The 55,870-nt window shown below is 68.2% G+C and carries 57 protein-coding genes and 1 tRNA gene (1 of these 58 cut by a window edge); 28 read left to right on the top strand and 30 right to left on the bottom strand.

The window, feature by feature from the left end; genetic code table 11:
• Together H7F49_RS12690 and H7F49_RS12685 are read right to left on the bottom strand one after the other, a co-directional pair.
• On the bottom strand, window positions 1-1,505 hold the 5' portion of the coding sequence (locus H7F49_RS12690; RefSeq protein WP_328806726.1) for an EAL domain-containing protein. It extends 682 nt beyond the left edge of the window; the window shows 1,505 of its 2,187 coding nt (coding positions 1-1,505); it begins with the start codon at window positions 1,503-1,505; its stop codon lies beyond the left edge, outside the window.
• A gap of 104 nt (window positions 1,506-1,609) precedes the next feature.
• On the bottom strand, window positions 1,610-4,273 hold the full coding sequence (locus tag H7F49_RS12685; protein WP_235982132.1) for an EAL domain-containing protein: 2,664 nt from the start codon (window positions 4,271-4,273) through the stop codon (window positions 1,610-1,612).
• 127 nt (window positions 4,274-4,400) lie between these two features.
• Here H7F49_RS12685 and H7F49_RS12680 point away from each other — a divergent pair, with 127 nt between their 5' ends.
• Window positions 4,401-5,714, top strand: a complete 1,314-nt coding sequence (locus H7F49_RS12680; RefSeq protein WP_185683969.1) for an FAD-dependent oxidoreductase — start codon at window positions 4,401-4,403, stop codon at window positions 5,712-5,714.
• Between the two features lie 83 nt (window positions 5,715-5,797).
• Here the strand turns inward: H7F49_RS12680 and dnaN are convergent, their stop codons facing one another.
• The 5 genes from dnaN to H7F49_RS12655 form a co-directional block, all read right to left on the bottom strand.
• Window positions 5,798-6,916 carry a DNA polymerase III subunit beta gene (dnaN, locus tag H7F49_RS12675; protein ID WP_185683968.1) on the bottom strand — a complete coding sequence of 373 codons (1,119 nt, stop codon included), beginning with the start codon at window positions 6,914-6,916 and terminating at the stop codon, window positions 5,798-5,800.
• Between the two features lie 213 nt (window positions 6,917-7,129).
• Window positions 7,130-7,894, bottom strand: coding sequence for a 3-oxoacyl-[acyl-carrier-protein] reductase (fabG, locus tag H7F49_RS12670; RefSeq protein ID WP_185683967.1), 765 nt, complete (start codon window positions 7,892-7,894; stop codon window positions 7,130-7,132).
• Window positions 7,895-7,949: 55 nt separating this feature from the next.
• Window positions 7,950-8,342 carry a GxxExxY protein gene (locus H7F49_RS12665; RefSeq protein ID WP_185683966.1) on the bottom strand — a complete coding sequence of 131 codons (393 nt, stop codon included), beginning with the start codon at window positions 8,340-8,342 and terminating at the stop codon, window positions 7,950-7,952.
• Window positions 8,343-8,417: 75 nt separating this feature from the next.
• Window positions 8,418-9,356, bottom strand: a complete 939-nt coding sequence (gene fabD / locus H7F49_RS12660; protein WP_185683965.1) for an ACP S-malonyltransferase — start codon at window positions 9,354-9,356, stop codon at window positions 8,418-8,420.
• Window positions 9,357-9,431: 75 nt separating this feature from the next.
• Window positions 9,432-10,247 carry an LD-carboxypeptidase gene (locus tag H7F49_RS12655; protein ID WP_185683964.1) on the bottom strand — a complete coding sequence of 272 codons (816 nt, stop codon included), beginning with the start codon at window positions 10,245-10,247 and terminating at the stop codon, window positions 9,432-9,434.
• Window positions 10,248-10,369: 122 nt separating this feature from the next.
• Here H7F49_RS12655 and H7F49_RS12650 point away from each other — a divergent pair, with 122 nt between their 5' ends.
• Both H7F49_RS12650 and H7F49_RS12645 read left to right on the top strand, forming a co-directional pair.
• Complete coding sequence (locus H7F49_RS12650; RefSeq protein WP_185683963.1) at window positions 10,370-11,779, top strand: glutamate ligase domain-containing protein; 1,410 nt, start codon at window positions 10,370-10,372, stop codon at window positions 11,777-11,779.
• A 58-nt stretch (window positions 11,780-11,837) separates the two neighbouring features.
• A complete protein-coding gene (locus H7F49_RS12645) occupies window positions 11,838-12,212 on the top strand; it encodes a hypothetical protein (RefSeq protein ID WP_185683962.1) in 375 nt (124 codons plus the stop codon).
• 311 nt (window positions 12,213-12,523) lie between these two features.
• Here the strand turns inward: H7F49_RS12645 and H7F49_RS12640 are convergent, their stop codons facing one another.
• Window positions 12,524-12,922 carry a PilZ domain-containing protein gene (locus H7F49_RS12640; protein WP_185683961.1) on the bottom strand — a complete coding sequence of 133 codons (399 nt, stop codon included), beginning with the start codon at window positions 12,920-12,922 and terminating at the stop codon, window positions 12,524-12,526.
• 290 nt (window positions 12,923-13,212) lie between these two features.
• On the opposite strand from H7F49_RS12640, the gene rpsF reads away from it, so the two are divergent.
• The 6 genes from rpsF to H7F49_RS12610 all read left to right on the top strand — a co-directional run bounded on the left by rpsF (window position 13,213) and on the right by H7F49_RS12610 (window position 15,708).
• Complete coding sequence (gene rpsF / locus H7F49_RS12635) at window positions 13,213-13,575, top strand: 30S ribosomal protein S6 (protein WP_185683960.1); 363 nt, start codon at window positions 13,213-13,215, stop codon at window positions 13,573-13,575.
• A gap of 3 nt (window positions 13,576-13,578) precedes the next feature.
• A complete protein-coding gene (gene rpsR / locus H7F49_RS12630; protein WP_185678815.1) occupies window positions 13,579-13,803 on the top strand; it encodes a 30S ribosomal protein S18 in 225 nt (74 codons plus the stop codon).
• A 13-nt stretch (window positions 13,804-13,816) separates the two neighbouring features.
• Complete coding sequence (gene rplI / locus H7F49_RS12625; RefSeq protein ID WP_185683959.1) at window positions 13,817-14,416, top strand: 50S ribosomal protein L9; 600 nt, start codon at window positions 13,817-13,819, stop codon at window positions 14,414-14,416.
• A 526-nt stretch (window positions 14,417-14,942) separates the two neighbouring features.
• A complete protein-coding gene (locus H7F49_RS12620; protein WP_185683958.1) occupies window positions 14,943-15,131 on the top strand; it encodes a hypothetical protein in 189 nt (62 codons plus the stop codon).
• A complete protein-coding gene (locus tag H7F49_RS12615) occupies window positions 15,104-15,409 on the top strand; it encodes a hypothetical protein (protein WP_185686436.1) in 306 nt (101 codons plus the stop codon). Before H7F49_RS12620 ends, H7F49_RS12615 begins: the two co-directional genes overlap by 28 nt.
• Window positions 15,406-15,708 carry a hypothetical protein gene (locus H7F49_RS12610; RefSeq protein ID WP_235982131.1) on the top strand — a complete coding sequence of 101 codons (303 nt, stop codon included), beginning with the start codon at window positions 15,406-15,408 and terminating at the stop codon, window positions 15,706-15,708. The genes H7F49_RS12615 and H7F49_RS12610 overlap by 4 nt, the downstream gene beginning before the upstream one ends.
• On the opposite strand, the gene H7F49_RS12605 is transcribed toward H7F49_RS12610, so the two are convergent.
• Together H7F49_RS12605 and H7F49_RS12600 are read right to left on the bottom strand one after the other, a co-directional pair.
• Entirely contained in the window at window positions 15,673-16,062 is a 390-nt protein-coding gene (locus tag H7F49_RS12605) for a response regulator (protein WP_185683956.1), read from the bottom strand. The genes H7F49_RS12610 and H7F49_RS12605 overlap by 36 nt on opposite strands.
• A gap of 228 nt (window positions 16,063-16,290) precedes the next feature.
• Window positions 16,291-17,310 carry a sensor histidine kinase gene (locus tag H7F49_RS12600; protein ID WP_328806720.1) on the bottom strand — a complete coding sequence of 340 codons (1,020 nt, stop codon included), beginning with the start codon at window positions 17,308-17,310 and terminating at the stop codon, window positions 16,291-16,293.
• A gap of 230 nt (window positions 17,311-17,540) precedes the next feature.
• Here H7F49_RS12600 and H7F49_RS12595 point away from each other — a divergent pair, with 230 nt between their 5' ends.
• Window positions 17,541-18,974, top strand: coding sequence for an AMP nucleosidase (locus H7F49_RS12595; RefSeq protein ID WP_185683955.1), 1,434 nt, complete (start codon window positions 17,541-17,543; stop codon window positions 18,972-18,974).
• A 57-nt stretch (window positions 18,975-19,031) separates the two neighbouring features.
• Here H7F49_RS12595 and H7F49_RS12590 read toward each other — a convergent pair whose 3' ends face one another.
• Complete coding sequence (locus H7F49_RS12590; protein ID WP_235982130.1) at window positions 19,032-20,483, bottom strand: methyl-accepting chemotaxis protein; 1,452 nt, start codon at window positions 20,481-20,483, stop codon at window positions 19,032-19,034.
• A gap of 332 nt (window positions 20,484-20,815) precedes the next feature.
• Between H7F49_RS12590 and H7F49_RS12585 the strand changes: the two genes are divergently transcribed.
• Window positions 20,816-20,998, top strand: coding sequence for a hypothetical protein (locus H7F49_RS12585; RefSeq protein WP_185683953.1), 183 nt, complete (start codon window positions 20,816-20,818; stop codon window positions 20,996-20,998).
• A 169-nt stretch (window positions 20,999-21,167) separates the two neighbouring features.
• Here H7F49_RS12585 and H7F49_RS12580 read toward each other — a convergent pair whose 3' ends face one another.
• The 17 genes from H7F49_RS12580 to H7F49_RS12500 form a co-directional block, all read right to left on the bottom strand.
• Window positions 21,168-23,012 carry a M2 family metallopeptidase gene (locus H7F49_RS12580; protein ID WP_185683952.1) on the bottom strand — a complete coding sequence of 615 codons (1,845 nt, stop codon included), beginning with the start codon at window positions 23,010-23,012 and terminating at the stop codon, window positions 21,168-21,170.
• Window positions 23,013-23,097: 85 nt separating this feature from the next.
• Complete coding sequence (locus H7F49_RS12575) at window positions 23,098-23,847, bottom strand: alpha/beta fold hydrolase (protein WP_185683951.1); 750 nt, start codon at window positions 23,845-23,847, stop codon at window positions 23,098-23,100.
• A 13-nt stretch (window positions 23,848-23,860) separates the two neighbouring features.
• On the bottom strand, window positions 23,861-24,640 hold the full coding sequence (locus H7F49_RS12570; protein WP_185683950.1) for a sulfite exporter TauE/SafE family protein: 780 nt from the start codon (window positions 24,638-24,640) through the stop codon (window positions 23,861-23,863).
• 250 nt (window positions 24,641-24,890) lie between these two features.
• Complete coding sequence (locus tag H7F49_RS12565) at window positions 24,891-25,337, bottom strand: GFA family protein (protein WP_185683949.1); 447 nt, start codon at window positions 25,335-25,337, stop codon at window positions 24,891-24,893.
• A 31-nt stretch (window positions 25,338-25,368) separates the two neighbouring features.
• Window positions 25,369-26,394 (bottom strand): aspartate-semialdehyde dehydrogenase, encoded by a 1,026-nt coding sequence (locus H7F49_RS12560; protein ID WP_185683948.1) that lies wholly within the window; start codon window positions 26,392-26,394, stop codon window positions 25,369-25,371.
• A gap of 517 nt (window positions 26,395-26,911) precedes the next feature.
• Window positions 26,912-28,270 carry a DUF418 domain-containing protein gene (locus tag H7F49_RS12555; RefSeq protein ID WP_235982129.1) on the bottom strand — a complete coding sequence of 453 codons (1,359 nt, stop codon included), beginning with the start codon at window positions 28,268-28,270 and terminating at the stop codon, window positions 26,912-26,914.
• A gap of 80 nt (window positions 28,271-28,350) precedes the next feature.
• Window positions 28,351-30,627, bottom strand: a complete 2,277-nt coding sequence (locus H7F49_RS12550) for a S9 family peptidase (protein ID WP_185683947.1) — start codon at window positions 30,625-30,627, stop codon at window positions 28,351-28,353.
• A 123-nt stretch (window positions 30,628-30,750) separates the two neighbouring features.
• Window positions 30,751-31,119, bottom strand: coding sequence for a 50S ribosomal protein L19 (rplS, locus tag H7F49_RS12545; protein ID WP_185683946.1), 369 nt, complete (start codon window positions 31,117-31,119; stop codon window positions 30,751-30,753).
• Entirely contained in the window at window positions 31,116-31,991 is an 876-nt protein-coding gene (trmD, locus tag H7F49_RS12540) for a tRNA (guanosine(37)-N1)-methyltransferase TrmD (RefSeq protein ID WP_185683945.1), read from the bottom strand. Before trmD ends, rplS begins: the two co-directional genes overlap by 4 nt.
• Complete coding sequence (locus H7F49_RS12535) at window positions 31,988-32,269, bottom strand: hypothetical protein (RefSeq protein ID WP_185683944.1); 282 nt, start codon at window positions 32,267-32,269, stop codon at window positions 31,988-31,990. Before H7F49_RS12535 ends, trmD begins: the two co-directional genes overlap by 4 nt.
• Window positions 32,266-32,649 carry a type II toxin-antitoxin system VapC family toxin gene (locus tag H7F49_RS12530; protein ID WP_185683943.1) on the bottom strand — a complete coding sequence of 128 codons (384 nt, stop codon included), beginning with the start codon at window positions 32,647-32,649 and terminating at the stop codon, window positions 32,266-32,268. The genes H7F49_RS12535 and H7F49_RS12530 overlap by 4 nt, the downstream gene beginning before the upstream one ends.
• Entirely contained in the window at window positions 32,646-32,915 is a 270-nt protein-coding gene (locus H7F49_RS12525) for an AbrB/MazE/SpoVT family DNA-binding domain-containing protein (RefSeq protein ID WP_185683942.1), read from the bottom strand. The genes H7F49_RS12530 and H7F49_RS12525 overlap by 4 nt, the downstream gene beginning before the upstream one ends.
• A gap of 31 nt (window positions 32,916-32,946) precedes the next feature.
• On the bottom strand, window positions 32,947-33,432 hold the full coding sequence (rimM, locus tag H7F49_RS12520) for a ribosome maturation factor RimM (protein WP_185683941.1): 486 nt from the start codon (window positions 33,430-33,432) through the stop codon (window positions 32,947-32,949).
• 3 nt (window positions 33,433-33,435) lie between these two features.
• Complete coding sequence (gene rpsP / locus H7F49_RS12515) at window positions 33,436-33,918, bottom strand: 30S ribosomal protein S16 (protein WP_185683940.1); 483 nt, start codon at window positions 33,916-33,918, stop codon at window positions 33,436-33,438.
• Between the two features lie 46 nt (window positions 33,919-33,964).
• Window positions 33,965-35,449, bottom strand: a complete 1,485-nt coding sequence (ffh, locus tag H7F49_RS12510) for a signal recognition particle protein (RefSeq protein ID WP_185683939.1) — start codon at window positions 35,447-35,449, stop codon at window positions 33,965-33,967.
• A 167-nt stretch (window positions 35,450-35,616) separates the two neighbouring features.
• Window positions 35,617-35,692, bottom strand: a tRNA-Ala gene (locus H7F49_RS12505).
• A gap of 159 nt (window positions 35,693-35,851) precedes the next feature.
• Window positions 35,852-36,166, bottom strand: a complete 315-nt coding sequence (locus H7F49_RS12500; protein WP_185683938.1) for a TIGR02300 family protein — start codon at window positions 36,164-36,166, stop codon at window positions 35,852-35,854.
• A gap of 222 nt (window positions 36,167-36,388) precedes the next feature.
• On the opposite strand from H7F49_RS12500, the gene aroA reads away from it, so the two are divergent.
• The 11 genes from aroA (at window position 36,389) to H7F49_RS12445 (ending at window position 47,051) form a co-directional block, all read left to right on the top strand.
• On the top strand, window positions 36,389-37,762 hold the full coding sequence (aroA, locus tag H7F49_RS12495; protein ID WP_185683937.1) for a 3-phosphoshikimate 1-carboxyvinyltransferase: 1,374 nt from the start codon (window positions 36,389-36,391) through the stop codon (window positions 37,760-37,762).
• A complete protein-coding gene (locus tag H7F49_RS12490) occupies window positions 37,759-38,022 on the top strand; it encodes a CBU_0592 family membrane protein (RefSeq protein ID WP_185683936.1) in 264 nt (87 codons plus the stop codon). Before aroA ends, H7F49_RS12490 begins: the two co-directional genes overlap by 4 nt.
• A complete protein-coding gene (locus H7F49_RS12485; protein ID WP_328806718.1) occupies window positions 38,019-38,669 on the top strand; it encodes a (d)CMP kinase in 651 nt (216 codons plus the stop codon). Before H7F49_RS12490 ends, H7F49_RS12485 begins: the two co-directional genes overlap by 4 nt.
• A 77-nt stretch (window positions 38,670-38,746) precedes the next feature.
• Complete coding sequence (locus H7F49_RS12480) at window positions 38,747-40,180, top strand: patatin-like phospholipase family protein (RefSeq protein ID WP_185683935.1); 1,434 nt, start codon at window positions 38,747-38,749, stop codon at window positions 40,178-40,180.
• Between the two features lie 698 nt (window positions 40,181-40,878).
• Window positions 40,879-42,594, top strand: a complete 1,716-nt coding sequence (rpsA, locus tag H7F49_RS12475) for a 30S ribosomal protein S1 (RefSeq protein WP_185683934.1) — start codon at window positions 40,879-40,881, stop codon at window positions 42,592-42,594.
• 149 nt (window positions 42,595-42,743) lie between these two features.
• The gene (gloB, locus tag H7F49_RS12470; protein WP_185683933.1) at window positions 42,744-43,502 is read left to right on the top strand and encodes a hydroxyacylglutathione hydrolase; all 759 of its coding nucleotides are present in this window, start codon (window positions 42,744-42,746) and stop codon (window positions 43,500-43,502) included.
• Between the two features lie 466 nt (window positions 43,503-43,968).
• On the top strand, window positions 43,969-44,277 hold the full coding sequence (locus tag H7F49_RS12465; protein ID WP_185683932.1) for a LapA family protein: 309 nt from the start codon (window positions 43,969-43,971) through the stop codon (window positions 44,275-44,277).
• 30 nt (window positions 44,278-44,307) lie between these two features.
• Window positions 44,308-44,979 (top strand): orotidine-5'-phosphate decarboxylase, encoded by a 672-nt coding sequence (gene pyrF / locus H7F49_RS12460; RefSeq protein ID WP_185683931.1) that lies wholly within the window; start codon window positions 44,308-44,310, stop codon window positions 44,977-44,979.
• A 5-nt stretch (window positions 44,980-44,984) separates the two neighbouring features.
• Window positions 44,985-45,497, top strand: a complete 513-nt coding sequence (locus H7F49_RS12455) for a GNAT family N-acetyltransferase (RefSeq protein ID WP_185683930.1) — start codon at window positions 44,985-44,987, stop codon at window positions 45,495-45,497.
• 86 nt (window positions 45,498-45,583) lie between these two features.
• The gene (locus H7F49_RS12450) at window positions 45,584-46,354 is read left to right on the top strand and encodes an SIMPL domain-containing protein (RefSeq protein ID WP_185683929.1); all 771 of its coding nucleotides are present in this window, start codon (window positions 45,584-45,586) and stop codon (window positions 46,352-46,354) included.
• A 43-nt stretch (window positions 46,355-46,397) separates the two neighbouring features.
• Window positions 46,398-47,051 carry a phosphoribosylanthranilate isomerase gene (locus H7F49_RS12445; RefSeq protein WP_185683928.1) on the top strand — a complete coding sequence of 218 codons (654 nt, stop codon included), beginning with the start codon at window positions 46,398-46,400 and terminating at the stop codon, window positions 47,049-47,051.
• Between the two features lie 66 nt (window positions 47,052-47,117).
• Here H7F49_RS12445 and H7F49_RS12440 read toward each other — a convergent pair whose 3' ends face one another.
• Window positions 47,118-47,585: an outer membrane protein gene (locus H7F49_RS12440; protein WP_185683927.1), complete on the bottom strand. Its 468-nt coding sequence runs from the start codon at window positions 47,583-47,585 to the stop codon at window positions 47,118-47,120.
• A gap of 232 nt (window positions 47,586-47,817) precedes the next feature.
• On the opposite strand from H7F49_RS12440, the gene H7F49_RS12435 reads away from it, so the two are divergent.
• The 5 genes from H7F49_RS12435 (at window position 47,818) to H7F49_RS12415 (ending at window position 52,947) form a co-directional block, all read left to right on the top strand.
• Window positions 47,818-48,450: an outer membrane protein gene (locus tag H7F49_RS12435; protein WP_185683926.1), complete on the top strand. Its 633-nt coding sequence runs from the start codon at window positions 47,818-47,820 to the stop codon at window positions 48,448-48,450.
• Window positions 48,451-48,590: 140 nt separating this feature from the next.
• Complete coding sequence (trpB, locus tag H7F49_RS12430; protein ID WP_185683925.1) at window positions 48,591-49,826, top strand: tryptophan synthase subunit beta; 1,236 nt, start codon at window positions 48,591-48,593, stop codon at window positions 49,824-49,826.
• On the top strand, window positions 49,823-50,635 hold the full coding sequence (gene trpA, locus H7F49_RS12425) for a tryptophan synthase subunit alpha (RefSeq protein ID WP_185683924.1): 813 nt from the start codon (window positions 49,823-49,825) through the stop codon (window positions 50,633-50,635). The genes trpB and trpA overlap by 4 nt, the downstream gene beginning before the upstream one ends.
• Window positions 50,632-51,483 (top strand): acetyl-CoA carboxylase, carboxyltransferase subunit beta, encoded by an 852-nt coding sequence (gene accD / locus H7F49_RS12420; protein ID WP_185683923.1) that lies wholly within the window; start codon window positions 50,632-50,634, stop codon window positions 51,481-51,483. The genes trpA and accD overlap by 4 nt, the downstream gene beginning before the upstream one ends.
• A gap of 150 nt (window positions 51,484-51,633) precedes the next feature.
• Window positions 51,634-52,947, top strand: coding sequence for a bifunctional folylpolyglutamate synthase/dihydrofolate synthase (locus H7F49_RS12415; RefSeq protein WP_185683922.1), 1,314 nt, complete (start codon window positions 51,634-51,636; stop codon window positions 52,945-52,947).
• Window positions 52,948-53,476: 529 nt separating this feature from the next.
• Here H7F49_RS12415 and H7F49_RS12410 read toward each other — a convergent pair.
• Window positions 53,477-54,787: an AmpG family muropeptide MFS transporter gene (locus H7F49_RS12410; protein WP_185683921.1), complete on the bottom strand. Its 1,311-nt coding sequence runs from the start codon at window positions 54,785-54,787 to the stop codon at window positions 53,477-53,479.
• A gap of 142 nt (window positions 54,788-54,929) precedes the next feature.
• Between H7F49_RS12410 and H7F49_RS12405 the strand changes: the two genes are divergently transcribed.
• The coding region (locus tag H7F49_RS12405; RefSeq protein ID WP_235982128.1) for a pseudouridine synthase at window positions 54,930-55,870 on the top strand (941 nt) is incomplete at its 3' end.

The raw sequence follows: 55,870 nt of genomic DNA, 5'->3' as shown, positions 1-55,870 counted from the left end.
TTGTCGAACGGCGCCTTCTTCAGATAGCCGAGCGACGAGTAGCCGGTGCCGAAATCATCCAGCGCCAGCCGCACGCCCAGCCGCTTGAGCGCGGCGAAGTTCTGCTCGGTGGTCTCGTCGTCGTTGACGAAGATCGATTCGGTCAGCTCGATCTCAAGCCGCTCGGGTGTGATGCCGGACTGCGCGAGGGCCTGGGTGACACTGGCGATGAAGTTGGCATGGGCGAACTGGGCCGGCGAGACGTTGACCGCCACGCGGATGTTACCGGGCCAGGTCATCGCATCGCTGCAGGCCTGACGCAGCGCCCATTCGCCCAGGGCGATGATCAGGCTGGTTTCCTCGGCGATCGGAATGAACACCGCCGGAGAAACGTCGCCAAACTCGGGGTGATTCCAGCGCATCAGCGCTTCAACGCCGATCACCGTGTCGGTGGTGGTGGACACGATCGGCTGGTAGTTCAGCCGGATCTGGTCATTGATCAGCGCGTCCCGAAGGTCCTCTTCCAGGCGGCGCCGCTTCTCCGCGCTCTCGTGCAGCTCGCTCGAGTAGAACCGGAACTGCCCGCGCCCACCGCCCTTGGCCGCATAGAGCGCAAGATCGGCGCTGCGGATCAGCTCCTCGCTGCTGCCGCCGTCGAACGGTGAAATGGCAATCCCCACCGAAGTGCCGATGACGCACCGGCTGCCTTCGATCGAATAGGGTTGCGAGATGATCGAAATGATCCGCTTGGCCATCTCGCCGAGCTTGCCGCGATCCTCAACGTTGGGGAGGATGATCTGGAACTCGTCGCCGCCCAGACGCCCGATCTCGGCCGTCTTGTCACAGACCCGTTGCAGCCGCTGCGCAACCTGCTTGAGCAGCTCGTCGCCGGCCGGGTGGCCCAGCGTATCGTTGACCTGCTTGAACCGGTCGAGGTCGATCATCATCACTGCGCAGCAGCGCTGGGCCGCGGCATAGGCCTGCAGGATCGCAACGAGCCGCTGGCCCATGCGGTGACGATTGTAGAGCCCGGTCAGCGAATCGTACTTCACCAGCCGCGAGGCATCGCGCTGGCTGCGCAGCCGTTCGGTCGCGTCCACCCCGCTGCCCCGATAGCCGAGGAAGTTGTTCTGCGAATCGAACTGGGGCCGCCCGGTGATAGTCCAGCACTGCTCGGTCGTGCCATGGGCCGGACGCACCGGCAGCTCCGAAAAGCTTTTGTTGCCGCTCAGGATCAGGGGCAGCGTCCGCGCCCGTGCATCGCTTTCATCGCGCTCGATCGTGAACAGCGCGTGGAAGGGCGTGCCCAGCAGTTCCGAGCGCTCGCGTCCCAGGGCCACGGCAACGCTGTCCGAGATGTAAGTGATGCCGCCGCTGGGATCGGTCGACCAGAACCAGCCCTGCCCCGACGCCTCGTAGTCGCGCAGCAACAGCAGCGCCTGCTGTTCTTCGCCGACCGCTTCGATGCGCGGCGGCGGGAGCGGGGCCGGCGCCTGCCTGCGCAGCAAATCACCGATCCGTTTCACCACCGGGTCCCAGCCTCATTCGCAAGACGCAACCATCTGCATCATGTGTGTGGGGTCTAACGAAAAGTGGTGAACAACAACCTAATACGCCGAGCCCACAGGTCTCAACCGAAGCGGTGCGAGGCCTGGCGCGGCACGCCCGGCGGAGGAGCCGGGAGCGGACGGGCAGCGGCTTCTTCCAGCCGGACCGGGGAAAGGAACTCCATGCCCACCCGTTCCTCCTCGCACCACCGGGCAATCGCCTTCACGGACTGCCCCTCTCCCAGCCGCACGGTGAAGATCGTGCCTTCCGGGACGTTCCAGAGCCCTTCGATCAGGGCCCCGGTCTCGGACATGTTGCGCACCGTGGCATCGTAGACGTGGCCATCGTGCTCCATCACCACCCGTCGCAGCACCGTCTTGCGGAGGGAACGGGTGGAACGCGGACCACTGGCGGTGATCTTGACCCCGTCGGCCACCCGCTCGCGCGCTTCGGCGGCGGTCAGCGGCTGGTCGTAGACATAGCCCTGGATGTGGCTGCAACCGAGGCCGCGCACCAGGTCGAGCTCGTCGAGCGTCTCGACCCCTTCGGCCGTGGTCTCCATGCCCAGCGCCTCGGCGAGGCGGACGATCGAGGCGATGATCGCCGCATTGGCGCTGCCCTTGGCCGTGGCGCCGCGGACGAACGACTGGTCGATCTTGATCTTGTTGAACGGCGCCTTCTGCAGATAGCCGAGCGAGGAATAGCCGGTGCCGAAATCGTCCAGCGCCAGCCGCACGCCGACCCGCTTCAGCGCCACGAACATGGCATCGGTGCCCTCGTCGTCGTTGAGGAACACGCTTTCGGTGATTTCCAGCTCGAGCTGGTCGGGCGAGACCCCGGCCGAAGCGATGGCGCTCGTCACGATCGCCGGCAGGGCGGGATTGGCGAACTGAAGCGGCGAAACGTTCACCGCCACCCGGACGTTGCGCGGCCACCGGGAAAGATCATGGCAGGCCGTACGCAAGGCCCATTCGCCGATCTGCGCGATGATCCCGGCGTCCTCGGCGATCGGCACGAACTTGGCCGGGCTGAGCCAGCCGCGGGTCGGGTGCTTCCAGCGGAGCAGGGCCTCGAAGCCCGACACGGTCTCGGACGCGGTATGGACGATCGGCTGGTAGAACAACTGCAACCCGCCCGAAGACAGGGCATCGCGCAGGTCCTGTTCAAGCTGGCGGCGCTCTTCCGCATCGGAGTGGAGATCGGCCGCATAGAAGTGGTGACGCCCGCGACCGCCGTCCTTGGCGGCATAGAGCGCCAGGTCGGCATTGCGGATGATCGCCTCGGAAGTGACCCCGTCCTCGGGGGCCATGGCGATGCCCACCGAAGCCCCGATCATCACCCGGTGCCCTTCGATGCTGTAGGGCTCGGACAGGGCGTGAATGATCCGCTCAGCCAGGCCGGCCAGCTTGTCGCGACCATGATGTCCCGGGATCAGCACCTGGAATTCGTCGCCGCCGAGCCGCCCGACGCGGCCCCGCTCTTCCACGACCCGCTCAAGCCGATGCGCGACCTGCTTCAACAGCGCATCGCCGGCCGGATGGCCCAGGGTATCGTTGACCTGCTTGAACCGGTCGAGGTCCAACAGCAGCACTGCGCACGAGCGATGCTCCGCAGCCCGGGCATTGAGGATCTTTTCCAGCGACTTCGACATCTGCAGCCGGTTGGCGAGACCGGTCAGCGAATCGTAATGGGCCAGGCGGCTGGCCTGCTCTTCCGATCGCTTACGCTCGGTCAGGTCGCTGCCCGAGCCGCGGAAGCCCTGGAAATTGTCGAAATCATCATAGACCGGCAAGCCATTGACCGACCACCAGCGTTCTTCCTGGTCCGGGGTGGCGGCGCGCAGGCGCAGGTCCTGGAACGAGGACCGGGCGTTGAGATGGAAATGCAGGGTCCGCTGGCTCTCGCCATCGTGGCCATCGTAGACGAACAGCTCGGTGAACGGCCGGCCGAGCAGCTCCGCTCCGGTGCGTCCGACGATCTCTCCGATCGTCGGCGAAACATAGGTGATCAGGCCGCGCCGGTCGGTTTCCCAGAACCAGCCCTGACGGGTCAGTTCGTAGTCCGACAGGATCAGCTCAGCCCGCTGTTGCGCCCGCTCGACCTGTTCCAGCTGGGCCTGGGCCTGGCGACTGAACTCGAGCTGGCGGATCGAGATGTAGACGCCCACCCCCGCGCCGATGACCAGCGCCAGCATGGTTGCCTCTTCCAGCGTCACCACGGCATGGGCAAACCACAGCGCCAGCAAGGCGCTCACCATGGTGGGCAGGCGGCCCGAGCAGAGAATGCAGGCGAGCGTGCCGATCATCACCAGGGTGGCAGGCGCGGTGTCCCAGCCGCGAATGGGCTGGTGCGTGATCCACAGCGACATGGCGAGGCCGAACAGGAACATCGGCAGGACAACGATGATCCCGACCGGAATCCAGCGAGCCGCCCCCCGCCACCCGCGCGTCCGCTCGAACCGTCCGAGCAGTGGCGCGGTCATGGCCAGCACCGCCGCCACGATCGCGCAGATCCCGCTGACAAAGGGCGGCAGCGAGCGCGAGGCTGAGCCGTTCACCAGCACCGCCATCAGCATAGCCGGGGCCATGACCCACCATTCCTGGGGGATCGCATAGCGGGGAAGATAGCGGTGCGTGCGCACGCGGGCCGTGGTCGCGCGATTGCGCGCGCCGGCGGCTGCGGAGCCGTCGACGGGAGGGGTCGGTTCAGGCGGGATCGACTGGGACTGGGACCGCGTTCGCCTCATGCGCCCATCTGCGTCGGCGGCGCTTGCGAAAGGGTTAAACCCGGCAACTGTGAAAGACAGTTTTTCCCTTGCGCCCGGCCGCGAATGAAGGTTGCCTGCACCGGCGGGAGGAGAGGTGGAGAACCCCATGCGCAAGATCGCGATCATCGGTTCCGGCCCGGCCGGCTACTACACCGCCGAGGCGGCGCTCCGCCAGTGGGGGGACAGCGTCGAGATCGACGTGTTTGACCGCCTGCCCGTTCCCTTCGGACTGATCCGCAGCGGAGTGGCACCCGATCACCAGTCGATCAAGGCTGTCGCACGGCGCTTCGAGGCCGTGGCCCTGACAGACCGGGTGCGTTTCCTTGGCAATGTGGCGATCGGCCAGGACGTTTCGGTGGCCGAGCTGCGCGATCTTTACCACGCCGTGGTGCTGGCCACGGGCGCGCCGCATGACCGGCCGCTCGACCTGCCCGGGGATGACCTGTCGAACGTCTTCGGCAGCGCCGCCTTTGTCGGCTGGTACAATGGCCATCCGCAGTTCACCGATCTTTCCCCCGATCTGTCAGGCGCCACCGCCGTGGTGATCGGCAACGGCAACGTCGCGCTCGATGTCGCCCGCATCCTGACCAAGACCGAGGCCGAGTTCGCCGGGAGCGATATTGTCGACCATGCGCTCGAGGCGCTGAAGCTTTCCGGCATTCGCCGGGTCGTTGTGCTGGGTCGGCGCGGCCCGCACCAGATCGCGATGACCCCGAAGGAACTGGGCGAACTGGTCCACCTCAGCCGCGCCTATCCCCGGGTCGATCGCGCCGACCTGCCCCCGGAAGATGACGACATCCTGCTCGAACCCGGGATCCGCAAGTCGGTGGCGCATCTGCGCGCCTTCGCCGCCATTCCCGAAAGCGAGCGGGCCGACCGGCCAATCGATATAGAGTTCGATTTCTTCGCCGCGCCGCGGCGGCTGGTCGGGACCGACGGCAGGGTGTCCGCGCTCGAGGTCGAACGAACCCGGGTCGACAAGGGTCGCGCAATCGGCACCGGGGAAACCTATCGCATTCCGGCCGGTCTCGTCATCTCGTGCATCGGCTACCAGACCTCGCCGATCGACGGCGTGCCGTTCGACCAGCGCGCCGGACGGTTCGCCAATGATGGCGGGCGCATTCTCGATGGGCTCTACTGCGTCGGCTGGGCCCGGCGCGGCCCATCCGGCACGATCGGGACCAACCGGCCCGACGGATACGAGGTGGTCGAAACCATGGCCGCGGACCAACCGTCAGCAGGGTCGCGCCCCGGTGGCGTCGGGTTCGACCGGCTGGCCGCAGCACGCGGTCTGGACGTCGTCCGGTTCCAGGACTGGCAGAAGATCGATGCCGCCGAAATTGCCCAGGCCCGGGACGGCGCCCCGCGCGAGAAATTCGTCACTCTTGAAGCCATGCTTGCGGCGGCCGGGCGGGATTGAGCCCGCCCGGAAAGCCTTCCCGCGCGTCCGGGAAGCGTCGCAGCAGAACAGCCGTTCCGGTCAAGCCGGGCGACGGCCCCCGATCACACGCGCATCGGCATCAGCACATAAAGCGCCGGTGAGCGCTCGGTCTGGCGGATCAGGGTGGGCGCTCCGGCGTCGGCCAGATGCAGCTCCACCGTGTCACCGTCGATCTGGCTGAGGATGTCCTTCAGGTAATTGGCGTTAAAGCCGATCTCCAGACCGCTGGCCTTGTAGTCGGCGGGCAGCTCCTCGGCCGCCGTGCCGTTGTCGGGCGAGGTCACGGACAGGGTCACGCGATCGTTGTCGAGCGCGATCTTCACGGCGCGGGTCTTTTCGGTGGCAATGGTCGCCACACGGTCCACGCCTTCGTAGAAGCTGCGTGGGTCGAGCTTCAGCAGCTTGTCGTTGCCGGTCGGGATCACGCGGTTGTAGTCGGGGAAGGTGCCGTCGATCAGCTTGCTGGTCAGCACCACGCCGTTCTCGCCGCCCAGGGTGAAGCGCACCTTCGAGGCCGACAGATCGACCAGGACGTTGGTGTCGAGCGCTTCCTCCAGCAGCTTGCGCAGTTCAGCGACGCATTTGCGCGGGACAATCACGTCCGGCATGCCTTCGGCCCCATCCGGGCGCGGCAGGGTGAACCGGGCCAGCCTGTGGCCGTCGGTCGCCGCCGCCTTCAGCTCGTCCTCGGCCACGTGGAGGAAGATCCCGTTCAGGTAGTAGCGGGTTTCCTCGGTCGAGATCGCGAAGCGGGTGCGGTCGATCAGTTCGGCCAGGGTGCGCGCGGGGATTTCGAAGCTGGTCGGCAGATCGCCCTCGACGATCACCGGGAAATCGTCGCGCGGCAGGGTCGGCAACGAGAACCGGCTGCGCCCGGCCTTGACCGCCATGCGGTTGTCGGCGGTTTCCAGGCTGACCTGCGATCCGTCCGGCAGCTTGCGCGCGATGTCGAACAGCAAGTGCGCCGATACGGTGATGGCACCGGCGGTCTCGACATTGACCGCGCTCATCGTCTCGACCACCTGAAGGTCAAGGTCGGTCGCCATGACCTTGACCGCCCCTGCGCCCGATGCCTCGATCAGGACATTCGACAGGATCGGGATGGTGTTGCGGCGTTCGACGACGGATTGGACGTGCGACAGGCACTTGAGCAGCGTCGCGCGTTCGATGGTAGCCTTCATGTCGCTCTCGTGTCCCCCTTGGGCAGGCCGGATGCGGAATCGGCCATTTCCATCAAGATTTCGGACCACCTGTCTTAACGCGGCGGCCCCGCGCGGCAAGCGCCAAGCCGGTCCGCCGCGCGGGAACTGGGGATAAATGGCCGGTTGGCGGGGCTTTCGCCCCCGGCCTGACCCAAAGGCCTTGTCCGCGGCCCTTCCTCTGGCCGGCGGAGCTCAGAGCATGGCCATGCCGCCATTGACGTGCAGCGTCTGTCCGGTGATGTACCCGGCCTCCTTGGAGGCGAGGAAGGCGACTGCTGCGGCAATGTCCTCGCCCTCGCCCATCCGTCCCATCGGGATGCGCCCGTTGAGCGCTTCCTTCTGGGCATCGGGCAGGACATCGGTCATCGCGGTGCGGATGAAGCCCGGTGCCACGCAGTTGACGGTGATGTTGCGGGTCGCCAGCTCTTGCGCGAGGCTTTTCGACATGGCGACCAGCCCGCCCTTGGCCGCGGCATAATTGACCTGCCCGGGATTGCCGGTCGTGCCGACCACCGAGGTGATGGTGATGATCCGGCCGAAGCGGGCCTTCATCATCGGCTTGGTCGCGGCGCGCATCAGGCGGAAGGCCGCTTCCAGGTTCACGCGGATCACCGCATCCCATTCCTCGTCCTTCATCCGCATGGCGAGGTTGTCGCGGGTGATCCCGGCGTTGTTGACCAGGATGTCGATCTTGCCGAGCGATTCCAGCGCCGCCGGAACCAGCTTCTCGACCTGCTCGGCATCGGACAGGTCGCAAGCGATCGCCACGTGATCCACCTCTTGCAGGTGCTGCGGGGTGTGTTCGTCCAACTCGTCGCGGAAAGCGCGCAGCTTGGCCTGATTGGACCCGGAAATCGCCAACCGCGCCCCCTGGGCGGCCAGCGCCCGCGCAATGGACGAACCGATCCCGCCCGAGGCGCCGGTGACGAGGGCGGTCATGCCGTGAAGGTCGAACATGTCGTATGGGCTCCGTTTTTTTGGGTTCGCGCAAAGGCACAAAGGCGCAAAGGCATCAAGAGGCTGCGCGATGATCATTGACCAGGCGCCTGATCGCTTCGCGCATCGTTTCACCGGAAAAATTCAGAAGCAGCCCTAAGGGCTGCTTCAGCAGTGGCAAGTAGGTCAACAGTTGCTTGGCATGCACTGGCAGAAGCTTTTCCACCGCCTTGATCTCGATCGGAAAACAGTCCTCCACCAGAAGGTCGACTCGAAACGCCCCGGGAAAGTGCAACCCATCGAAGTGCACATCAACCGCGACTTGCCGGACAACATGGAATCCGCGCCGAGCCAGGGCGGCCGCAAGTACCATCTCGTAAACCGATTCAAGCAACCCGGGGCCGAGTTCGCGATGAATGTGGATCGCACAGTCTACAGCAGCGCGAGCGATTGCTTCCCTGTCCGGCACGCACAACTCCTTGGCGCCTTTGCGCCTTTGCGCGAACCCTGAGTGGAACCGGGAGGTGAACCGCCCCCTCCCTTGTTAAAGCCCCTTAGCCAGCTCCTCGATATCGGCCATGGTCACCACGCTGGTCACGGCCACCTCAGGGCCGGCGCTGCGGGTGATCATCGGGCCCAGCACCTTGCCGCCCAGTTCGACGAACTGCGCCACTCCGGCATCGCGCAGCGCGATCGCGCTTTCGCGCCAGCGGACGCGGCCGGTCACCTGATCGACCAGCAGCTGCTGCACCTCGGCGGGATCGCTCGCCACGGCGGCGGTCACGTTGGCGAACACCGGAATGCGCAGCGCGCCCGGACGGGTGCGGTCGAGCGCCTCGGCCATGGCGTCGGCGGCGGGTTGCATCAGCGGGCAGTGGAACGGGGCCGAGACCGGCAGCAGCACACCGCGCTTGATCCCGTGGTCCTTGACCAGCGCGATCGCCCGCTCGATCGCCTCGCGGTGGCCCGAGATCACCACCTGGGTCGGGTCGTTGTCATTGGCGACGGTGCAGACCTGCCCCTCGGCCGCGGCTTCGGCCAGCGCGGTGGCCTTGTCGATATCCGCGCCGAGCAGCGCGGCCATCGCGCCGACGCCCACCGGCACCGCCGCCTGCATCGCCTGGCCCCGCAGCTTGAGCAGCCGCGCGGTGTCGGCCAGGCTGAAGGCCCCGGCGGCACACAGCGCGGTGTATTCGCCCAGCGAGTGACCGGCGACGTAGTCGGCCTTGTCGGCCAGGGCGATCCCGCCTTCCTTCTCCAGCACCCGCAGCACGGCGATGGCGTGGGCCATGATCGCGGGCTGGGCGTTCTCGGTCAGGGTGAGCTGGTCCTCCGGCCCTTCGGCCATGATCCGGAACAGCTTCTGGCCCAGCGCGTCGTCCACCTCCTCGAACACCTCACGCGCGGCGGCGCTGGCTGCGGCGAGCTCCACACCCATGCCGACCTTCTGGCTGCCCTGCCCCGGGAACACGAACGCGCGCATCGAAAACTCCTCATCCGCAGCCCCTCCCGCCGGCGGGAGGGGGTCAAGTGGGCCGCCCCTTAGGGGTGGTCTGCCTTATTCCGCAAGCCCGAACGGCACGATCCGGTTGGCCGCGTCGTGCCCGATATCGGCCCGCCCCAGATAGGGCAGGCCGTGCCGTTCGCACCAGAACCGGGCGATCTCCTCGGGTTCGGCGCCAAAGGGCCGGTCGTTCTCGGGCACGTCCGAGACCCGCCCTAGCCGCAGCCCGGCGATCCCGCCAAGGTGGGCCGTGGCGTGAAAGAACAGGCGGTCGATCGCATAGAGATGCTCGGACACCTCCTCCACCATCACCACATGCCCGGCCAGCCCCGGCATCAGCGGCGTGCCGCAGAGCATGGCCAGCGTGGTGAGATTGAACGCGACCCGCGGATGGCGCCCGTCGCGCGCGGGTTCCTCGCCCGAGCGGTCGCCACCGAACCAGGCGAGCACCCGGCGCACCGCATCCTCTCCACCCTCGCGGCGCAGGTCGATCGGCATCGGGGCGTGGACCGGGCGGCCGATCCCGGCGCGGTAAAGCCCGCCCAACAGGTAGCCGCCGTCGGAATAGCCGAGATAGGCCTTGCGCCGGGCCGCTGGCCCGAGCCGCGCGATCGCCGCCTGGGCGATCCGGTTCGAACCATAGCCGCCGCGCGCGAACCACACCGCGTCGAAGCCAGGATCATTGGCGCATTCGACAAAGGCCGCCAGCCGCTGATCATCCGGCCCAGCGAAGTGCCCGGCCACGGCATGGCATTGCTCATGAAACTCCAGCTCCACCCCGGGATAGTCGGCGGCCAGGGCCTGGACCCGCGCGGCATCCTCGCGGGTAAAGGGTGTGGCGGGAGCGCAGATGGCGACGCGGACCGGCATGGCTGCGGCCTATCACCTCGCCGGTCCGGTTCCTACCCTGGCCCGCGCGATCCTGTGGACCGCTGTCACGCGCCCGCGCGAACCCGGTTGCCTCGCCCGGCCTGCGCGCATACCGCAGCACCATGAGCACGGCCGACGATCTGACCGCCCACCCCTGGTTCTTCTGCGGCATCGGTGGATCGGGGATGCTGCCGCTGGCGCTGATCCTGCGCGGGCTGGGCGCCGAAGTGGCCGGATCGGACCGCAGCCGCGACCAGGGCCGCACGCCCGAAAAGTTCACCTGGCTGGAACGCCTGGGCTTCACCCTGTTTCCGCAGGACGGCAGCGGGATCGTCTCGGCCGCCCAGACCCTCGTCGCCTCGGCCGCGGTGGAGGACAGCGTGCCCGAAGTGGTGCGCGCCCGCGCCCTGGGTTGCGCACGGATGTCACGCGCGGAACTGCTCGCCCGCCTGTTCAACGCCGCCCCGGCCTCGATCGCGGTGGGCGGCACCAGCGGCAAGTCGACTGTCACCGGAATGATCGGCTGGATCATGACCCAGACCGGGCGCGACCCGACGATCATGAACGGGGCGGTGATGAAGAACTTCGTCGCGCCCGATGCGCCGTTCGCCTCGGCCCGGGTCGGCAGCGGCGGGCTGTTCGTGTCGGAGGTCGACGAGAGCGATGGCTCGATCGCGCTCTACCGGCCGAGCGTGGCCGTGCTCGGCAATGTCAGCCTGGACCACAAGAGCCTGGACGAACTGCGCGCGCTCTTCGGGGATTTCCGGGCCCGGGCCGGAGTGGCCGTGGTGAACCTGGACGATCCGGAGACGGCAGCTCTCGCCAGCCGGGCGCAGACCTGCGTGACGTTCGGCATCACCAGCCCGGACGCCGATCTGGGCGTGCTGTCGCTGACCGAGGCGCCGACAGCGCTGGCGGCCGAACTGATCGACCGGCGCGACGGCACGCGCCACGCCCTGGCGCTGCGCGTGCCCGGCCGCCACAATCTGGCCAATGCCCTGGCCGCGATCGCCGCCACCAGCGCCGCGGGCGTGCCCGTGGCGGCGGCGGTGGAGGCGCTCGGGTCGTTCGCCGGTCTCGCCCGCCGCTTCGACGTGGTCGGGACCAGCGCCTCGGGGGTGACCGTGATCGACGATTTCGGCCACAACCCGGACAAGGTCGCCGCGACCCTGGCCACGCTGAAGGCCCACCCCGGCCGGGTGATCGCCTTCTTCCAGCCCCATGGCTACGGTCCGCTGCGGCAGATGGGGCACGAACTCGCGCAGGTTCTGGCGACCCGGCTTGGCCCCGAGGACCGCGTGGTGATCTGCGATCCGGTCTACTTCGGCGGCACCGTGGACCGTTCGATGGGTAGCGAAGTCTTGGCGGAGCTGGTTAATGCGGCGGGCGGACAGGCCGCGTATTGGCCTGCACGCGAGGCATGCGGAGAGCACATCCGCGCCCTTGCCCAGCCCGGCGATCGCGTGGTCATCATGGGGGCACGCGACGATACGCTGAGTCTTTTCGCGCGGGACCTGCTCGCCCGCCTTTAAATTCCCGCGCCCCTGCCGTCTTACCGTGGGTGGTTAATGGGCCACGGGAGACAAGACCATGTATCTCGATCACGCCCCCGATGCGGTTCCTCCGGTGACTCCGGTCGCCTACATGCCGCGTCGTGCCGAGCGCATCGCCTTCGACATGCTCGTGCGCTATTCGTGGCGCGGGCAGCGTGGCACCACGCTGGTCAAGGACCTGACCCGGTTCGGCGCCCGGATCGAAGGCATTTCCGGCCTGCGCAAGGAAGACTGGCTCACCCTGCTGCTGCCGGACGTGCAGCCGATCGATGCCGAGATCGCCTGGGTTGCCGGGACGAGCGCCGGCCTCGCCTTCGACAGCGCCGTGCCGCTGGAGGCCTTCGACAGCCTGGTCCGCAACTTCGCCACGGGTGGCTATCCGCCGCCGGGCGGCTTTTCCGCCGCAGCCTGATCGGCACGCCCGCGGGCGCTGTTGCGCCACGGCCAAGCCAATATCGCCGGTGACCGGCCCTGGGCGGCCTGAACACATTTCAATGGCTGGTTCCGCCCGAAGTCGGACCTTTGTTTCCTCCCCGGTACGGGGAGGGGGACCACCGAAGGTGGTGGAGGGGCACTCTCATTGGGGCACGGCAGCTGGCCAAGGCGGGGTGCCCCTCCACCATCCTGCGGATGGTCCCCCTCCCCCGGTGGGGGAGGATCTGAAAACGTCCGCTCCCCACCCAACCCGGCCGCTGCGCCAACCGCCGAGGGCGCTCGCGCGGTCTAAAGCCGGACCTTGCCCTGGACGAACGCCCGCGCTGCCCCGCGCGCCAGCTCGCGGTCGGACTGGAGGGGCGCCGTGTCGTGGATTTCGCGGGTCTTGACCAGCACCTGATGCGGCAAGGGCTCGTCGAATTCCAACCCGCACTGGTTTCCGTCGATCCAGGCGACGATCCCGAAGGCCTCGAACTGGGTCCACTGGATGATCGCCTGCTGTTTCAGGCGCAGCCGCGGCAGATGTCCGCTCACCCGGGCGCCATTGCGCGACAGGTCGGCCATCACCATGCGCACCGTGCCATCCAGCGTGATCAACTGGGCTTCCAGACGCACGCGCAGGCGGGCTTCGCGCCTGCGGCCGATGGCGGCCTGGTGATCCGGCCCAAGATGCGAGTTGGCGTTCATGTCAAACCTTAAAGGCGAATTTACAGTGCCGCCCTTAATCGGGTGTAACCGCTCCCACCGGCAGATCACCGGGACAGCGGTTAACGCGAAATGCGCCATGGCGGCTTGCGCCTGCCATGCACAGCTCCCGGCGGTGCAAGGCTGCCGACGGCGCTTGCATTTGCCGGGCTTTTCGCTAAGGGGCGCAGCTTCCGTCCGATCGCAGGGTCAGGCGGAAGCGAAGAAAGCCGGAGGGGCCCCGCAATCCCGCGGATCAGCCAGCGATCGGTTAGACAGATAAGGAAGCTGCCGTGCCGCTTTATGAGCACGTGTTCCTGGCGCGCCAGGACCTGAGCCAGTCGCAAGTCGACGCGCTCGCCGCCACCGCGACGGAAATCGTCGAATCCAATGGCGGCAAGGTCACCAAGACCGAAACCTGGGGCCTGAAGAGCCTGGCCTACAAGATCAAGCGCAACCGCAAGGCGCACTTCGTTCTGCTGAACGTCGAAGCCCCGGCCGGCGTGATCGCCGAGCTGGAACGCCAGACCCAGATCAACGAAGACGTGATCCGCTACATGTCGGTCCGCGTTGACGAGCACGAGGCCGGCCCGTCCGTCCAGATGCGCAAGAACGACCGCGAGCGCAGCCGTCGCCGCGAACGCGAGGAGGCTTGATCCATGGCTCGTCCGTTTTTCCGTCGCCGCAAGTCGTGCCCCTTCTCGGGCAAGAACGCGCCGAAGATCGATTACAAGGACATCCGCCTGCTGCAGGGCTTCATGTCCGAACGGGGCAAGATCGTCCCCAGCCGCATCACCGCCGTTTCGGCGAAGAAGCAGCGTGAGCTGAGCCAGGCGATCAAGCGCGCCAGGCACCTCGGCCTCCTGCCCTACCTCGTGAAGTAAGGGGAGCGAGATCATGGAAATCATCCTCCTCGAGCGCATCGAGAAGCTCGGCACCATCGGCGACGTCGTCAACGTCAAGGATGGCTACGCCCGCAACTTCCTGCTGCCCAACAAGAAGGCGCTGCGCGCCAACGAAGCCAACCGCAAGGTCTTCGAAGCCAACCGCGCCAAGATCGAGGCCGACAACGCCGCCCGCCGCACGGATGCCGAAGCGCATTCGAAGAACGTGGAAGGCAAGCAGGTCGTCCTGATCCGCGCCGCTTCGAACGCCGGCCAGCTTTATGGCTCGGTCTCGGTGCGTGACATCGTCGATGCCCTGAACGCCGATGGCGCCAAGGTCAGCAAGGCGATGATCGTGCTGGAGCGTCCGATCAAGACCATCGGCGTGTTCGACGTCCGCGTCGCGCTGCACCCGGAAGTCTCGGTCGGCGTCAAGGTGAACGTCGCCCGTTCGCCCGACGAAGCCGAACTGCAGGCCCAGGGCGTCAACGTGATCGACGCCATGTTCGAGACCGAGACCGCAGGCTTCACCGAAGCTTACGATCCGAATGCCGAGCCGGGCGAAATCCCGGCCGACCTGCTCGACCAGCCGGAAGGCGAAGCCGAGGCCTGATCGGCCAGGCGGTTCGCTGGAACCCGACAAGAGCCCTCGTCCTTCGGGACGGGGGCTTTTTCGTTTGGCGATTGGGTCGGTTGCAAACGCGACGGTCGAGCCCCCTCTCCGCTGCGACTGGCCCCGCCTGCGGCAGGGCCAGTCTCGCTCCCCTCCCTGTTGGGGAGGGGCAGGGCCAGTCTCGCTCCCCTCCCCGTCCTTCGACAAGCTCAGAATGAGCGGAGGGAGGGGCTGGGGGTGGGGGTTCCGGGCTTGTAGGTTACAATCGACCCAATCGCCTTTCGTTTGGCGGGAGCCGCCGGGGACGATCCCCGCGGCCGGTTGGGCGATGCAAGGGTCCGGAGCGCGACCTGCGGCCCGTGCGGCCCCTTCGGCAGAGCGGCTGAGCGGGGCATCGCCCCGCGCGCGGAACGGGCCGCCCCTTGTAAACCGCTCTGCAAACACCCAAATAGGCATCACCACCCCTTTTGTCCTGCACAAGGGTGGCTGAGAGACAGCGCGCTCCCGCAATGGCTGGAGCATTCCGATGGACCTCAATCATCTCCTTTATCAGCACCAGCGTGCGATGATGCGATCGCGCGACGCCGCGGGCGTGCTCAACCCGGGGGCCTTCGGCCTTGTCCGGCATTACCAGACGCGGATTGACCGCTTTCAAGCCCTGATGGGCGTCTCGTCCCGCCCGGCCTGGTGCACACCGATCGGCGCGGCATCGTGAACCGCGCCACATGGACCACCCGCGCCGGCAGGGTGGCGCTGGTCGGCTTCGATCACACCGCATGCCGTGAGGGCCATCGTCGTGCCGCAGCGTTCAGCCTGGCGTTCCTGTTGCTGGGCGGGCGCCGGGCCGCCAACCTCTACCTCGATACCCTGCACCCCGGACTGGCCTCGCTGCCGCGACAGCGCGCCGGAGGATCGGCCCTGGGGCTGATCGAGGTGTCCCGCAAGCTGAGGCGGGATGCCATGATGCACTTTCCGTCCGGATCGCCCGCGTGACCGCCCCCCACAAGGCCGCCGCCACCCGCACCCCCTCGAGACCCTGGACCGAGCCGATGGAAGCCCGACTGACGCGCGCGATGAACCTGGACCTGCCCGAGCAGGCCGTGATCGACGGCTGCCGTCGCAAGGGCATCACCATCAGCGCGCTCGAGACGCTGCCAGCGGGTGGGACTCATCTTGTCTGCGTCACCATCGAGGGCGCCGATCTGGCCCGCGACCTGTTCAAGCAGGCGATCATTGCCGGCCGCGTGCGCCGGTCATCATTTCAGCGGATCGACACGACCCGGCTGCGCTAGACCCATTTCGCGAGCGAGCCCGGCGAGGACCGTGGCCGAGGATGCCGGCTTGAACACCACCGGCAGGTTCGGAAGCCGGCCGGCAAGGCCCGTGGGCAAGCCGGTGCCGGAATAGACGATCATGGGGATGCCCCGGTCGGCCAGGCGCAGTGCCACCGGGGTTACCTCGCCATCGGGCAAGGTGCCGTCCAGGATTGCGCCGTCGATCCCGTGACGGTCGAGCATGACCAAGGCATCGCCCACCGTGGCGCAGGACCCGACCACGTGCCCACCCTGTTCAACAACGGTTTGCGCCAGGTCCAGGGCAATCAGGTACTCGTCCTCGACGATCAGGATGTTCTGGGCGAGAAACATGGGCGTGCTCCCGGCATCGAGCGGGAGCACAAGGGTCTCTCAGTCATCGAAAGCTCAGGGCTGGTTCGGTGATACCTCTAACAACGGGCCAGCGGCCCAATGTTCCCGCAGCCCCGCGAAACATCCCGGGCCCGAAACCGCCGGACTTGCCCTGCCGTGGAATGGTCGCGACCCAGGTCGCGCTGCAGGGGTATTCGGGGGTGGCCCGTCAGGCGACGCGATCAGGCCCTATGCGGCGTTGTCATGCTGCAACACCACCCGCGTGCCCGGGTGGGCGGCATGGACCTCGACACGGGCTTTCAGTTGCCGGGCCAGGGCATCGATGATGCCCGTGCCCAGACCGGGCTCGGCATGGGCCGGCATTCCCCGGCCATTGTCCTCTACCGCCAGGGTCCATCCGGCAGGGGTCGAGGTGAAACGGACATCGATCTTTCCCTCGTCGTGATCATCGGCGAAGGCATGCTTCAGGGCATTGATCACCAGCTCCGTGACGATCAAGCCGATACTGACCGACTCCTCTGCCGTCGCCACGGTGTCATCGATCGACGTGGTAATGGTCAGCCGGTCCGGCCGGGCGATCATCGACGCCGCAATGCTGCCGCACAGATCCCTCAGGTAAGTGCCCAGCGGCACACCCTCCGCGCCCGAGGTGGTCAACTGGCGCTGCATCTTGGCGATGGCCATGACCCGCTGGTGCGCATCGTTGAGATGAGTCCGCGCCTCGGCCGAATTGACGTTGCGGGCTCCCAGCATCAGGACACTTGCGATGATCTGGAGACTGTTGGCAACCCGGTGCTGGAGTTCCTGCAGCAGGATCTGCTTTTCGCGAACCAGGGTGTCTTTCTGTTCTTCCATCCGGCGCGCGTCGGTGACGTTGTTCACGGCCAGCAAAAGGCTGAGTCCATCGTCCTGACCCATGTCGAGCCGTTGGGCATTCAGGATCAGATGCTGCACCTGGCCATTGTGGACCATGTCCAGTTCATAGGCGTCGATCGCCGCGTTCCCCGACAAGGTCGCGTCCAGCAACGATTTGAGCCGGGCCAGGTCCCACTCCCCCGAACCGAGTGACAGCAGCGCTTTTCCGGTGACCTCCGCGGGCTCGAGATCGAACATCCGGCAGAACGTTCCGCTTGCCGCCCGGACCACGAAAGCACCGTCCAGCAGGACCAAGGGCGTGCTGGACGCAAGGACGATGGCCAAACCCAAGCCACCTGCGCTGGCGGAGGGGTTCTGCGAGCAGAGTGTCACGGTCTGGACTCCTTCAAGCCATGAGGCTGCCGGATCCTTGCCAAACTCAAAAAAGAGTTATGCTTCAGCGGCAAGGAGCAGGAGTCGCGAAGCGGGGTAGCCGAAAGCCTATCAGTTGCCGGCGGCTGTGACCAACGATATCGGCCCGGCGCGCCTGTCGCGCGGCCTGGTCGGCACATGCGGTGCCGTGCTGCATTTGCCTTGTCACAAAACCTGCGTTACCTGTGGCCATGCAAAACCCAGATACGATCATCGCCGAACTCGTCCGGCTCCATGACGAGGCCGTTGCCACGCTCCGCGCCGATATCGCCGCTTTTGTCGAGCAGGGCACCCTCCCCCCGCCCGAGCGTCGCACCACCCACGCCTGGTGCTACCCCGAGCTGCGCGTCCATTACACCGGGCAGGAGACCCGCCCCGACCTGGCCCGCGCCTTCGGGCGGCTGAGCGCCAGCGGCACCTATGGCTGCACCGTCACCCGTCCGGCGATCTTCGCCGATTACCTGACGGAGCAGCTCGAACTGCTAAACGCCGATTACGAGGTGGAGCTCGAGGTCGTCCGCTCGACCCAGGAGATCCCCTTCCCCTACGTGATCGACGCCAGCTCCGGGCTCGGCGGGGTGTCCCCGGTCGAGCTGGCGCGGTTCTTCCCGACCACCGAGCTGGCCATGATCGGCGACGAGCTGGCTGATGGTATCGACGTGTCGATGCCCGACGCGCCGATGCCGCTGGCCCTGTTCGACGGGCTGCGCACCGATTTCAGCCTGGCCCGGCTGGCGCACTACACCGGAACCAGCCCGGAGCACTTCCAGCGCTACATCCTGTTCACCAACTATCACCGCTATGTCGATGAGTTCGTCGACTGGGCGGGTCAGCAACTGGGCCAGGGCGACTATGTCGCGCTGGCCGGTGCCGGTGGGCTCTATCTGGATGCCCCGACCGACAATGCCCGCGAACGGATGTCGGACACCGCCTGGCGCCGTCACCAGATGCCGGCCTATCACCTGATCGCCCCGGATCGCGGCGGGATCACCCTGGTCAACATCGGGGTGGGCCCGTCCAACGCCAAGACAATCTGCGATCACCTCGCCGTGCTGCGGCCCGAGGCCTGGCTGATGATCGGCCATTGCGGCGGCCTGCGCGATACGCAGAAGATCGGCGACTACGTGCTGGCCCACGCCTACCTGCGTGACGATCATGTCCTCGACGACGTGCTCCCGCCCGAGATCCCGGTGCCGGCGATCGCCGAGGTCCAGGTCGCCCTCGCCCATGCCGCCGAGATGGTCAGTGGTGACACCGGCGCGAACCTCAAGAAGCGCATGCGCACCGGCACCGTGGTGACGACCGACGATCGCAACTGGGAACTGCGCTATACCCAGTCGGCCCGCCGCCTCTCGCTCTCGCGCGCGGTGGGGATCGACATGGAAAGCGCCACCATCGCCGCCCAGGGCTATCGCTTCCGCGTCCCCTACGGCACGCTGCTGTGCGTCTCGGACAAGCCGCTCCATGGCGAGATCAAGCTGCCCGGCCAGGCCAACCGCTTCTACGAGGAGGCGATCGGCGCCCACCTCAAGATCGGCACCACCGCCTGCGCCCTGCTCAAGGCCGAGGGGGCGCGGCTCCATTCGCGCAAGCTGCGGGCGTTTAACGAACCGCCGTTCCGGTAAGGGCACCAGGGCAGCCCGGCCGGTAAGCCGGTCTGCCCCACCCCAGGCCGGCGGGGCTCAGGCGGCCCGACGGACAGCGGGCTGCGTCCCGCGGGAGTCGCCATCGGTCTGGAAGTGCGACACCAGCCCGTTGAGGTGCCCCGCCTCCGAGGCCAGGCTCCGCGCCGCGGCGGTCGCCTCCTCCACCATGGCCGCGTTCTGCTGGGTCATGCTGTCCATCTGGCGGATCGCGGCATTGATCTGGTTGAGCTCGGCCGCCTGGCCCTGCGACGTCTCGGCGATCGTGGCGACGGTGGTGGCCACCTCTTCCACCATGGCCGCGATCTTGGCGAAGGTCTCGCCCGAGGTGCGGACCAGCAGGGCACCCTTGTCGACCTCTTTCGAGCTGCCCTGGATCAGGGTCTTGATCTCGCTGGCAGCATCGGCGGAACGCTGGGCCAGGGCGCGGACCTCGTTGGCGACCACGGCAAAGCCCTTGCCCGCCTCGCCGGCGCGCGCCGCCTCGACCCCTGCATTAAGCGCCAGCAGATTGGTCTGGAACGCGATTCCGTCGATCACGTCGACGATCTTGCCGATTTCCTGAGCCGAGCGCTGGATATCGTCCATCGCCTCGACCGCCTGGCGGACCACAGCTCCGCCGTCGCTCGCCTCGCGACGGGTGGTGTCCGCCGCCCCGCGAGCCCGGCTGGCGTCCTCGGCAGTCTCGTGGACGCCATGGGTCAGGCGCTCGAGCCCGGCCGCGGTCTCCTCCAGCCGTGCCGCCTGCTGTTCGGTGCGCCGGGCCAGGTCGTCCGAAGCCTGACGGATCTCGCCCGCGCCGGTGTCGATCCCGGTGGCGCTGCCGGCCACGTCCGCCAGGGCCTCGCTGATCCGCTGGCGCATGTGCTCGAAATCCTGCTCGATCTGGGCAAACTCGGCGGGGAGTCCCTTCAGTTGGTGCGTGAAATCGCCGTCAGCCAGAGCCGACAGCGCCTGCTGCATCCGCTCGATGACTTGCAGGCGGTTCTGTTCCTCCGCCTTGAAGTAGGATGACAGGGCCACCGTCATGTCCAGCAGGGCCAGCTTGATCAGCGTGCCGATCGGGCCCCGCGCGCGGCGTCCGGCTCCCGGCAGGACGCCCGAGCCGATCAGCTCGACGATCATGTCCTCCAGCACCCGGGCGTACCCGCCGATATACCAGCGCGGCTCCAACCCGATCTTGGCGTGGACCAGGCCGATCGTCTCGGCCTTCTGCACATAGCCGGCGTCGACCGGCCGGCCGAACAGGGTGCGCCAGTGATCGAGCTGCTTCGACTTGGCATGCTGCACGCGCTGCGGATTGTGGAAGAAGCTCGCCACTTCGGGTGTTTTCTGCACCTTGGCGTAAAAGCGCTCCAGCGCCTTTGGACCGGCCCGCTCAACCACCTGGGCGATGCGCGGCAGGTTCTTCCAGTCTGCCGGGCCGATGCCGAAGAAGTCGATCGCCACCGTCACGATGGCACTGCCGTCTGATGCCTTGTCCACTCGCATTCTCCACTGTCCAGTCGTACGCCCGGGACGGGGCGCCGGGCTTTGGAGCCGGCTTGCGCGCGGTCCGTCTGCGCCATCCCTCTCCCAAGCGATCGTGCCCGGACAGTCTAGCCAGGCGATTTCAGCAAACCGCTAAGCCGAGGTTGCAGTTTTCCTGAGGAAAACCGGGACCCGGGATTAACTGTTGACCGCTGGCAAAGCGCCTTGGCACCAGCCCATGTCTTGTTGCCTCCGGGCCAGGTCTGAGCGAGAAATATTGGACACCTCGAAGCAATTGAGCAAAGTTTTGTCACAATTGCACAAGGACCTGCTCGCCGCGCGGTCCTAAAAACATGCAACTCGATCGCAACAATGATCAAGCCGGTGAAAACAGCACACTTCGTCGGTTCCATTTTCGATCAATGCGCGACGATCTTGGTGTGGCGCATGCCCGTGCGCGGCCGCGGGCGACGGGTGTCCTGCACCGATCCGTGGAAAGCGGCCATTCCGGCAGTGAAACTGGCTTCATGGGCTGAACCGGGCATGGCCACATCAGGGCCGGCACGGCCCCTGCCAAAGGTTAACGTGGGCCGGGTCCCCGACAAAACGGACCCCTATCCATTGGTGCAGGTCGCACCGGATGGCCCGACTCGGGGGAAGCGACGGCCCTGGCCCGTCCACCTCCCCCGCGCCTGTCGCTCCGGCTCACCAGCCGCAGGTCTGCCCCTTGGTCCGCTCCTTCAGCCACTTAGACAGCGGCGCGAAGTAGCGCAGCAAGGCCTTGCCGCTCATCTCGCGGCTCCCGGTGAAGGCCTCCAGCGCCTCGGGCCAGGGCTTGGAGGCGCCCATCGACAGCATCGCGCTCATCTTCTCGCCCACCGCCTTGTTGCCGTAGAACGAGCAACGGTGCAGCGGCCCGGTCCACCCGGCCTGCTGGCACGCCGCCTCGTAGAACTGGAACTGCAGCAGCCGCGCCAAGAAATAGCGCGTGTACGGCACCACCGCGGGCACGTGGTACTTGGCCCCGGCGTCGAAGGCATCCGCCCCGCGCTCGCCGGGGGGGACGATCCCCTGGTAGGTGCGCCGCATCTCGGTCCAGGCCTTGTTGTAATCGGCCGGCTTCACCGCGCCGGAGAACACCTGCCAGCGCCACCGGTCGATCAGCAGGCCGAACGGCAGGAACGCCACCTTGTCCATCGCCTGCTTGAGCAGCAGGCCGATGTCCTTGTCGGCACTGGGCACCTGCGCCCGGTCGAGCAGGCCGATCTGGACCAGGTATTCCGGAGTGATCGACAGGGCCATGGTATCCCCGATCGCCTCGTGGAAGCCGTCGTTGGCCCCGTCGAGATAGAGCGGCGACTGCTTGTTGTAGGCGCGCTGGTAATAGTTATGGCCCAGTTCGTGGTGGATCGTCACGAAATCGTCGCCGTTGACCTTGGTGCACATCTTGATGCGCAGGTCATCCTTGTTGTCGAGATTCCAGGCCGAGGCATGGCACACCACCTCGCGGTCGCGCGGCTTGGTGATCTGCGAGCGTTCCCAGAAGGTGGCCGGCAGCGGCGCGAAGCCGAGCGACGAATAGAACCCCTCGCCCGCCTTGACCATCTTGACCGGGTCATAGCCCTTGGCCTGCAGCAGATCGCCCACATCGAAGCCCAGGTCGCCCGCCCCCTTGGGCGCGACAACGTCATAGATGTTGCCCCATTCCTGGGCCCACATGTTGCCCACCAGGTCGGCGCGGATCGGGCCGGTCCTGGCCTGCACGGCATCGCCGTATTTCTGGTTCAGCTTCATCCGGGTGAAGCAGTGGAGCTGATCGTACAGCGGCTTGACCTCGGCCCAGAGCTTGTCGGTCAGGGCGGCGAAGGCCTCGGGGGTCATGTCATAGTTGGACCGCCACAGCGCGCCGGTATCGGCATAGCCCAGGTCCTTCGCCCCGGCATTGGCCAGTTCGACCATGCGCACGTAGTCCGCCTTGATCGGCGCGCCGACATTGTCGTGCCACGACAGCCACATCTCCTTCAGCTCGTCGGGGTTGCGGTTGGTGCCCATCGCCGCCTCGATGTCGCTGCCATTGATCGGCTGGCCGCGCAGGGTGCCCCGCCCCTTGCCATAGACGCCCTGCATGCGCGCCTGCAGCGTCGCCACCTCCTCGGCCGCACCCGGGCTGGCCGGAGCCGGCAGGACGATCGCGGTGCGCATCCGCGAGAGCTTGCGCGCCGTATCGTAGGACAGGCCGGGCAATGCGGCGAACCGGGCGGCGGCCGTCGCGCTGTTGACCAGCAGCGCGGTGGTGACCGCCCCGGCACGGGCGGTCAGGGCCTCGGTGTCGGGCGTGATATAGGTCTGGTAGACCCAGTCCGCCTGGGCGCCCTCCACCCCCACCCGCGCGAAGTCCGCCTCGGCCTTGGCGACGAAGGCATCGGCCTCGGCGACAGTCGGCGCGGGTGCGGGGCTGGACGCCGCGGGCGCATCGGCCGCGCGCGCCGGGCTGAGGGGAAGCACGGCCAGCCCGGCGGCCACCGCCACGAGCGAGACGAATTTTGACATGTTTTCCGTTCCTTCCGGCTATCGTTTCAGTCGCAACGACATGCCGCAGGCATAGCCGCAGCGGCGACCGATGCAAGCCGTCCGGTCAGTCCGACAGGAAGGACACGATACCCTCGCCGAACTCGCGCTTGGTCACGCTCGTCATGTGCGTGCCCGGCATCGGCGCATAGCGGGCGTTGGGCAGGATCGCGGCGAGATCCTCGGCCGAGCCGTTGTCGTCGTCCTCGGTCCCGCACAGCAGCAGGGTGGGCATGGTCACGGCCGACAGGTCGTCCACCCGGGCCTGGGCGAAGGATTCCAGCAGCAGGCGGGTGGCGACCAGATCGGTCCCGGTCGATTTCATGAAGGCCTGGGCGAAGTAGGCCGGATCCTCGCGCGGGATCGTGCCGAACCGGGCGATCGCATCGAGGAAGAACCCGATCCGCCCCGACCAGCCGCGAATGCCGGCGAGCCCCATGCCCGACAGGATCAGCCGGCGCGGCGCCACCCCGGCTTCGGCCACGCCCTTCAGCGCGGTGCGCGCACCGAGCGAGAAGCCGCAGAGATCGAAGTCGGTCAACCCCAGGCCATCGACCAGCGCGACCAGATCGCGCACCAGCACGTCCGCGGGATAGGCCGCCGGATCGTGCGGCGCAGCGCTCTGCCCGTGAGCGCGCAGGTCGGGCATGATCGCGGCAAAGCCCGCCTCGGCGATCCGCCGGGCCGTACCGTACTTGATCCAGTTGACCTCGGCGCTGGAGAACAGCCCGTGCAGCAGCAGCACCGGGCGCCCCTGGCCCAGCCGGTGCACGGCGAGCGGCGCACCGTCGAAGCCGGGCAGGAATTCGGTCGTCATGTCCACGCGCGCCTCAGCTCAGCAGCTTGTACCCGGAAAACAGCAGGACCGCTGCCAGGCACGGACGCAGGATATGGTCGGGCGAGCGCGAGGACAACAGGCTGCCGACCAGTACGCCCGGGACCGAGCCGATCAGCAGGTTGGCGAGCAGCCCGAAATCGACCCCGCCGATCAGCCAGTGGCCGAACCCCGCGACCAGGGTCAGCGGCACGGCATGCGCGATGTCGCTGCCGACGATGCGCGAGACGCGCAGCGCGGGGTACAGCATCAGCAGCGCGGTCACCCCCATCGCTCCGGCGCCGACCGACGAAACGGTGACGGCAACGCCGATCGCCGCGCCCAGCCCGATCGTCGGGACCAGGCTGGCGCGGTCGTCCAGCCGCTCGTGAGTCTTGGCGAACAGGGCGAGCTGCTTCTGGAACAGGGTGGCCATGGCCGTGATTATCAGCATCACGCCCAGCACCGTCACCATGATCGCGGCGGCGCGGCTGTCGGGCTTGCCGACCTGGCTCAGCACCAGCAGGGTCACCACCGCCGCCGGCACGCTGCCCAGCGCCAGGCGGCGCACGATCTTCCATTCGACCGTGGCCTTCCAGCCGTGCGCGGCGGTGCCGACGGTCTTGGTCAGGGCGGCGAACAGCAGGTCGGTGCCCACCGCGGTGTGCGGGCTGACGCCGAACAGCAGCACCAGGATCGGGGTCATCAGCGACCCTCCGCCGACCCCGGTCAGCCCGACCAGGAACCCGACGAGGAGCCCGGCCACTCCGTGCAGCACATCGAACCCTGCCACCAACGCCTCTCCTCGGCCGCATCACCGACCCCTGAAACCCGCCATAGGCCAAGTGCGATCCCGGGCAAGACAATCTCTACTTGCACGGTTGAAGTTTAAGTTTGTCGCGCCCGGGGGAGGTGCAAGACGCGGCCCACCTTGGCCACCCCGTCATGCCAGCGCAGGCCACCCGTGGCGGGGAGGTGCGAGGCGGAGCAATCGGCACGGGATGCCAGCCTCCGCTGGCATGACGGCGTTGAAGATCGAGGTGCTGCTACTCGGGCACACTGAGCCCCGCCGCCTCCCAGTGGCGCACCACGCTGGCCGTCGTCGCGGAGAAGTGCCGCGGCAGGTCGCGCGTATCGAGCCAGGGCTCCTGCAGCGCCTCGCTGCCAGCATGGGCCACGGGGCGGAAGTGCTCGGGCGCATCGAAGCTCCCCACGGTCAGATCCATCTGGCCGGTGCCGTCCGCCCAGGCGAAGCCCAGCGGCGTGCCGCAGGTGCGGCAGAACGGCCGCCGCGCGACCTGAGAGGAGGCGTACCAGTCGGGCTCGGTCAGCCAGCGCACAGCCTCGCGGGGCAGCTGCACGAAGGCTGCGGCGACCCCGCCGGTGGCCTTCTTGCACATCCGGCAGTGGCAACAGTAGGCCTCGTCGCTGGCGACACAGGCCTCATAGCGGATCCGGCCGCACTGGCAGCCTCCGGTCATGATTGCGCTCATGCCCACAGGCTAGGCCAGCAGGCCCCGCCGGTCACCCCTTCTTGAGGTGACGGCGCCCCAGCAGTTCGGCGATCTGCACCGCATTCAGCGCGGCGCCCTTGCGCAGGTTGTCCGAGACGCACCACAGCGACAGGCCGTTGTCGATCGTGCTGTCCTCGCGCACGCGGCTGACATAGGTGGCATAGTCGCCCACGCATTCGACCGGGGTGACGTATCCGCCGTTCTCGCGCTTGTCGACGAGCATCACCCCTGGCGCCTCGCGCAGGATGTCCTGGGCCTCGGCGGCGCTGATCTCGTTCTCGAACTCGATGTTGAGCGCTTCCGAGTGGCCGACGAAGACCGGCACGCGCACGCAGGTGGCGGTCACCTTGATCTTGGGATCGAGGATCTTCTTGGTCTCGGCCACCATCTTCCATTCTTCCTTGGTCGAACCATCGTCCAGGAAGACGTCGATGTGCGGGATCACGTTGAAGGCGATCTGCTTGGTGAACTTCTTGGGCTCGACACTGTCGCCGACGAAGATCGCGCGGCTCTGCTCGAACAGCTCGTCCATGCCTTCCTTGCCCGCGCCCGAGACCGACTGGTAGGTCGCCACGACCACGCGCTTGATCTTCGCCTTGTCGTGCAGGGGCTTGAGCGCCACGACCATCTGCGCGGTCGAGCAGTTGGGATTGGCGATGATGTTGCGCGCCTTGTAGCCGTCGATCGCCTCGGGGTTCACCTCGGGCACGATCAGCGGCACGTCCGGGTCCATGCGGTAGAGCGACGAGTTGTCGATCACCACGCAGCCCTGCGACGCGGCCTTGGGGGCATAAGTCTTGGTCGGGCCCGACCCCGCGGCGAACAGCGCGATGTCCCAGCCGGTGAAATCGAAGTGCTCGATGTTCTTGACCTTGAGCATCTGCCCGGTCTCGCCGAACTCGATCTCGTTGCCGGTCGAGCGGGGCGAGGCGACGGCGGCGATCTCGTCGATCGGGAAAGACCGCTCGGCCAGGATGTTCAGCATTTCGCGGCCGACATTGCCCGTCGCACCCACGACCACTACCCGGTAACCCATCTCACGCTCCTGCGAAAATCGGGGGGCGATTGGGGGCACGGGACGGCAATGTCAATGCCGGATGCGACCGGACGGGGCTATGATTGTTGCGTTGGACCGGTTGGTGCGTGATGCGAACGACCACTTGCGCCGGGTTGCGGTCATCCAGATTCCCTCCGCAAAAAGCACACGACCTCCCCCTAAACGTCGCCCCGGCCTTGAGCCGGGGCCCAGCTGACCTCTGCGGCAGCGGCGCGAACAAGCAAGCTGGGTCCCGGGTCAAGCCCGGGACGACGTGGCAAAGGCAGGTTGGATCAACTGCAATGGCCGCTGATGTCTGGTTGAGGACATTTGCGCTCTCCCCTTCGGGGGAGAGATACGGAGGCTTGTCCCGCAGGGACTAGCCGAAGTTGAGAGGGGATGGGGGCAGGTGATGCGCGCTGGCCCCTCTCCCAACCCTCTCCGCTGAAGGGGAGAGGGCTCGGACCCCTCCCCAACCCACCTGGACCCGGGCCTCCCCCAAATCCGCCCCGTCGCCCTACCCTGCCGCTGGCGCCACCCGCCGGAACGGCTGCCGTTCCCAATAGGACAGCGAGCGCCACAGCCACTCGAGCGGACCCGAGGCGAAGACCCGCATCCACACGTTGGCGAAGACCAGCAGGACCGCGATCACGATCGTGGCCTGCAGGGCCAGGTGCGCCCAGCCCTGCCCGCCCGGCAGGTCGAGCCCGATGGGCGAGAACATGATCCACAGCCCGGCGATCTGCTCCATGAAATAGAGCGTGAAGGCCATCTGCCCGGCCGGGCCGAACACCCCGACCACCCGTCCGCTCAGGCTGCCGCGGACCAGCAGGTTGATCGCCGCCAAATGCCCCAGCGACACCGCCAGGCGGGCGAACTCGTCGGTCAGCCAGATCGTCTTGGGCTGGGGCATGAAGGCCAGCCGTTCGACACAGCCGATGTAGCGAGCGCCCATGCCGAAGCCATAGGCGAGCAGCAGCACGAGCAGATACTCGCGGGTCGACCGCCGCCCCTGGATGAAGCCCAGCTTCCAAAGCGCCATGCCCAGGAGCATGGCCGGGAAGGCTTCGAGCACCCCGCCGAGCAGCTCACCCTTGCCCAGGATGGTCAGGTAGGCGCCGATCATCCACCCGGCATAGTCGGCCATGGAACGGCTGGCGCGGGCTTCGGCCTCCTTCTTGGCCTCCTTCTCGATCGTCGGGTCCTTCCCCGCGATCCGCTGCTCGATCTTGCGCCATTCCTGGACCGCCTTCGCCTCCTCCTTGGTCAGCGGCTGGTGGGCCTGCTGCTTGGCCATGGCGGAGTGGTAGGCAGTCTGGGTGGCGGAGCGCCCATGGTACTGGATCGCCCCGAAGACCAGGCCGAAGGCGGCGAAGCTCAACCCCAGCGGGATCAGCCAGCGCACGCTCAGGCGGCGGAACGGGAACAGCGCCAGCGCGCAGAGCGCATAGATATGGAGGATGTCGCCCGGCCAGAGCAGGCAGAAGATATCGAACAGCCCGAACAGCAGCAGCCACAGGTTGCGACGGATGTAGAGGTCGGCCACGGCCACCGGCCCGTCGGGCTCCATCGCCTTGGCCGCGGTCACCAGCAGTCCGGCCCCGAACAGGAACTCCAGCATGCCGCGCTGGGTCCCTTCCCAGGTCGTCTCGATCACCATCCAGGTGATCTGGTCGGCCGGGCTCCAGCCCATGGTCCGCGGATCGCTCAGGGCGTTCCAGATCGGTCCCGCCATGAAGGGGATGTTCATGAAGAAGATCCCCAGGATCGCGACCCCCCGGATCACGTCGAGCACGGCAATGCGGTCCCGCCCGCGCACCGGCGCGAGATGGACGGCGTGATCTGCCGTGGCTGCGGTGGTGCTCTGCTCGCTCAAACCCCGTCTCCCCCGATCGGTTGCCGGGCGAAACTATCATGGTGTATGATACAAGCAATACACTTTGTGCGGAACCGCGCCTACCGCGGCGGAGTCACCCCGTGCCGCTCGAGGAAGGCGAAGATCGTGTTCCACACGTGCGGCCCGATCTTCGGCCCGGTCACCCGATGGGTGTAGCCCGGATAAAGCATCATCTCGAAGGGCACGCCCTCGGCCTGCAGCTTGGCGATCATCGCGGTGGAGTTGTCGAACACCACGTTGTCGTCGGCCATGCCGTGGATCAGCAGTAGCGGGTCCGAGATCCTGGCCGCATCGGCAATCGTCCCGGACCGGGCATAGGCTTCGGGCACCTCGCGCGGATCGCCCATGTAGCGTTCGGTGTAATGGGTGTCGTACAGTTCCCACTTCGTCACCGGTGCCCCGGCGATGCCGGCGGCATAGGCCCCCGGATCGGCCTCCAGCATCTTCAGCGTCATATAGCCGCCATAGGACCAGCCATAGATCGCGACCTTGGCCGGATCGACGAAGGGCAGGCCTTTCAGATAGTCCAGCCCCGCCTTCTGATCGGCCACCTCCACGCTGCCCATCGCGCGCCAGATCGGGCTTTCGAAGGCCACGCCGCGATTGGCGCTGCCGCGGTTGTCGATCTCGAAGTAGATGTAGCCCTTGGCCACGATCGCCTGGGCCAGCGCTCCGGTCCAGGCGCGGTTGACCACCTGCACGTGCGGCCCGCCATAGTGCGAGAAGAACACCGGATAGCGCTTGCCCGGCTCCATCACCGGGGTGATCATCCGCCAGTGCAGCTCGGTCCCGTCAGCCGCCTTGACCGTGCCGAAAGTGGGCGCGCGATGGGCCTTCAGGTAAGGCGCATAGGGGTGATCGCCGGTCACCGCGTTCTGCTCCACCCAGACCCGCTCGCCGCTGCCATCGGCCTTTATCAGGTAGACCTGCGGCGGCTGCGCCTGGGCCGATCGCGTGACGAGCAGGTTCTGCCCGGCCTTGTCCATGCTCGCGGCATTGACCCAGCCCGGCTCGGTCAGCCGCTGCGGCGCGCCCGGGCGGGTCCAGTCCAGCGCATAGACCTGCTGCTCCAGCGGATCGTCGCCGGTCGAGGTGTAGAACAGCCGGTGCCGCGCCTGGTCGACCCCGACCAGCGCGGTGACCACCCCGGGGCCCGGGGTCAGCAACCGCGCATCGGCTGCGGCGAAGCGGCCTTTGGGATAGTGGTACAGCCGCCCGAACCCGTCGCGCTCGGACCACCAGATCAGGCTGCCGTCCTTCAGGAAGCGATAGGCATCGCTGAGGTTGACCCAGCTCTTGTCACGCGCGGTCTCGCTCAGCAGCACCTGCGCGGCCCCGGTCACCGGGTCGACCGCCAGCAGGTCCAGCCGGGTCTGCGCACGGTTCTGGCGCTGGACATAGAGCGTCCGGCCGTCCGGCGCCCAGTCGACCCGAGCGAGGTAGATGTCGGGATCGCTCCCCAGATCGACCCTGACCCGCTCGGACCCGTCCGGCTTCATCACCCACAGCGAAACCTCGGCATTGGCCGTGCCCGCCGCCGGATAGCGCTGCTCGAAGGTCCTGGTCCCGGCCGCGCCGATCGCCGCGCGGGTGACCACGCCCACCTTCGCCTCGTCGAACCGCTCCAGCGCCACGCGGCTGTCGTCGGGCGCCCACCAGGCTCCCTTGAACCGCGCCATTTCCTCCTGCGCGACGAATTCGGCCTCGCCCCAGTGGACCGTGGCGCTGGCCTCGTCGGGCGAGATCGCGACCGGCTTGCCGCCCGCCACCGCGCCCACCCAGAAGCGCCGCTCCGCCACGAACGAGACATAGCCACCCTTGGGGCTCAGCGCGGCGTCGCGAGCATCGGCCGAGACGCCGTCCAGCCGGCGCGCCGCTCCGTCGAGCCCGACCAGCAGCAGATCGCCGTCGAGCGGGACGAGCAGGCTCTTGCCGTCGGCGTTCCAGTCATAGGAGATGATCCCCTTCAGATCGCCCACGCGCATCCGCTCGCGCTGCATCTTCTCGGCCTCGGACAGCTCGCGGCCCGAGCTGAGCTTGCGGGAATCGACCAGCATGGTCCACTGCCCCGACTTGCGGTCGAAACCCCACAGATCATAGCGCTCGCGATCGTCCGGACGGTTGCGCAACACGGTCAGCCAGCGCCCGTCGGGCGACAGCTTGACCCCGCGCGGGCTGGGTCCGTTGAGCCCGGGGCTGGCATAGACCCGCTCGAGGGTCAGGGTCCCGGCCTGCTGGCCTTCGGGAGCGGTCACCACGGGCGCTCCGGCGAAGGCTGGCGGGACGGGCAGCAAAAGGGCGCAACAGGCCAGCAGGGCGGGACGCAGAATGGGCATGGCAAGGTATCGGCTCCAGGGGAGATGGTCGTGCGCCCGATAGGGAAAGGGCGCCCCGGCTGGTCTGCCGGGACGCCCTTGTCCTGTAAACCCTGTACGGTTGAGCCCGGGAATGTCCCGGGATCAGCCGTCGTTGCGGGTGTCGCGACGCTCGGCGATACGGGCGCGCTTGCCGGTCCGGCCGCGCAGGTAGTACAGCTTGGCGCGACGCACCACGCCGCGGCGGACCACGGTGATGCTTTCGATGTTGGGCGAATAGAGCGGGAACACGCGCTCCACGCCTTCGCCGAACGACATCTTGCGCACGGTGAAGTTGGAGTTGAAGCCGCGGTTCGACCGCGCGATGCACACGCCTTCATAGGCCTGGACGCGGGTGCGATCGCCTTCGATCACCTTCACGCCCACGCGCAGGGTGTCGCCCGCACGGAATTCCGGAATAACCTTGTTGGCCTTGGCGATTTCCTCGGCCTCGATCTGCTGGATCAGGTTCACTGGTCCACATCCCTCTTTTCACGCCGCGCGCCAGAGGCAGACTGGACCCGAGCACCCTCATGGCGCTCCCACAGATCCGGCCTGCGTAACCGTGTATCGACCTCGGACTGCAGCTTGCGCCACGCCGCGATCTTCGCATGATCCCCCGATCGCAGCACTTCAGGGATCGTGCGCCCTTCCCACTCAGCGGGTCGGGTGTAGTGGGGATATTCCAACAAGCCGTTCTCGAACGACTCCTCGGTCCCACTGGAAGGGGCGCCCATTACGCCGGGAAGCAGGCGAATGCAAGCGTCGAGCAGCATCAGCGCGGCGGGCTCGCCACCGGACAGGACGATGTCGCCGATCGACACCTCCTCCACCCCGCGGCCCGCGAAGATGCGTTCATCGAAGCCCTCGAACCGGCCGCAGACCACGATCACGCCGGGGCCTGCCGCCAGCTCGCGCACGCGGGCCTGGGTCAGCGGCCGGCCCCGCGGGGTCATGGCGAGGACGGGGACCGGGGTTGTCCGTTCCTCCCCGGTACGGGGAGGGGGACCAGCGTAGCTGGTGGAGGGGCACTCGGAGAGGGCGTCCGACTCCACGTCTTGCCCCTCCACCATCCTGCGGATGGTCCCCCTCCCCGTGCCGGGGAGGAACAGCGCCCGCGCATGGTCGATCGCCCTGGCCAGCACGTCGGCACGCAGCACCATCCCCGCCCCGCCCCCGGCCGGGGTGTCGTCCACGGTGCGGTGCTTGTCTGCCGCGAAATCGCGCAGCTGGATCGCCTCGAGCGACCACTTGCCCTCCGCGCGCGCGCGGCCCGCCAACGAGACGCCAAGCGGGCCCGGAAACATCTCGGGGTAAAGCGTGATGACGGCGGCATGGAAGGTCATGGCTTGCGTCCCAGCAGGAGGGCCAGCGCTCCGCCAGTCCAGCCGGCCAGGGCCACGGCCAGCCCGATGAACGGGATCATCATCAGGGCCAGGCGATCGCCGCGCGCCGCGCCATCGCGCGCCACCATGCCGGCCAGCAACAGGCCCATGATCGCCACGGCCGGCACCAGCCCGGCCAGCATGGCCAGCCGCCCCGGCGCCAGCGCGGTGCGCCGACGCAGCGCGGCGACGGCCAGCGCCGCGGCGCCCACCGCAAGGATCAGCAACAGCAGGGTCATGCGTCCTTGCTCCAGTTTTCGACGCGCAGACCGGGCACGTCGGCGAAGTCGGCGACATTGTTGGTGATCACTGTCGCCCCGATGCTCAACGCGTGAGCCGCGAGCAGCCGGTCGAAGCGGGCGCGCTTGAAGGGCAGGCGGGCATAGTGTCGCGCGGCGGCCTCATCGAACGGGAGCATCGGGATCGCCTCGATGAAGGCTTCCAGCACTTCAGGCTCGGGTGGTTTGCCAACGAAGGTCCCATAGGCGACCTCGGCATAACTGATCACCGAGATGCCAATCGTCCCTGCATCGCAATCGGCGATCCGAGCAACGATCGGATGGTTGGCCGACTCCATTGCGTAAACCGCGGAGTTCGCATCGATCAGATACCGGATCATTCGAGTCCGGCAGCCTTTCGTGCCGCGATCACGCTTGGCCGTTCCTCGAAATCCTCTCGCGGTGCCAGTTTGATGCCTGGCGCCTTGCCGGCAAACCCGCTGACATCGATCTTGCGCCGTGGCGCCTCTTCCGGCTCGACCACGAACCCGACCCGCTCCTCGCGCAGCACCATGGTCGCGCCTTCGATCAGGCCCAGCTCCTTAGGGATGCGCAGCGCGAGCGAGTTGCCCGACTTGAAGACCTTGGCCCGGTATTCCTTCGCCATCACCGGCTCCTGTATATACAGGCCGTATATACTATGAAGCCCACCCCTCGGCAATCACGATGGCCTCGCCCCACTCCGGCACGGCGTCGGGCTTCATCGGCACCATGAAGGTCTTGCCGTCGGGGCGCTTGACCTCCAGCACGTCACCCGCGCCGAAGTTCTCCACCGCCACACATTCGCCCAGCGCCTCGCCGGCGGTCGAGACACAGGCCAGCCCGATCAGGTCGGCGTAGTAGTACTCCCCATCGGCCAGAGAGGGCATCTCGGAACGCCGCACGGTCAGCAGGGTGCCGCGCAGCGCCTCGGCGGCGTTGCGGCTGGTTACCTCGATGAAGCGGGCGATCGCCCCGCCCTTGCCGTCCTCGCGCAGCTTTTCGACGGTCAGCGCCGAATCGTTGAAGGCGCGGTAGCGCTTCAGCGCCGCCACGCCTTCCCCGAACAGCTTCAAGCGGACCTCGCCCGTCACCCCGTGCGCGCCGGCGACGACGGCAAGGGTGACCGGCTTGTCGGTCGGCAAGGCTCAGCCCTCGGCCTGCTCTTCGGCAGCAGCCTCGGCCGGAGCCTCCTCGGCGGCAGCCTCTTCGGCGGCCGGAGCTTCTTCCACAGCCGGAGCGGCAGCGGCGGCGGCAGCGGCCTCGGCGGCCTCACGGGCGGCCTCTTCGGCCTCGCGGATCTTCTCGGCCTTCTCCTCGGCGCGCTCCTTGGCCTTCTTGCCCGGCTCACCCTTGTTCGGGTTCACGGTGGCGGCGCGCTCCTTGATCCCGGCCTTGTCGAGCATGCGGGCGACGCGGTCGGTCGGCTGCGCACCGACGCCCAGCCAGTAGCGCACGCGATCCTCGACCAGACGCACGCGGTTCGCATCGTCCTTGGCGAGCAGCGGGTTGTAGGTGCCGACCTGCTCCAGGTACTTGCCATCACGCGGAGCGCGCGAATTGGCGACGACGATCTTGTAGTAAGGGCGCTTCTTGGAACCGCCACGCGACAGACGCAGAGAAACCGACATGGGAACTACCTTTCCTTGAACCTTGAACTGAAACGAAAACCGAAAATCACTTCTTCTTGAGCAGATCGCCGAGATTGGCCGGCATGTTGCCCATTCCGGGCAGACCCGGGAGGCCGCCACCATTGGCGCCGCCGCCCAGACCCTGGGCCCCCAGTCCCGGCATGGCGGCGTCGAGGCCACCCTTGCCGAACATGGCGGCCAGGCCCTTCAGCCCGCCCATCTTCTTGATCTGCTTCATCGCGCGCTCCATTTCCTGGTGCATCTTGATGAGCTTGTTGACGTCCTGCACCTGGGTGCCGGACCCGTTGGCGATACGGATCTTGCGCTTGGCGTTGAGCAGCTCGGGCTTGGCGCGCTCCTTGGGCGTCATCGAACCGATGATCGCATCCATGCGCAGCAGCACCCGGTCATCCATGCCGCTGGCGGCCATCGCCGCCTTGGCCTTCTTCATGCCCGGCATCATGCCCGCCAGCATGCCGAGGCCGCCCATGTTCTGCATCTGCCGCAACTGCATGCGCAGGTCGTTCATGTCGAACTGACCCTTGGCCATGCGCTGGGCCAGCTTCTCGGCGTCCTCGACCTCGATCGTCGCGGCCGCCTTCTCGACGATCGAGACGATATCGCCCATGCCCAGGATGCGGTTGGCAACGCGCGAGGGATGGAACGGCTCGATCGCGTCCATCTTCTCGCCGGTGCCGGCGAACTTGATCGGCTTGCCGGTGACGGCGCGCATCGACAGCGCCGCGCCGCCGCGGGCATCGCCGTCCATCCGGGTCAGGATCACGCCGGTCAGGTCAACCTGCCCGGCAAAGGACTGGGCCACGTTGACCGCGTCCTGGCCGGTCAGCGAATCGACGACCAGCAGCGTTTCCTTCGGCGCCGAGATCGCGGAGACGGCCTTCATCTCCTCCATCAGCGCCTGATCGACATGGAGGCGGCCGGCCGTGTCGAGCAGCAGCACGTCCACCGCCTGCAGCTTGGCCGCGTTGAGCGCGCGGGTGGCGATATCGACCGGGGCCTGGCCGGCGATGATCGGCAGGGTGGCGACGCCGACCTGCTCGCCCAGCACCTTGAGCTGTTCCTGCGCGGCCGGGCGGTTGACGTCGAGCGACGCCATCATCGCTTTCTTGCCGTGCTTTTCCTTGATCAGCTTGGCGAGCTTGGCCGTGCTCGTGGTCTTGCCCGAGCCCTGCAGGCCGACCATCATGATCACCACCGGCGGCGCGGCGTTGAGATCGAGGCCCACGGCCTCGCCGCCACCTTCCCCGCCGCCGAGCATATCGATCAGGGCATCGTTGACGATCTTGACGACCTGCTGGCCCGGCGTGACCGAACGCAGGACCGACTGGCCCACGGCCTTCTCGGTCACCTCGTCGATGAAGCGGCGGGCGACCGGCAGGGCCACGTCGGCCTCGAGCAGGGCGATCCGCACTTCGCGCATCGCCTCGCGCACGTCCTGCTCGTTCAGCGCGCCACGACCGCGCAGCTTGTCGAACACCCCACCGAGGCGATCGGACAATGTGTCGAACATGGCCGCCTACTCCATCCAGATCCGCCCCGGGGCGAACCATCACGCGAAAAGCGCCGGTGGGCGAAACCTCGCCGACCAGCGTGTCGATCAGGACCCTAAGCGAAAAACGCCGGCGGACGAAACCTCGTCAGCCAGCGTATCGCGCAAAGGGCGAATTCCGTCTTGGATGGTGGAGCCTAGCGGGATCGAACCGCTGACCTCCTGCATGCCATGCAGGCGCTCTCCCAGCTGAGCTAAGGCCCCATTCCAACCATGTGCCGGGTGGTTCATCAGAGCCATCCGGTCCCGCCAGACCCGTGGGTCGTGCCGGGAGGCGCCCCTTTATTGGCACCTCGCCGGGTTGGCAAGCGGGAAAAAACGTGCCGCGGATTTTTCTCCGCGGCCCGCAAAACCGGCCGGACCTCAGCCCTCGTCGCCGTCGTCGCCGTCGCCCATGCCGACGCCGAGGTCGTCATCGCCGCCCAGGTCGACATCATTGTCCGGGCTGTCGCCGTCCTCGTCGATGTCCAGATCTTCCTCGGCCAGGTCGACGTCGGCCTCCTCCGGCTTCTTCTGGATTTCCTCATAGGGAATCGGCTGCTTCGACTTCAGCACCGGCTCCGGCTGCCAGGCATGGCCGCATTCGATGCAGGTGACCGGGTCATCCTTGCCCAGATCATAAAAGCGGGTGCCACACTTCGGGCAGCCATGCTTGGCGCCCCATTCAGGCTTGACCATTGCAATTCCTCGTCTTGGCCCGTGCCGATGCGCGGACCCGAAAACCGTTCGCGTTGATGGGAAGGCCGGGCGGATAAATCAACCGGATTGATTCAGACCATTCGAATCCGACCAATACGATTTCAGCTGGGGCCATCAACAGGGCGCGCGCCTTGCCATAGCCGGTGCGCGCTGTCAAAAGCCGCGCGCTTTACGGCCCTCCTTTCGAGAAAGACCGCCTGCGTGAGCTCCGCCGACCCCGCCACGACTGCTTCGTCCGGCCGCCCCCGCCGCTTCGCCCCCGCCGGGCCGCTGAAGGGCCGGATCCGCGTGCCGGGCGACAAGTCGATCAGCCACCGCTCGATCATGCTGGGCGCCCTTGCCGTGGGGGAAACCCGCGTGACCGGCCTGCTCGAGGGCGAGGACGTGCTCTCCACCGCCGCCGCGATGCGGGCGATGGGCGCGTCGATCACCCGCGAGGCCGACGGCACCTGGTCGATCCACGGGGTCGGCGTGGGCGGGCTGCTCCAACCGCAGCAGGCGCTCGACATGGGCAATTCCGGCACGTCGACCCGGCTGCTGATGGGCCTGGTCGCCAGCCATGCGATCACCGCCAGCTTCATCGGCGATGCCAGCCTGTCCAAGCGCCCGATGGGCCGGGTGATCGAGCCGCTGTCCCTGATGGGGGCCGATTTCACCGCCTCGCCGGGGGCCAGGGGAAGCCAGACCCTGCCGCTGATGATGCGCGGCGCGGCGCCCGCCGTGCCGATCGCATACCGCCTCCCGGTCGCCTCGGCCCAGGTCAAGAGCGCGATCCTGCTGGCCGGACTCAACACCCCGGGGATCACCACGGTGATCGAACCGGTGCCGACCCGTGACCATTCCGAACGCATGCTCAAGGGCTTCGGGGCCGAGCTGGAGGTGGAGGTCGAACCCGATGGAACGCGGGTGATCCGGGTCCGCGGCGAGGCCGAGTTCCGGCCGCAGCAGATCGTGGTACCGGGCGATCCCTCATCGGCGGCCTTCTTTGTCGTCGCCGGACTGCTGGTGCCGGGATCGGATCTGGTCATCGAGAACGTCGGCCTCAACCCCACCCGCGCGGCGCTGTTCGACGTGCTGCGGCAGATGGGCGGCCAGATCGACGAGCTGGACCGGCGCGAGGTCGGCGGCGAGCCGGTGGCCGATCTCCACGTGCGCCATTCCGCGCTGACCGGGATCGCGGTCGATCCGGCCGTGGTGCCGAGCATGGTCGACGAGTTCCCCGTGCTGTTCGTCGCCGCCGCCCTCGCCCGCGGGCGCACCGTCACCACCGGGCTGGAGGAGCTGCGGGTCAAGGAGTCCGACCGGATTTCCGCGATGCGCGCCGCGCTCGAACTCGCCGGGGCGACCGTGACCGAGACCGCGGACGGCCTGATCATCGACGGCACCGGCGGCGATCCCCTGCCCGGCACGCCCGAGGGTGCCGCGGTCACCACGCACCTCGACCATCGCATCGCCATGTCCATGGCCGTCGCCGGCCTCGCCAGCCGCGCCGGGGTGGAGGTGGACGACATCCGCCCGATCGCCACCAGTTTTCCCGTGTTCGAAAGCCTGCTCGACGGGCTGGCCGACACATGATCCTGCCGATCGGCGAGACCCTGGCCAATCTCTGCGGCTTTGCCGGCATGGCCTGCATTGTCGTCGCCTATGCCTATGGCACCGGCAAGGCCGCGCCCAATCCCTATGTCCAGCATGGGCTCAACCTGGCGGGATCGCAGCTGCTGACGGTCTCGCTGCTGGTCAACCTCAACCCCGCCTCGCTGGTGCTGGAGGCCTTCTGGTCGGCGATCGCGATCTGGGGTCTGGTCAAGGCGGTCCGCCAGGGGCGCGCGGCGTGAGCGGGGCCGGCCTCATCGTCCCCCGGATCATCGCCGTCGACGGCCCCACCGCTTCGGGCAAGGGGACCATCGCCAAGGCGCTCGCCGCCCATTTCGGCCTGCCCCACCTCGACACCGGGCTGCTCTATCGCGCGGTCGGGCGGCAATGCCAGCAGGATGGCGGCAACCCGGACGATCCCGCCCAGGCCCTCGCCGCGACGCGCTTTCCCGATTCCCTGCTGAGCGATCCCGCGCTGCGCAGCGAGGAGACCGGCGGTCTGGCCAGCCGGGTCTCGATCCATCCGGCGGTGCGTCAGGCCCTGTACGAGCGGCAGCGCGCCTTTGCGCTGCGGCCCGGCGGCGCGGTGCTCGACGGGCGCGACATCGGCACGGTGATCGCGCCCGAGGCGCTGGCCAAGCTGTTCGTCACGGCCAGCGTCGCCGCGCGTGCCGAGCGGCGCTTCCTGGAAATGCAGGCCCGGGGCGAACCCGTCACGCTCGACGCGATCGAGGCCGACCTCGCCGCGCGCGACCTGCGCGACCGGTCGCGCAGCGCCGCCCCGCTGGTCGCCGCGCCCGACGCGGTGACGCTCGACACCTCCAGCCTGTCGCGCGACGAGGCGGTCGCCGCCGCGATCCGGCTGGTCGAGGCGCGGCTGAACCGCTAAGCCAAACCGGAGAAGCGGCCGCAGCGCCGCAGGGTCGCACGGATATCGGGGGGAACACCATGCGCTCATGGGCTGCTTTGCTGACTGCTGCCTGCCTGCTGCTGGGCGGCTGCGCGATCAGGCCGGTGCAATATGCCGGCACGCCCGCGCTGCGTTGCACCGCGCCGGAGTTCGCCTATCGCCTGGCGATCGATCCCGAGGCCGGGACACGGCAGCCGGACGGCGCCGCCGAAACGCTCCGCCCGACCGACGCCCAGGCGCTCGATGCCGCGCTGGAGCGGGCCTACAAGTCTGGCAACCTGCACCCCTATGCCCCGCGCGAGGAAGCGGTCAGCAACTCGCTGCTGCTGCTCTCGGGCGGGAGCGAGGACGGCGCCTTCGGGGCGGGCTTCCTGTCGCAGTGGGGCAAGCTGCGGACGGTCAACGCCGATCTCCAGCCCCCTCCCGCGGGCCAGCCGCGCAAGACCGGGCTGCCGCGCTTCCGCGTGGTCACCGGCATCTCCACCGGCGCGCTGCAGGCCTCCTTCGCCTTTATCGACGATCCCGAGGCGCTGGTGCAGTCCTACTCGATCGTGCGCGAGCGCGAGCTGCTCCGCCCGCTGGTCTCGCGCGGGCTGGACGACCATCCGGTGCGCGGGGCGATCTCGCTGGCCCGGCGCGGCACGCTGGCCACGCTCGATCCGCTGCGCGGCCTGCTCGACCGCCTGCTGACGGCGCCCTACCACGGACCGCTGGGCGATTACCCCACCCGGATTCACGCCATTGCCCGCGAGGCGAGCGACAACGAGGGCAACCGCAGCCTGCTGGTCGGCGCGGTCGAGATGGACAGCGGCGATCTGGTGGTGTTCGACCTGGGGGCCTATGCCCGGGCCTGGGTGGCGGCCGACACGCTGGAGGACCGGCCCCGCGCCGATGCGCTGAAGCACTGCTATATCGAGGCGCTGATCGCCTCGTCCTCGGTGCCGATCGCCGCCGCGCCGGTATTCATCGACGGCAAGATGTTCATCGATGGCGGTGCGCGCTTCGGGGTGTTCCTGCGCCCGCTCGACAAGGTCTTCGCCGCCAACCGCCGCACCGATGCGCGGGGCGAGGCGCGGGATCACCTGTTCATGCTGATCAACGGCACGCTGCAGGTCGGCCCGCAGTGCACCCTGGCGCCCTGCCCCAACCCGAACCCGCGCTGGCGTTTCGACAGCCTGGCCTTCCGCTCGCTGTCGGTGCTGATCAACCAGTCCTACGTCGCCTCGGTCTACTGGTCGCGCAGCGAGGGCGCGCGCAATGGGCTCAATCCCGAGATCGCCCGCATGCAACCGGGCCCGCAGGGCTACCTCGCTCACCGCGCCACGGTGGCCCTGCCCGGCGAGACCCCGCGCGAGGCGACCTGCGGCGAATGGCAGGCCGAGGACAAGCGGCGCGACCATCCGCTGGAATTCCACGCCCGCTACATGCGCTGCCTGATCGACTATGGCCGCAACCACCCGGCCGTGACGCAGTGGGCCCGGCTGGAGTAGCGCGGGATTGGCCTCTGCCGGATCGGACCATAGGCGGGTCTGGGTGGGGAGCGGACGTTTTCAAATCCTCCCCCACCGGGGGAGGGGGACCATCCCCTTCGGCTGGCCGGCAGGCCGGCCGCTCAGGGTAAACTGCCCTGCGGGCAGGATGGTGGAGGGGCACCCCGCCTTGACCAGCTGCCGTGCCCCAAGGAGAGTGCCCCTCCACCACCTTCGGTGGTCCCCCTCCCCGTACCGGGGAGGAAACAAAGGTCCGACTTCGGGCGCAAACGGACCGCCTCGGGACAGCGCGCCATGCGGCCCGGATCGCCCGGGTTCCTCACCCGCTCGGGGCCGCACGCTGTCCTACAGGGGCGGCCCGGCGCTAGGCTGGCGCGATGCCGGCCCATCTCCTCCCCGACCGCCAACGCCCCCGCCCGCACCGCCCCCGCTCGCCCCGTCGCATTTTCCGCCCAGTACTGTGTCAACCGTGTCAACCGGTTCAGGTTTGGCCCCCATTTTCCTTGCAATTCCGACATCGCGCGCCTAAGCGCCGCCGGTCCTGCGGGCCGAATCCGGTCTGCGGGATGCCGCGGATGACATTCGGTCGCCGCGGCGGTTCGGCCCTTTTTGGCCCACGTCCGCATGGGGCGGTGCGTGGAGGAAAGACCGGCGGAGACAACCGCCTGGCCGGAAACAGCACAGAGTAGGAACCCACCATGGCCTCTACGGCTACCCCGACCCGCGACGATTTCGCGGCTCTGCTTGACGAAACGCTTGGCTCGGCTGCCAGCGGCGGCTTCGAAGGCCGCGTCGTCAAGGGCACTGTCACCGCGATCGAAAACGACAAGGCCGTCATCGACGTCGGCCTGAAGAGCGAGGGCCGCGTGCCCCTGCGCGAATTCGCCATGCCCGGCCAGCCGCACGGCCTGAAGGTCGGCGACGAGGTCGAAGTCTATGTCGACCGCGTCGAGAACGCTGACGGCGAAGCCATGCTGTCGCGCGACCGCGCCCGCCGCGAAGCCGCCTGGGACAAGCTCGAGAACGAGTTCGGCGAAGGCAAGCGCGTCGAAGGCGTGATCTTCGGCCGCGTGAAGGGCGGCTTCACCGTCGACCTCGACGGCGCCGTGGCCTTCCTGCCCGGCTCGCAGGTCGATATCCGCCCGGTCCGCGACGTCACCCCGCTGATGGACATCCCGCAGCCGTTCCAGATCCTCAAGATGGACCGCCGCCGCGGCAACATCGTGGTCTCGCGCCGCGCCGTGCTGGAAGAAACCCGCGCCGAGCAGCGTTCGGGCCTGATCCAGAACCTCGCCGAGGGCCAGATCATCGACGGCGTCGTCAAGAACATCACCGACTATGGTGCCTTCGTCGACCTGGGCGGCATCGACGGCCTGCTCCATGTCACCGACATGAGCTACAAGCGCGTCAACCACCCGTCGGAAGTGATCGCCATCGGCGACACCGTGCGCGTCCAGATCGTCCGCATCAACCAGGACACCCAGCGCATCAGCCTGGGCATGAAGCAGCTGGAAAGCGATCCGTGGGATGGCGTGGCCGCCAAGTACCCGGTCGGCGCGAAGCTGCGCGGCACCGTGACGAACATCACCGAATACGGCGCCTTCGTGGAACTGGAAGCCGGCATCGAAGGCCTGGTCCACGTGTCGGAAATGTCCTGGACCAAGAAGAACGTCCACCCCGGCAAGATCGTTTCGACCTCGCAGGAAGTCGACGTCATGGTGCTCGAGGTCGACAGCGACAAGCGCCGCATCAGCCTCGGCCTGAAGCAGGCCCAGCAGAACCCCTGGGAAGCCTTCGCCGAGAAGCACCCGGTCGGTTCGACCGTGGAAGGCGAAGTCAAGAACGCCACCGAGTTCGGCCTGTTCATCGGTCTGGACGGCGACGTGGACGGCATGGTCCACATGTCGGATATCGCCTGGGGCATCTCGGGCGAGGACGCGCTGGCCCTGCACCGCAAGGGCGAGCAGGTTTCGGCCATCGTGCTTGACGTCGATGTCGAGAAGGAGCGCATCAGCCTCGGCATGAAGCAGCTCGAGAAGGGCGCTCCGGCGGCTGGCGGCACGGCTTCGGCCGGCGGCGCGGGTTCGCTGCGTCGTGGCGAGGTCGTCACCGTCACCGTGCTCGAAGTCCGCGACGGCGGCCTGGAAGTCCAGGCTGGCGACGATGGCGCCACCGGCTTCATCAAGCGCTCGGACCTGGGCCGCGACCGCGACGAGCAGCGTCCGGACCGCTTCCAGGTCGGCCAGAAGGTCGATGCCATGGTCACCGGGTTCGACCGGTCGAAGAAGCCGAACTTCTCGATCAAGGCCCGCCAGCTGGCCGAAGAGAAGGAAGCCGTGGAGCAGTACGGCTCGTCGGATGCCGGCGCCTCGCTGGGCGACATCCTCGGCGCCGCGCTGAAGGCCAAGCAGTAAGCCTGGCCGAAGCCAACCGGCTGAACAGAAAGGCCCGCCCGGAGCGATCCGGGCGGGCTTTTTCGTTGGCGGCGGAGTGCCCGCGCTCCACGCCCCGCCCTTTCCTAATCCCCCCGCTTTCCCTACCTTCGCGGGCAGAGAGGTTCCCCATGCTCCAGGTTCACCAGTTTCCCTGCCTGTCCGACAATTACGGATACCTGCTGCACGATCCGGCCAGCGGCGAGACCGCGGCGATCGACACGCCCGATGCCGAGGCCTACCTGCGCGAGGCCGAGGGGCGAGGCTGGCGGATCACCCAGATCTGGAACACCCACTGGCACCCCGATCACGCGGGCGGAAACGCCGCGATCAAGGCCGCGACCGGCTGCACCGTCACCGCCCCGGCGGGCGATGCCGCGAAGATCGCCGCGGTGGACCGCACGGTGAGCCAGGGGGACATGGTCCGGCTGGGCCAGGTCGCGGCCGAGGTGATCGACGTGGGCGGCCATACGCTGGGTCATATCGCCTATCACGTTCCGTCCGCCGCGCTGGCCTTTGTCGGCGATGCGCTGTTCGCGCTGGGCTGCGGGCGGATGTTCGAGGGCACACCGGATCAGTTCTGGGCCAGCCTGCTGCGCCTGCGCGCGCTGCCCGCCGCCACCCTGCTGCACTGCGCGCACGAATACACCGCCTCGAACGCGCGCTTCGCGGTCCACGCCGATCCGGACAATGCCGCGCTGCAGGCCTATGCCGCCGAGGTGACGCGGCTGCGCGCCGAGGGCCGCCCCACCGTCCCGATGCCGCTCGCCCGCGAAATCGCCACCAACCCCTTCCTCCGCGCCGACGACCCCGCCCTCCGGACCCGCTGGGGCGGCGGCTCTCCGGTCGAGACCTTCGCCGCGCTGAGAGCCGCGAAGGACGGGTTCTAGGGCCGACGCAGACCAATACTGTCCTGCCGCAATCACATCAGCCCGAGGGACTCACCATGAGGCTTTTCGTAAGGGACGCTTTACCCTTTGTCGTGTGGGTGCTGGTGCTTTCGCGGCTGTTCTCACCCCCAAAGCTCGACAAGTCGCTGGTTGCCCTGGTTTGCTTCATGTTGCCGTGCTTCACGATCGGATGGCAACACGTTCTGGACCGCCTGTGGCGAGCAAAGGCGAACCCGAGAGGGGGAGCGGACCCTGGGCCTACCGATGGCTAGGCCCTCGTGGCATGATCGTCGGACATCCCAACCCCGCCCAGGCTGAGCCGATCCTGTTTTGCTTTGGTCTTTTTCGACTCACGTCCATTCCCGGGCGATAGCCGCCGCCCCACCCCCATCGCCCGGGCACCCTTCCCTTACCGCGCGTTCCCGCCTAGCATCGTCGCCGGGAAGCGGAGAAAGGACACCAAGCCATGCGGATGATCCGCACGATCGTCTGGGCCGTGCTGCTGATCGCACTGGTGCTGTTCTCGGTCACCAACTGGACTCCGGTGACCGTCCGCATCTGGGAGGATCTGGTCTGGGAGACCCGCCTGCCCGCGCTGGTGATCCTGTCGTTCCTCGCCGGGCTGCTGCCGATGTGGCTGCTGCACCAGGCCGGGCGCTGGCGCTGGCGGCGGCGGATCAATGCGCTGGAGGCGGTGACGCGCCAGCCCTCCGCCGCGCTGTCCTCCACCCAGCTTGACGCCGCCGCGCAATCCGGGGAAACGCCCGCCACCTGACACCAGGCGACCTGACCAGCCGGAGCCCGCATGAACCCGATCTATCTTGCCCTCGACCTGCCCCGGCTGGATGCCGCAATCGCCCTGGCCCAGAAGGTCAAAGGGCACATCGGCGGGCTCAAGCTGGGGCTGGAGTTCTTCTGCGCCCACGGCCATCATGGCGTGCACGAGGTCGCCAAGGTCGGCCTGCCGATCTTCCTCGACCTCAAGCTGCATGACATTCCGAACACGGTCGCGGGCGCGATGCAGGCGATCCACGTGCTCGAGCCGGCGATCGTCACGGTTCACGCCAGTGGTGGCCGGGCGATGATGGAGGATGCCAAGGCGGCCGCGGGCGAGCATTGCAAGGTCGTCGCGGTGACGGTGCTGACCAGCCTGGATGACAGCGATCTGGCCGCCACCGGGGTGGGCGGATCGTCGCACGATCAGGTGCTGCGCCTGGCCGACCTCGCCGCCGAGGCCGGGCTCGACGGGATCGTCTGTTCCGGACACGAGGTCGGCGAGGTGCACCGGCGCTGGAAGAACGGCTACTTCGTGGTGCCCGGCCTGCGCCCGGCCGAAGCCGCCCTTGGGGATCAGAAGCGCGCCGTGACCCCGCGCCAGGCGCGCGATGCCGGGGCCAGCGTGCTGGTGATCGGCCGCCCGATCAGCCGCGCCGAGGACCCCGTCGCCGCCGCCCGGGCGATCGAAGGCACGCTCTGAACGCGATGGACGTATCGTTCCGCATCGCCATGCCGGCCGACGTGCCGGCGATCCGCGCCCTTGTCGAAAGCGCCTACCGCGGCGACACCGCCCGGCAGGGCTGGACCAACGAGGCCCATCTGCTCAGCGGCGAGCGCACCTCGGACGAGGAGGTGGCCGGCCAGATCAGCCAGCCCGGCCACCACATGCTGGCGGCGGAGGCTGAAGGGCGGTTGATCGGCACGGTGGCGATCACCGCCAAGCCGCCGCGGCATTGCTATCTCGGCATGCTGTCGGTGGCGCCCTCGCTGCAGGCCGCAGGACTGGGCCGCCGCCTGATCGCCGAGGCCGAGGCCGCCGCGCGCCGGCTGTTCGGGGCCGAGATCATGGAGATGACGGTGATCGACCGTCGCCCCGAGCTGATCGCCTACTACGAGCGGCGCGGCTATCGCCAGACCGGGGAGATCCGCCCCTTTCCCTATGACCTGGCCGAGGGCCAGGACTTCCGGATGATCGTGCTCGATCGCGTGCTCACCTGAGCGAAGGCTGGCCCGGGAGCACGGTTCATCGTGACGCAACCTCGCTTCGGCCAAGCATCGGACCCAAGCCAATTCGGGAGACGGACATGACCCTGCGCCCCTTCACGCTAGCCACCGCCCTTGCCGGAGCCGCAGTGCTCGGTGCCTTGCCGATTGCGGTGCAGGCCCAGACCGCCCCGCGTCCGTCACCCGCTGCGGTCGCGCCGACCCTGCTCTCGCTCTCGGCCGAGGGCCGCGTGACCCGGGCGCCCGATGTCGCCACCTTCAGCGCCGGGGTGGTCAGCCAGGGGACCACGGCCAGCGAGGCGCTGCGCGCCAACGCCGCCGACATGACCCGGGTGATCGCCGCGCTGAAGAAGGCGGGCGTCGCCGACAAGGACATCCAGACCAGCAACCTGTCACTCAGCCCGGTCTACCAGCCGCAGCGCAACCTGCCCGACGGCACGATGGAACCGGCCCAGCCGAGGATCATCGGCTATCAGGCCAACAATTCGGTCTCGGTCCGCCACCGCAACCTCGGCGATCTGGGCAAGGTGATCGACGCGCTGGTCTCGGCCGGGGCGAACCAGGTCAACGGGCCGGGGTTCGAGGTGGACAATCCCGATCCGGCCCAGGACGAGGCGCGCACCACCGCCATGACCAAGGCCCGCGCCCGGGCCGAGCTCTATGCCAGGGCCGCCGGGCTGCGCGTGGGGCGGATCGTGTCGATCAGCGAGAGCGGCGGGTGGCAGCCGCCCCAGCCGGTGATGTACCGGATGGCGGCGATGGAGGCCGCCCCGGCGCCCTCCAGCCCGGTCCAGGCCGGCGAGCTGCAGATGACCGTGACGGTGCAGGTGCAGTTCGAGCTGGTGCCCTGATTCGAACTGGCGGCGGGACGGCCGGGTGGGCTAAGGGGCAGCGATGACCGCCGTCTCCGCCCCCGCCGTCGCGATCAAGATCTGCGGCGTCACCACGCCCGGTGCGGTGGATTCCGCCATCCGGGCGCGGGCGGACCATGTCGGCTTCGTGTTCTTTCCGCCCTCGCCCCGGGCCCTGACCCCGCGCGAGGCCGCAACGCTGGGCGCCCGGGCGGCGGGACGGATCGGCCGGGTCGGACTGTTCGTCGATGCCACCGATGCCCTGATCGCCGAGGCGGTTGACGCGGCCGGGCTCGATGCCCTGCAACTGCATGGGGAGGAAAGCCCGGCCCGCGCGGCCGAGCTGCGCGCCCGCCATGGCCTGCCGGTGTGGAAAGCCGTGCCCGTTGCCTCGGCCGCCGATATCGACCGCGCCGCCGCCTATCTCGGCGCGGCCGACCTTGTCCTGTTCGATGCCAAGACTCCCAAGGGCACCCTGCCTGGCGGCATGGGTCTGGCGTTCGACTGGTCCCTGCTGTCCGGCTGGCGGAACCGTGCGCCCTGGGGCCTGGCCGGCGGCCTCGCGCCCGGCAACGTGGCCGAAGCGGTGCGCCTGACCGGGGCGCCACTGGTCGACACCTCGTCAGGGGTGGAAACGGCGCCGGGGGTCAAGGATCCCGCGCTGATCGCCGCCTTCTGCGCAACCGCGCGCGGCTGACCGGTCGGCGACGCGGAAAGGGCGGCCCGTTGCCGGCCCGCCCCTCTTCCGTCCGCGGCGAACGGTTCAGAACCTGATGCCGACCCCCGCCAGCAGGGTATCGCGGTCGCGGCTCTGGTCAACGAACTGGTGCTTGTATTCGACCTTGCCATAAAGCGGCCCCATCAGGGCCATCTGCGCACCCGCGCCCAGGTCCCAGCCGCCGCGGCAGTTGTCGCAGGGCTCGGTGGTGTAGCCGCCGACGCCGTAAAGCTTGGTGCCGGCCAGATTCACGCCGGCGCGGCCATGGAAGCCGAAGCTGGTCTTGTAGCCCGATCCCAGCGCCTTGTCCGCCGACACCTCGACCCCGCTGAAGGCCATCGGCCCCAGGTCGAAGTCATAGCCCGCCGCAACACCCGCGGTCGCTTCGGTTTGACCGGGCAGCCACTGCACCCCGGCACGGGCCTCCGCGCGGGTCTCGTTGGCCAGCGCCGGGCTGGCGGCCACACCGGACAGAGCCGCCGCGGCGAGCAGCGGAAGGGCAATAGTGCGCATGAACTGTACTCCTGAGTCATCCGGCCCCTCGGTGCGGGCCGAGGCGGGAGTTAGGCGCCTCAAACTGTCGGAAAAGTGAACCGAATCTGTCGCTTAGATGAACAGACCACCCGGCGCTCGGTGCCGTTGGGTGGACAGGCGCAACATCCTTTACTGGAAACTAACCTTTCCCGGTCATGCTGCGCAGCATCTCCGGAGTGCTGGGGCACTCGTTGCAAGCGCAGGTAAACCAATGAAGAGCGTCGCAATCGGACTTACCATGGCCGTCACCATGGCCACGCCCGCCCTCGCCAACGATACGGCGCTGATCCCCTACGCCGGGGTGCTGATGGGCTACGACAACGTCCAGACCACCAGCCTTGGCCTCAAGACCAGCGATGCCAAGCTGTCCTACGGCATCGCCCTGGGCGCCGACACCGTGGTCATGCCGCGCGTCCGGCTGGGTGTCGAGGCGGAGTACATGCGGTCGAAGACCAACAATGTGCTGCCCATCGATGCGCTCAACGCGCTGAACACCGGCTATCGGCGCGATCTGTCGATCAGCGTCCGGGCGGGCTACGAAGTGACCCCGCACCTGCTCGCCTACATCAAGGCCGGCTACACCAACCGCCGGGCGATCGCCTCGGGCCTCGCTGCAGGCACCGTGGCCGGCGTGCCGACCCCGATCGCCTTCTCCTACCCCCGCAACCTGGGCGGCTACCGCGTCGCGGCCGGCCTCGAGTACGGCACGAAGGTGAAGGCGCGGCTCGAATACCGCCTGTCGCAGTACGGCGCGACGGGCGGGTCGACCGATCCGCTGGCGCCGGAGCTGAGCTACAAGGCCAAGAGCCAGCAGGTCGTCGCGGGTCTGCTTTACGGCTTCTGATCGAGCCCCGACATCACTGACAGCAAAGGGGCGGCCGATGGTCGCCCCTTTCCGTTTGGGCGAGATGGGCAAGGCCGCGAACCTGCCCGCAAGGCCCCGCCAACTGGACAATCGCCCGCGCCTCTGCCAAGCGCCGAGGCATGAACGACCACGCCCCCAACAGCTTCCGCAACCAGCCTGACGAGCGCGGCCATTTCGGTCCGTTCGGCGGGCGCTATGTCGCCGAAACGCTGATGCCGCTGATCCTCGACCTGGAGCGGGAATACACCGCCGCCAAGGCCGACCCGGCGTTCAAGGCCGAATTCGACGACCTGCTGGAACACTATGTCGGCCGCCCCAGCCCGCTGTACTTCGCGCCGCGGCTGACCGAGGAGCTTCGCAAGAGCGCTCCCGCGGGGAACGGCGCCCAGATCTGGTTCAAGCGCGACGAGCTGAATCACACCGGTGCGCACAAGATCAACAACTGCATCGGGCAGATCCTGCTGGCGATCCGCATGGGCAAGACCCGGATCATCGCCGAGACCGGGGCGGGCCAGCACGGCGTGGCCACGGCCACGGTCTGCGCCCGCTTCGGCCTGCCCTGCGTGGTCTACATGGGCGCGACCGACGTCGCCCGCCAGGCACCGAACGTGTTCCGCATGAAGCTGCTGGGGGCCGAGGTCGTGCCGGTCACCGCCGGGGCCGCGACGCTGAAGGACGCGATGAACGAGGCCCTGCGCGACTGGGTCGCGAACGTCCATGACACCTTCTACATCATCGGAACCGCTGCCGGTCCCCATCCCTACCCCGAGCTGGTCCGCGATTTCCAGAGCGTGATCGGGCGCGAGGCGCGCGCGCAGATGCTGGCCCGCACCGGCCGCCTGCCCGACCTGCTGGTCGCCGCGATCGGCGGGGGCTCCAATGCGATCGGGCTGTTCCACCCGTTCCTGGACGATCCCTCGGTCAAGATGCTGGGGGTCGAGGCGGCGGGCCACGGCCTCGACAAGGAGCACGCCGCCAGCTTGGCCGGCGGGCGCCCGGGCATCCTCCACGGCAACAAGACCTACCTGCTGCAGGACGAGGACGGCCAGATCACCGAAGGCCACTCGATCTCGGCCGGGCTCGACTATCCCGGGATCGGGCCCGAGCACGCCTGGCTGAAGGAGATCGGCCGGGTGGACTACACCTCGGCGACCGATCAGGAGGCGCTCGAGGGGTTCCAGTTGCTGTGCCGCACCGAAGGGATCATCCCCGCGCTCGAGCCCAGCCATGCGATTGCCGCCGTCGCCAAGGTCGCGCCGACCCTGCCGGAGGACGCGATCATCCTGGTCAACCTGTGCGGGCGCGGCGACAAGGACATCTTCTCGGTGGCGGAGCACCTGGGGGTGAAGCTGTGACCCGCCTGTCCGCCGCCTTCGCCAAGGGCCGCCCGGCTCTCGTCACCTTTGTCACCGGAGGCGATCCGACGCCTGCCGACACTGCCGCGATCCTTGATGCGCTGGTCGAGGGCGGGGCCGACGTGATCGAGCTGGGCATGCCCTTCACCGATCCGATGGCCGATGGCCCGGCGATCCAGTTGGCCAACCTGCGCGCGCTGGGGGCCGGAACGAAGACGGCCGATATCCTCGCCATTGCCGCCGCCTTCCGCGCGCGTCATCCGGAGGTGCCGCTGGTGCTGATGGGCTATGCCAACCCGATGACGATCCGCGGGGCGGACTGGTTCGCCGCCGAATGCGCCAAGGCCGGGGTCGACGGGGTGATCTGCGTCGACATTCCGCCCGAGGAGGATGCCGAGCTGGGCCCGGCCCTGCGCGCTGCCGGCGTTTCGCTCATCCGCCTCGCCACCCCGACCACCGATGCCGCGCGGCTCCCCGCCGTGCTCGAAGGCTCGTCGGGCTTCCTCTATTACGTATCGGTCGCCGGGATCACCGGGATGCAGCAGGCCGCGCAGGCCTCGATCGAGGAAGCGGTCGCCCGGCTCAAGGCCTCGAGCACCATCCCGGTCGCCGTCGGCTTCGGCGTGCGCACCCCCGACCAGGCCGCGGCGATCGCCCGCGTCGCCGATGGCGTGGTGGTCGGATCGGCGCTGGTCGATCTGGTGGCCAAGCATGGCCAAGCCGCTGCCGGCCCGGTGCGCGAACTGACCGCCGCCCTCTCGCAAGCTGTCCACCAATCGCGCCAGACCCTTCAGGAGCAGACCGCATGAGCTGGCTGAACCGCGTCCGCAACGCGCTCCCGTCCTTCGCGCAGAAGCGCGAGACGCCCGACAACCTCTGGATCAAGTGCCCGTCATGCAGCGAGATGCTGTTCACCAAGGAGTACGAGGAGAACCTGTCGGTCTGCCCGCGCTGCGACCACCACGGGCGGGTCCGCACCGATGACCGCTTCGGGCAGTTGCTCGATCCGGGCTACAGCGTGCTGGCCACCCCCAGGGTCAAGGAAGACCCGCTGAAGTTCCGCGATTCCAAGCGCTATCCCGATCGCCTCAAGGCCGCCCGCGCCGCCAATCCGCATCCCGATGCGCTGACCAATGCCAAGGGCACGGTGAACGGCCACAAGGTCATCCTGGGCGTGCAGGACTTCGCCTTCATGGGCGGATCGATGGGCATGGCCGTGGGCGCGGCTTTCGTCGAAGGCGTGGAGCGCGCGATCAAGGACAAGGCGCCCTATGTGATCTGCACCGCCGCGGGGGGCGCGCGGATGCAGGAAGGCATCCTGTCGCTGATGCAGATGCCCAAGACCACCGTGGCGCTGCGCCGCCTGCGCCGCGCCGGGCTGCCCTACATCGTCATCCTGACCGATCCGACCACCGGCGGGGTGACCGCCAGTTATGCCATGCTGGGCGATATCCACATCGCCGAGCCGGGCTGCCTGATCGGCTTCGCCGGGCAGCGCGTGATCCAGGACACGATCCGCGAAAAGCTGCCGGAGGGTTTCCAGCGCGCCGAATACCTGCACGAACACGGCATGGTCGACATGGTGGTCCATCGCAAGGACCTGAAGTCCACGCTGGCCCGGGTGCTGGAGTATCTGCAGCCGGCCAAGGCGGCGTGACGCGAAGGGCAAAGCCCTGCGGTCCACCCCGGCAAGACGCCCAATCCCACTGTTCGTGTCGAGCGCAGGCGAGATACCTCACGCCAGGCCTTGCGACTTCGCTCGGCGCGAACGGGAAATACGGCCAGCCAATGCACCGAGCCTCCAGCCATGCGCGACTTTGCCACTTCTGACCACCCCGGCGTCCAGACCCAGCTGAACCGGCTGGCCGCCCTGTCGCTGCCGCAGGGCCGCTATGGGCTGGACACGATCGAGGCGATCTGCGCCCGGCTGGGCCACCCCGAACGCCACCTGCCCCCCGTGTTCCACGTCGCCGGAACCAACGGCAAGGGCTCGACCTGCGCCTTCCTGCGCGCGATGCTGGAAGCGCAGGGCTATACGGTCCACAGCGCGACCAAGCCGCATCTGGTGCGCTACAACGAACGCATCCGCATCGCTGGCCGGCTGATCGACGACGACGCGCTGGCGGCGCTGCTGGCCGAGGTGCTCGACGCCAGCGAGGATCTGGGGCCCAGCTTCTTCGAGGTGACCACCGCCGCGCTGTTCCTGGCCTTCAGCCGGCATCCCGCCGACGCCTGCGTGATCGAGGTCGGGCTGGGCGGGCGGCTGGATGCCACCAATGTGATCCCGGCCCCGCTGGTCTGCGGGGTCGCCTCGCTGGGGCTGGATCACGAAGCCTTCCTGCTGCGTCCGGAAGCCGGCACCCCGGACGAGCCGATTGCCCGGATCGCCTTCGAAAAGGCCAGCATCGCCAAGCCCGGCGTCCCGCTGGTCACCCAGACCTATCCGGGCGGAGCGAACGCGGCGGTGATCGCAACCGCGGCCTGCCACGGCGCGCCGCTGCTGATGCGCGGGCGCGACTGGGGCTTCGAGCCGGGTGCGGACGGGTTTGTCCTGCACGACGCGGACGAGATGGTCACTCTGCCGCTGCCCACGCTGCCCGGATCGCACCAGATCGACAATGCGGCGCTGGCGGTGATGATGCTGCGCCACCAGACCGCCCTGTCCGTCTCCGCTGCCGCCATGGCGCAGGGCATCCGCGCGGCGCGCTGGCCCGCGCGGCTGCAACGGCTGGGCGACGGTCCGCTGACCGCGCTCGTTCCGGGGCGGCAGGTCTGGCTGGACGGCGGACACAACCCCGACGCCGGGCTGGCAATCGCCCGGCATTTCGCGGGCGGGCTACCGATCCACCTGATCATCGGCATGCTCGCCAACAAGGACCCGGCGGCCCTGATCGCGCCGCTCGATCCACTGTTGGCCAGCCTGTCGGTCGTCCCCGCGCCGGGGCACGAGGCGCACCGCCCGGAAGACTTCGCGCCGCACACCGCGCAGGCCGTGAGGCCCTGCGCGGACGTCGCCGCCGCGCTGGCCGCCTTGCCCGACGATGGCCGCGACATCCTGATCGCGGGTTCCCTCTACCTCGCTGGCGAAGTGCTGCGGCGCAATCGCGAGTTTCCCGACTAGGCCGCGCGGACCGGCTGGGGCGGCCGGTTTCGGCCGGGCTGGGACGTTCCGATCCTCCCTGTTTTTGCGCAGCATAAACAGGGAGGGGGACCACGCTGCCGCAGACAGCGGGGTGGAAGGGGGGTAGCAACCTGGCCCCTCCGTCAGCCGCCTGCGGCGGCCGACACCTCCCCCTTTGCGCCCTGCGGGCGAAAACGGGGAGGATCGAAGAATGCCCGCTCCCCACGCCAACCGGACATCATGTACCCCTCCTCCATCGTCGCCCCGGCCTTGAGCCGGGGCAGGGCTTGCGTGGCAACGGATGGGGAAGAACAGCCCTGTCCCGGGTCCCTGACCTCCGTCAGGGCAGGCAAGCCCGGTCCCGGCTCAAGCCCGGTCCCGGGTCAGGCCCGGGACGACGATGGATTTAAGGATGTGCCATTTTGCGGGTGTGCGAATGCGTTGTGGGCGGCTTCTGGGCGCTTGAGACCAACGTCCGCTTCCCACCCCCTCCAGCCGTTTCAGTCGGCGCAGCACCAGTCCGGGCAACCTACTCGCCGTCGGTGGCCGATCCGATCGAACTGTCGACCAGGCCGCTGCGGCTCATCCACCAGAACAGCGCGATCCCCGGCAAGGCGGCCAGGGTGGTGAGCAGGTAGAAGTTCACGTAGCCCAGCGCCTCGATCAGCCGGCCCGCCGTGGTCCCGGTCAGGAAACGGCCGACCACGCTGGCCCCGGCCGAGATCAGGGCATATTGCGAGGCGGTGAAGCGCAGGTTGCACAGCGCCGAGAAGTAGGCGACCACGACCACCCCGCCAAAGCCCGAGGCGGCGTTCTCGAAGCCGATCGCCCCGGCCATGCCCAGGTTCGAATGGCCCGCCGCGGCCAGCAGCGCGAAGCTGAGGTTGGACAGGCCCATCAGCACCAGGGCAGCCAGCACCGATCGCTTGAGGCCCAGCCGGGCATAGGCCGCACCGCCCAGGAAGATCCCGATCAGATAGGCCCAGAAGCCCAGACCGATATCGTAGATGGCGATCTCGTCATTGCTGAACCCCAGATCGTCGAACAGCAGGCGGAAGGTCAGGTTGGCCAGGGTGTCGCCGATCTTGTGGACCAGGATGAACAGCAGAACCAGCACCGCGCCCGGGCGCTGGAAGAACTCCACGAACGGACCGTAGATCGCGCGGACCGCCTGCCCCAGGCCGCGCCGCGCCGCCGGTTCGCGGTGGCGTTCGGGTTCGCCCAGCCACAGCGCCGTGATCATCGCCGGGAGGGCGAAGGCCGCGCAGGCGAGGTAGCCCGCGCTCCAGCCATGCCGGGCGGCGATCACCAGGGCCAGCGCGCCGGCTCCGGCCGAGCCGATCCGCCAGCCGTACTGCGACATGCCCGAACCGACCCCGAGCTGATAGGGCTGAAGCGATTCGATCCGGTAGGCATCGATCACGATATCGAAGGTGGCGCCCGCCACGCCGACCAGCACCGCCGCGATCACCGTTCCGGCCAGATTGTCGACAGGGTTCACCAGCGCCAGGTTGATCACGGCCGCGATCACCAGCGCCCCCGCCAGCAGCATCCACGACACGCGCTGGCCCAGCCGTCCCAGCAGCGGCAGGCGCACGCCATCGACGATCCAGGCCCAGAACACCTTCAGGTTGTAGACCAGGAAGGCCAGGGTGAAGGCCGTGACGGTCTTCTTGTCGATGCCGTCCTGCGCCAGCCGGGTGGTCAGTGTCGCGCCGATCATCGCGAAGGGAAAGCCCGAGGAGATGCCCAGCAGCAAGGCGCCCAGCGGCTGCCGTTCCAGATAGGGCGCAATTGCCCCCGTGAGCGATCCCGAAGGCTGCTCCGCGGTATCAGTCATGCCGTATGTCCCCAACCTCGCCTTGCCGCGCCACGCTAGCGACAAATCCGGACAAGACCAGATGCCTGTGCGCTGCTGTCCCACGCGCGGCGCAGAACACGCCCGCTTTGACGCCCCCTCGGCTTGGCAGTAAGGCCCGCGCATGACGGACTCCCCCTCCAGCGACACCCCCCGCAGCGGTGAACGCATCGCCAAGCTGCTCGCCCGCGCCGGTGTCGCGAGCCGGCGCGAGATCGAACGGATGATCGCCGAGGGGCGGGTCCGGCTCGAGGACCAACCGGTGTCCACGCCCGCCACGATCCTGCCCGACCTGCGCGGCGTGACCGTGGACGGCCAGCCGGTGCGCGCGCCCGAGGCGGCACGGCTGTTCCTGTTCCACAAGCCCGACGGGCTGATCACTGCCGAGCGCGATCCGGCCGGGCGGCCGACCATCTACACCGCGCTGCGCAACGCCCTGCCCCTGGGCACCCCCCGGGTGATGCCGGTGGGCCGGCTTGACCTCAACACCGAGGGGCTGCTGCTGCTGACCAACGATGGCGAGCTGAAGCGCGCGCTCGAGCTGCCCTCGTCCGGGGTGCCGCGGACCTATCGGGCGCGCACCTATGGCGACATCTCGCAGGCCCGGCTGGAGGAACTGATCGAGGGGATCGAGATCGACGGCATGCGCTATGGCAAGATCGACGCCAACATGGAGCGCCGCACTGGGCGCAACCAGTGGATCGAGCTGACCCTGACCGAAGGCAAGAACCGCGAAGTGCGCCGCGTCCTGGAGCATCTCGGCCTGCAGGTCAGCCGGCTCATGCGGATCGCCTATGGTCCCTTCGTGCTGGGCGATCTGCCGCGCGGCGCGGCGGGCGAGATCGCTCCAGCCGAAGTGGAGAAGTTCCGCCGCACCCTGGGCCTGGCCGCGCAGGACCCGGGTGCGGTGCGCCGGACGCTGCGCGTGGGCGAGGCCCCCAGGGCCGAACCCGAAGGCCGGCGGCGGACCGGGGCAGCCCCGGCCCGCAAGGCCCCCGCCCCGCGCCGCCGCGACGACGAGGGCCCGCTGCTCGGCCGCGAGGACCTGCGCGAGCGGGGCCGCCG

Origin of the sequence: Novosphingobium aerophilum, from assembly GCF_014230305.1 — a bacterium.
Taxonomy (GTDB): domain Bacteria; phylum Pseudomonadota; class Alphaproteobacteria; order Sphingomonadales; family Sphingomonadaceae; genus Novosphingobium; species Novosphingobium aerophilum.
Note: the sequence above shows the minus strand (reverse complement) of the source record. Positions and strands in the feature narration are given on the sequence as shown.

Bases quoted from the DNA above. Each gene is read 5' to 3' on its own strand.
- H7F49_RS12415 (WP_185683922.1), top strand. From the start codon at position 51,634: ATGCGCGACTTTGCCACTTCTGACCACCCCGGCGTCCAGACCCAGCTG.
- H7F49_RS12450 (WP_185683929.1), top strand. From the start codon at position 45,584: ATGACCCTGCGCCCCTTCACGCTAGCCACCGCCCTTGCCGGAGCCGCA.
- H7F49_RS12605 (WP_185683956.1), bottom strand. From the start codon at position 16,062: ATGTTTCTCGCCCAGAACATCCTGATCGTCGAGGACGAGTACCTGATT.
- H7F49_RS12530 (WP_185683943.1), bottom strand. From the start codon at position 32,649: ATGATCCGGTATCTGATCGATGCGAACTCCGCGGTTTACGCAATGGAG.
- H7F49_RS12685 (WP_235982132.1), bottom strand. From the start codon at position 4,273: ATGAGGCGAACGCGGTCCCAGTCCCAGTCGATCCCGCCTGAACCGACC.
- H7F49_RS12585 (WP_185683953.1), top strand. From the start codon at position 20,816: ATGCAACTCGATCGCAACAATGATCAAGCCGGTGAAAACAGCACACTT.
- H7F49_RS12410 (WP_185683921.1), bottom strand. From the start codon at position 54,787: ATGACTGATACCGCGGAGCAGCCTTCGGGATCGCTCACGGGGGCAATT.
- H7F49_RS12595 (WP_185683955.1), top strand. From the start codon at position 17,541: ATGCAAAACCCAGATACGATCATCGCCGAACTCGTCCGGCTCCATGAC.
- gloB (WP_185683933.1), top strand. From the start codon at position 42,744: ATGCTCCAGGTTCACCAGTTTCCCTGCCTGTCCGACAATTACGGATAC.
- rplI (WP_185683959.1), top strand. From the start codon at position 13,817: ATGGAAATCATCCTCCTCGAGCGCATCGAGAAGCTCGGCACCATCGGC.
- H7F49_RS12490 (WP_185683936.1), top strand. From the start codon at position 37,759: ATGATCCTGCCGATCGGCGAGACCCTGGCCAATCTCTGCGGCTTTGCC.
- H7F49_RS12560 (WP_185683948.1), bottom strand. From the start codon at position 26,394: ATGGGTTACCGGGTAGTGGTCGTGGGTGCGACGGGCAATGTCGGCCGC.
- H7F49_RS12655 (WP_185683964.1), bottom strand. From the start codon at position 10,247: ATGCCGGTCCGCGTCGCCATCTGCGCTCCCGCCACACCCTTTACCCGC.
- H7F49_RS12640 (WP_185683961.1), bottom strand. From the start codon at position 12,922: ATGAACGCCAACTCGCATCTTGGGCCGGATCACCAGGCCGCCATCGGC.
- trpB (WP_185683925.1), top strand. From the start codon at position 48,591: ATGAACGACCACGCCCCCAACAGCTTCCGCAACCAGCCTGACGAGCGC.
- H7F49_RS12550 (WP_185683947.1), bottom strand. From the start codon at position 30,627: ATGCCCATTCTGCGTCCCGCCCTGCTGGCCTGTTGCGCCCTTTTGCTG.
- H7F49_RS12620 (WP_185683958.1), top strand. From the start codon at position 14,943: ATGGACCTCAATCATCTCCTTTATCAGCACCAGCGTGCGATGATGCGA.
- fabG (WP_185683967.1), bottom strand. From the start codon at position 7,894: ATGTTCGACCTTCACGGCATGACCGCCCTCGTCACCGGCGCCTCGGGC.
- H7F49_RS12525 (WP_185683942.1), bottom strand. From the start codon at position 32,915: ATGGCGAAGGAATACCGGGCCAAGGTCTTCAAGTCGGGCAACTCGCTC.
- H7F49_RS12465 (WP_185683932.1), top strand. From the start codon at position 43,969: ATGCGGATGATCCGCACGATCGTCTGGGCCGTGCTGCTGATCGCACTG.
- dnaN (WP_185683968.1), bottom strand. From the start codon at position 6,916: ATGAAGGCTACCATCGAACGCGCGACGCTGCTCAAGTGCCTGTCGCAC.
- H7F49_RS12575 (WP_185683951.1), bottom strand. From the start codon at position 23,847: ATGACGACCGAATTCCTGCCCGGCTTCGACGGTGCGCCGCTCGCCGTG.
- ffh (WP_185683939.1), bottom strand. From the start codon at position 35,449: ATGTTCGACACATTGTCCGATCGCCTCGGTGGGGTGTTCGACAAGCTG.
- H7F49_RS12435 (WP_185683926.1), top strand. From the start codon at position 47,818: ATGAAGAGCGTCGCAATCGGACTTACCATGGCCGTCACCATGGCCACG.
- H7F49_RS12500 (WP_185683938.1), bottom strand. From the start codon at position 36,166: ATGGTCAAGCCTGAATGGGGCGCCAAGCATGGCTGCCCGAAGTGTGGC.
- pyrF (WP_185683931.1), top strand. From the start codon at position 44,308: ATGAACCCGATCTATCTTGCCCTCGACCTGCCCCGGCTGGATGCCGCA.
- H7F49_RS12440 (WP_185683927.1), bottom strand. From the start codon at position 47,585: ATGCGCACTATTGCCCTTCCGCTGCTCGCCGCGGCGGCTCTGTCCGGT.
- H7F49_RS12565 (WP_185683949.1), bottom strand. From the start codon at position 25,337: ATGAGCGCAATCATGACCGGAGGCTGCCAGTGCGGCCGGATCCGCTAT.
- fabD (WP_185683965.1), bottom strand. From the start codon at position 9,356: ATGCGCGCGTTCGTGTTCCCGGGGCAGGGCAGCCAGAAGGTCGGCATG.
- rpsR (WP_185678815.1), top strand. From the start codon at position 13,579: ATGGCTCGTCCGTTTTTCCGTCGCCGCAAGTCGTGCCCCTTCTCGGGC.
- trmD (WP_185683945.1), bottom strand. From the start codon at position 31,991: ATGACCTTCCATGCCGCCGTCATCACGCTTTACCCCGAGATGTTTCCG.
- H7F49_RS12535 (WP_185683944.1), bottom strand. From the start codon at position 32,269: ATGACCCTGCTGTTGCTGATCCTTGCGGTGGGCGCCGCGGCGCTGGCC.
- H7F49_RS12445 (WP_185683928.1), top strand. From the start codon at position 46,398: ATGACCGCCGTCTCCGCCCCCGCCGTCGCGATCAAGATCTGCGGCGTC.
- H7F49_RS12680 (WP_185683969.1), top strand. From the start codon at position 4,401: ATGCGCAAGATCGCGATCATCGGTTCCGGCCCGGCCGGCTACTACACC.
- H7F49_RS12645 (WP_185683962.1), top strand. From the start codon at position 11,838: ATGTATCTCGATCACGCCCCCGATGCGGTTCCTCCGGTGACTCCGGTC.
- accD (WP_185683923.1), top strand. From the start codon at position 50,632: ATGAGCTGGCTGAACCGCGTCCGCAACGCGCTCCCGTCCTTCGCGCAG.
- H7F49_RS12455 (WP_185683930.1), top strand. From the start codon at position 44,985: ATGGACGTATCGTTCCGCATCGCCATGCCGGCCGACGTGCCGGCGATC.
- rpsA (WP_185683934.1), top strand. From the start codon at position 40,879: ATGGCCTCTACGGCTACCCCGACCCGCGACGATTTCGCGGCTCTGCTT.
- H7F49_RS12650 (WP_185683963.1), top strand. From the start codon at position 10,370: ATGAGCACGGCCGACGATCTGACCGCCCACCCCTGGTTCTTCTGCGGC.
- H7F49_RS12580 (WP_185683952.1), bottom strand. From the start codon at position 23,012: ATGTCAAAATTCGTCTCGCTCGTGGCGGTGGCCGCCGGGCTGGCCGTG.
- rpsP (WP_185683940.1), bottom strand. From the start codon at position 33,918: ATGTCGGTTTCTCTGCGTCTGTCGCGTGGCGGTTCCAAGAAGCGCCCT.
- H7F49_RS12590 (WP_235982130.1), bottom strand. From the start codon at position 20,483: ATGCGAGTGGACAAGGCATCAGACGGCAGTGCCATCGTGACGGTGGCG.